Annotated in this window: 50 protein-coding genes and 4 tRNA genes (1 of these 54 only partly in view); 18 read left to right on the forward strand and 36 right to left on the reverse strand. The window is 69.4% G+C overall.

Annotated features, from left to right (window positions below; translation table 11 throughout):
• From VGO10_RS03640 to VGO10_RS03660, 5 genes are all read right to left on the reverse strand, one after another.
• On the reverse strand, positions 1-719 hold a 719-nt coding region (locus VGO10_RS03640; protein WP_327465253.1), incomplete at its 3' end, for a methyltransferase domain-containing protein.
• Positions 720-1,286: 567 nt separating this feature from the next.
• A complete protein-coding gene (locus VGO10_RS03645) occupies positions 1,287-1,682 on the reverse strand; it encodes a type II toxin-antitoxin system death-on-curing family toxin (RefSeq protein ID WP_327465255.1) in 396 nt (131 codons plus the stop codon).
• 18 nt (positions 1,683-1,700) lie between these two features.
• The gene (locus VGO10_RS03650; RefSeq protein WP_327465257.1) at positions 1,701-1,943 is read right to left on the reverse strand and encodes a hypothetical protein; all 243 of its coding nucleotides are present in this window, start codon (positions 1,941-1,943) and stop codon (positions 1,701-1,703) included.
• 610 nt (positions 1,944-2,553) lie between these two features.
• Positions 2,554-2,868 carry a nucleotidyltransferase domain-containing protein gene (locus VGO10_RS03655; protein ID WP_327465259.1) on the reverse strand — a complete coding sequence of 105 codons (315 nt, stop codon included), beginning with the start codon at positions 2,866-2,868 and terminating at the stop codon, positions 2,554-2,556.
• A 403-nt stretch (positions 2,869-3,271) separates the two neighbouring features.
• Positions 3,272-4,924 (reverse strand): S1 family peptidase, encoded by a 1,653-nt coding sequence (locus VGO10_RS03660; protein ID WP_327465261.1) that lies wholly within the window; start codon positions 4,922-4,924, stop codon positions 3,272-3,274.
• Between the two features lie 130 nt (positions 4,925-5,054).
• Between VGO10_RS03660 and VGO10_RS03665 the strand changes: the two genes are divergently transcribed.
• The 3 genes from VGO10_RS03665 (at position 5,055) to darG (ending at position 8,512) form a co-directional block, all read left to right on the forward strand.
• On the forward strand, positions 5,055-6,461 hold the full coding sequence (locus VGO10_RS03665; protein ID WP_327465263.1) for a hypothetical protein: 1,407 nt from the start codon (positions 5,055-5,057) through the stop codon (positions 6,459-6,461).
• 357 nt (positions 6,462-6,818) lie between these two features.
• Positions 6,819-7,373, forward strand: coding sequence for a DUF4433 domain-containing protein (locus VGO10_RS03670; protein WP_327465265.1), 555 nt, complete (start codon positions 6,819-6,821; stop codon positions 7,371-7,373).
• A complete protein-coding gene (gene darG, locus VGO10_RS03675; RefSeq protein ID WP_327465267.1) occupies positions 7,373-8,512 on the forward strand; it encodes a type II toxin-antitoxin system antitoxin DNA ADP-ribosyl glycohydrolase DarG in 1,140 nt (379 codons plus the stop codon). The genes VGO10_RS03670 and darG overlap by 1 nt, the downstream gene beginning before the upstream one ends.
• A 223-nt stretch (positions 8,513-8,735) precedes the next feature.
• Here darG and VGO10_RS03680 read toward each other — a convergent pair whose 3' ends face one another.
• On the reverse strand, positions 8,736-9,089 hold the full coding sequence (locus VGO10_RS03680) for a hypothetical protein (protein WP_327465269.1): 354 nt from the start codon (positions 9,087-9,089) through the stop codon (positions 8,736-8,738).
• 52 nt (positions 9,090-9,141) lie between these two features.
• A tRNA-Asp gene (locus VGO10_RS03685) sits at positions 9,142-9,215 on the reverse strand.
• Between the two features lie 94 nt (positions 9,216-9,309).
• On the opposite strand from VGO10_RS03685, the gene VGO10_RS03690 reads away from it, so the two are divergent.
• Positions 9,310-10,713 (forward strand): cytochrome P450, encoded by a 1,404-nt coding sequence (locus VGO10_RS03690; RefSeq protein WP_327465271.1) that lies wholly within the window; start codon positions 9,310-9,312, stop codon positions 10,711-10,713.
• 30 nt (positions 10,714-10,743) lie between these two features.
• Here the strand turns inward: VGO10_RS03690 and VGO10_RS03695 are convergent, their stop codons facing one another.
• Positions 10,744-12,969: a WD40/YVTN/BNR-like repeat-containing protein gene (locus VGO10_RS03695; RefSeq protein WP_327465273.1), complete on the reverse strand. Its 2,226-nt coding sequence runs from the start codon at positions 12,967-12,969 to the stop codon at positions 10,744-10,746.
• Between the two features lie 123 nt (positions 12,970-13,092).
• On the opposite strand from VGO10_RS03695, the gene VGO10_RS03700 reads away from it, so the two are divergent.
• Both VGO10_RS03700 and VGO10_RS03705 read left to right on the forward strand, forming a co-directional pair.
• Positions 13,093-15,261, forward strand: a complete 2,169-nt coding sequence (locus VGO10_RS03700) for a PAS domain S-box protein (RefSeq protein WP_327465275.1) — start codon at positions 13,093-13,095, stop codon at positions 15,259-15,261.
• Positions 15,262-15,271: 10 nt separating this feature from the next.
• On the forward strand, positions 15,272-16,306 hold the full coding sequence (locus tag VGO10_RS03705) for an ATP-dependent 6-phosphofructokinase (RefSeq protein WP_327465277.1): 1,035 nt from the start codon (positions 15,272-15,274) through the stop codon (positions 16,304-16,306).
• Here VGO10_RS03705 and VGO10_RS03710 read toward each other — a convergent pair.
• A complete protein-coding gene (locus VGO10_RS03710) occupies positions 16,303-17,433 on the reverse strand; it encodes an aldo/keto reductase (protein WP_327465279.1) in 1,131 nt (376 codons plus the stop codon). The genes VGO10_RS03705 and VGO10_RS03710 overlap by 4 nt on opposite strands.
• Positions 17,434-17,480: 47 nt before the next feature.
• Here VGO10_RS03710 and VGO10_RS03715 point away from each other — a divergent pair, with 47 nt between their 5' ends.
• From VGO10_RS03715 to VGO10_RS03725, 3 genes are all read left to right on the forward strand, one after another.
• Entirely contained in the window at positions 17,481-17,954 is a 474-nt protein-coding gene (locus tag VGO10_RS03715; protein WP_327465281.1) for a hypothetical protein, read from the forward strand.
• A 50-nt stretch (positions 17,955-18,004) separates the two neighbouring features.
• Positions 18,005-18,688: a class I SAM-dependent methyltransferase gene (locus tag VGO10_RS03720; RefSeq protein ID WP_327465283.1), complete on the forward strand. Its 684-nt coding sequence runs from the start codon at positions 18,005-18,007 to the stop codon at positions 18,686-18,688.
• Between the two features lie 71 nt (positions 18,689-18,759).
• The gene (locus VGO10_RS03725; protein ID WP_327465285.1) at positions 18,760-19,512 is read left to right on the forward strand and encodes an FkbM family methyltransferase; all 753 of its coding nucleotides are present in this window, start codon (positions 18,760-18,762) and stop codon (positions 19,510-19,512) included.
• 376 nt (positions 19,513-19,888) lie between these two features.
• Here VGO10_RS03725 and VGO10_RS03730 read toward each other — a convergent pair whose 3' ends face one another.
• From VGO10_RS03730 to VGO10_RS03755, 6 genes are all read right to left on the reverse strand, one after another.
• Positions 19,889-20,080, reverse strand: coding sequence for a hypothetical protein (locus VGO10_RS03730; RefSeq protein ID WP_327465287.1), 192 nt, complete (start codon positions 20,078-20,080; stop codon positions 19,889-19,891).
• 236 nt (positions 20,081-20,316) lie between these two features.
• Positions 20,317-20,475, reverse strand: a complete 159-nt coding sequence (locus tag VGO10_RS03735; protein WP_327465289.1) for a hypothetical protein — start codon at positions 20,473-20,475, stop codon at positions 20,317-20,319.
• A gap of 968 nt (positions 20,476-21,443) precedes the next feature.
• Entirely contained in the window at positions 21,444-21,773 is a 330-nt protein-coding gene (locus VGO10_RS03740) for a hypothetical protein (RefSeq protein WP_327465291.1), read from the reverse strand.
• Positions 21,774-21,863: 90 nt separating this feature from the next.
• The gene (locus tag VGO10_RS03745; RefSeq protein ID WP_327465293.1) at positions 21,864-26,480 is read right to left on the reverse strand and encodes an RHS repeat-associated core domain-containing protein; all 4,617 of its coding nucleotides are present in this window, start codon (positions 26,478-26,480) and stop codon (positions 21,864-21,866) included.
• A gap of 159 nt (positions 26,481-26,639) precedes the next feature.
• Positions 26,640-26,993, reverse strand: a complete 354-nt coding sequence (locus VGO10_RS03750) for a VOC family protein (protein WP_327465295.1) — start codon at positions 26,991-26,993, stop codon at positions 26,640-26,642.
• 68 nt (positions 26,994-27,061) lie between these two features.
• Positions 27,062-27,135 (reverse strand) — tRNA-Val (locus VGO10_RS03755).
• Between the two features lie 76 nt (positions 27,136-27,211).
• Here VGO10_RS03755 and VGO10_RS03760 point away from each other — a divergent pair.
• Positions 27,212-27,559 (forward strand): hypothetical protein, encoded by a 348-nt coding sequence (locus tag VGO10_RS03760; protein ID WP_327465297.1) that lies wholly within the window; start codon positions 27,212-27,214, stop codon positions 27,557-27,559.
• Between the two features lie 3 nt (positions 27,560-27,562).
• Here VGO10_RS03760 and VGO10_RS03765 read toward each other — a convergent pair whose 3' ends face one another.
• From VGO10_RS03765 to VGO10_RS03775, 3 genes are all read right to left on the reverse strand, one after another.
• Entirely contained in the window at positions 27,563-28,543 is a 981-nt protein-coding gene (locus VGO10_RS03765; RefSeq protein ID WP_327465299.1) for a hypothetical protein, read from the reverse strand.
• Between the two features lie 133 nt (positions 28,544-28,676).
• The gene (locus tag VGO10_RS03770) at positions 28,677-29,471 is read right to left on the reverse strand and encodes a hypothetical protein (RefSeq protein WP_327465301.1); all 795 of its coding nucleotides are present in this window, start codon (positions 29,469-29,471) and stop codon (positions 28,677-28,679) included.
• 191 nt (positions 29,472-29,662) lie between these two features.
• Positions 29,663-29,734, reverse strand: a tRNA-Glu gene (locus VGO10_RS03775).
• 26 nt (positions 29,735-29,760) lie between these two features.
• Here VGO10_RS03775 and VGO10_RS03780 point away from each other — a divergent pair.
• Positions 29,761-29,834 (forward strand) — tRNA-Lys (locus VGO10_RS03780).
• Positions 29,835-30,075: 241 nt separating this feature from the next.
• On the opposite strand, the gene VGO10_RS03785 is transcribed toward VGO10_RS03780, so the two are convergent.
• From VGO10_RS03785 to purH, 3 genes are all read right to left on the reverse strand, one after another.
• On the reverse strand, positions 30,076-30,900 hold the full coding sequence (locus VGO10_RS03785) for an isocitrate lyase/phosphoenolpyruvate mutase family protein (protein ID WP_327465303.1): 825 nt from the start codon (positions 30,898-30,900) through the stop codon (positions 30,076-30,078).
• Positions 30,901-30,912: 12 nt separating this feature from the next.
• On the reverse strand, positions 30,913-32,544 hold the full coding sequence (locus tag VGO10_RS03790; RefSeq protein WP_327465305.1) for a DEAD/DEAH box helicase: 1,632 nt from the start codon (positions 32,542-32,544) through the stop codon (positions 30,913-30,915).
• Between the two features lie 65 nt (positions 32,545-32,609).
• The gene (purH, locus tag VGO10_RS03795; RefSeq protein ID WP_327465307.1) at positions 32,610-34,199 is read right to left on the reverse strand and encodes a bifunctional phosphoribosylaminoimidazolecarboxamide formyltransferase/IMP cyclohydrolase; all 1,590 of its coding nucleotides are present in this window, start codon (positions 34,197-34,199) and stop codon (positions 32,610-32,612) included.
• Positions 34,200-34,281: 82 nt separating this feature from the next.
• On the opposite strand from purH, the gene VGO10_RS03800 reads away from it, so the two are divergent.
• The gene (locus VGO10_RS03800) at positions 34,282-34,536 is read left to right on the forward strand and encodes a hypothetical protein (protein WP_327465309.1); all 255 of its coding nucleotides are present in this window, start codon (positions 34,282-34,284) and stop codon (positions 34,534-34,536) included.
• A gap of 611 nt (positions 34,537-35,147) precedes the next feature.
• On the opposite strand, the gene purN is transcribed toward VGO10_RS03800, so the two are convergent.
• The 10 genes from purN to VGO10_RS03850 form a co-directional block, all read right to left on the reverse strand.
• Positions 35,148-35,768, reverse strand: a complete 621-nt coding sequence (purN, locus tag VGO10_RS03805; protein WP_327465311.1) for a phosphoribosylglycinamide formyltransferase — start codon at positions 35,766-35,768, stop codon at positions 35,148-35,150.
• Between the two features lies 1 nt (position 35,769).
• Entirely contained in the window at positions 35,770-37,602 is a 1,833-nt protein-coding gene (locus tag VGO10_RS03810; protein ID WP_327465313.1) for an ATP-dependent DNA helicase RecQ, read from the reverse strand.
• Positions 37,603-37,683: 81 nt separating this feature from the next.
• Positions 37,684-38,340 (reverse strand): DJ-1/PfpI family protein, encoded by a 657-nt coding sequence (locus tag VGO10_RS03815; RefSeq protein WP_349258915.1) that lies wholly within the window; start codon positions 38,338-38,340, stop codon positions 37,684-37,686.
• A 36-nt stretch (positions 38,341-38,376) separates the two neighbouring features.
• Entirely contained in the window at positions 38,377-39,348 is a 972-nt protein-coding gene (locus tag VGO10_RS03820) for a GlxA family transcriptional regulator (protein WP_327465317.1), read from the reverse strand.
• Positions 39,349-39,426: 78 nt separating this feature from the next.
• A complete protein-coding gene (gene purF, locus VGO10_RS03825; protein WP_327465319.1) occupies positions 39,427-40,935 on the reverse strand; it encodes an amidophosphoribosyltransferase in 1,509 nt (502 codons plus the stop codon).
• A 64-nt stretch (positions 40,936-40,999) separates the two neighbouring features.
• Positions 41,000-43,198 carry a phosphoribosylformylglycinamidine synthase subunit PurL gene (purL, locus tag VGO10_RS03830; RefSeq protein ID WP_327465321.1) on the reverse strand — a complete coding sequence of 733 codons (2,199 nt, stop codon included), beginning with the start codon at positions 43,196-43,198 and terminating at the stop codon, positions 41,000-41,002.
• Between the two features lie 7 nt (positions 43,199-43,205).
• Positions 43,206-43,853, reverse strand: a complete 648-nt coding sequence (purQ, locus tag VGO10_RS03835) for a phosphoribosylformylglycinamidine synthase subunit PurQ (RefSeq protein ID WP_327465323.1) — start codon at positions 43,851-43,853, stop codon at positions 43,206-43,208.
• Positions 43,850-44,074, reverse strand: a complete 225-nt coding sequence (gene purS, locus VGO10_RS03840; RefSeq protein ID WP_327465325.1) for a phosphoribosylformylglycinamidine synthase subunit PurS — start codon at positions 44,072-44,074, stop codon at positions 43,850-43,852. The genes purQ and purS overlap by 4 nt, the downstream gene beginning before the upstream one ends.
• Positions 44,071-44,958 (reverse strand): phosphoribosylaminoimidazolesuccinocarboxamide synthase, encoded by an 888-nt coding sequence (locus tag VGO10_RS03845; protein WP_327465327.1) that lies wholly within the window; start codon positions 44,956-44,958, stop codon positions 44,071-44,073. Before VGO10_RS03845 ends, purS begins: the two co-directional genes overlap by 4 nt.
• 42 nt (positions 44,959-45,000) lie before the next feature.
• Positions 45,001-45,648 carry a helix-turn-helix domain-containing protein gene (locus VGO10_RS03850; protein WP_327465329.1) on the reverse strand — a complete coding sequence of 216 codons (648 nt, stop codon included), beginning with the start codon at positions 45,646-45,648 and terminating at the stop codon, positions 45,001-45,003.
• 132 nt (positions 45,649-45,780) lie between these two features.
• Here VGO10_RS03850 and VGO10_RS03855 point away from each other — a divergent pair, with 132 nt between their 5' ends.
• On the forward strand, positions 45,781-47,241 hold the full coding sequence (locus VGO10_RS03855; RefSeq protein WP_327465331.1) for an MFS transporter: 1,461 nt from the start codon (positions 45,781-45,783) through the stop codon (positions 47,239-47,241).
• Positions 47,242-47,343: 102 nt separating this feature from the next.
• Here VGO10_RS03855 and purB read toward each other — a convergent pair whose 3' ends face one another.
• From purB to VGO10_RS03875, 4 genes are all read right to left on the reverse strand, one after another.
• Positions 47,344-48,621, reverse strand: coding sequence for an adenylosuccinate lyase (purB, locus tag VGO10_RS03860; RefSeq protein ID WP_327465333.1), 1,278 nt, complete (start codon positions 48,619-48,621; stop codon positions 47,344-47,346).
• 49 nt (positions 48,622-48,670) lie between these two features.
• A complete protein-coding gene (purE, locus tag VGO10_RS03865) occupies positions 48,671-49,147 on the reverse strand; it encodes a 5-(carboxyamino)imidazole ribonucleotide mutase (RefSeq protein WP_327465335.1) in 477 nt (158 codons plus the stop codon).
• Positions 49,144-50,412 (reverse strand): phosphoribosylamine--glycine ligase, encoded by a 1,269-nt coding sequence (gene purD / locus VGO10_RS03870; RefSeq protein ID WP_327465337.1) that lies wholly within the window; start codon positions 50,410-50,412, stop codon positions 49,144-49,146. The genes purE and purD overlap by 4 nt, the downstream gene beginning before the upstream one ends.
• Before the next feature lie 72 nt (positions 50,413-50,484).
• A complete protein-coding gene (locus tag VGO10_RS03875) occupies positions 50,485-50,766 on the reverse strand; it encodes a GYD domain-containing protein (protein WP_324339670.1) in 282 nt (93 codons plus the stop codon).
• 70 nt (positions 50,767-50,836) lie between these two features.
• Between VGO10_RS03875 and VGO10_RS03880 the strand changes: the two genes are divergently transcribed.
• Positions 50,837-51,553, forward strand: a complete 717-nt coding sequence (locus VGO10_RS03880) for a hypothetical protein (protein ID WP_327465343.1) — start codon at positions 50,837-50,839, stop codon at positions 51,551-51,553.
• Positions 51,554-51,560: 7 nt separating this feature from the next.
• Here VGO10_RS03880 and clpB read toward each other — a convergent pair whose 3' ends face one another.
• Positions 51,561-54,119, reverse strand: a complete 2,559-nt coding sequence (gene clpB / locus VGO10_RS03885; protein WP_327465345.1) for an ATP-dependent chaperone ClpB — start codon at positions 54,117-54,119, stop codon at positions 51,561-51,563.
• 106 nt (positions 54,120-54,225) lie between these two features.
• Here clpB and VGO10_RS03890 point away from each other — a divergent pair, with 106 nt between their 5' ends.
• The 4 genes from VGO10_RS03890 to VGO10_RS03905 all read left to right on the forward strand — a co-directional run.
• Positions 54,226-54,465 carry a hypothetical protein gene (locus VGO10_RS03890; protein ID WP_327465347.1) on the forward strand — a complete coding sequence of 80 codons (240 nt, stop codon included), beginning with the start codon at positions 54,226-54,228 and terminating at the stop codon, positions 54,463-54,465.
• Positions 54,466-54,582: 117 nt separating this feature from the next.
• Entirely contained in the window at positions 54,583-56,025 is a 1,443-nt protein-coding gene (locus tag VGO10_RS03895; RefSeq protein WP_327465349.1) for an alkaline phosphatase, read from the forward strand.
• 675 nt (positions 56,026-56,700) lie between these two features.
• The gene (locus tag VGO10_RS03900) at positions 56,701-57,144 is read left to right on the forward strand and encodes a hypothetical protein (RefSeq protein WP_327465351.1); all 444 of its coding nucleotides are present in this window, start codon (positions 56,701-56,703) and stop codon (positions 57,142-57,144) included.
• 135 nt (positions 57,145-57,279) lie between these two features.
• Positions 57,280-57,306 carry the start of a hypothetical protein gene (locus VGO10_RS03905; RefSeq protein WP_327465353.1) on the forward strand. It continues 195 nt past the right edge of the window, so only the first 27 of its 222 coding nucleotides appear in the window; its start codon is at positions 57,280-57,282; the stop codon falls past the right edge of the window.

Below are 57,306 nucleotides of genomic sequence, written 5' to 3' on the forward strand. Positions count from 1 at the left end.
AGGTCTTGTGCCCATGCTGTGGCTTCGGCCTCGCTCACGCCGTTGCGACCGGGTACGAACCTGGCGATCAGCTCAAGCATTCCGGCGCTGTAGGTGTTGGGGTCATAGCCGGCGTTGAACAACGGCACGATCTGGCGGTCGGTGACTTCCAGTTCAGCATCGCGCAGCAGCCGCGTGAGCGTCCGCGGCAGGTGAGGGTGGAGGAGGTGCTCCTCCCACGCGGCGAGCACCCGGTCCATGCGCTCGTCGTTGCGCGAAGCCCAGACGATCGAGTCCCAGTCGGTGTCCAGCACGAGCGCTCGGCCTCCCGGGCGCAGCACCCGCCGCAACTCCAGCAGCGCGGTGGGAACATCATCGACGTACTCGTAGACCTGTGTGCAGACTGCGACGTCGAAGCTCGCGTCCGCATACGGGAGCGTGTGCGCGCCGGCCTCTTGGTATTCGATCGGGGCACTGCCGGCTGGTGGTCTGCGCGCCCTGGCGAGGGCGAGCATGCTCTCGCTGACGTCCACCCCGCAGACCCGCCCGCCGGTCCCGACGGCAACGGCCATGTCGCACGCGAGGAGACCGGGACCCGAGCCGATGTCGATTGCGCGCTCGCCGGGCTCGAGGGCGAGCGCCCGCAGGATCGTTTCGCGCTGCTCGATGACGTCAGGCGTGATGTAGATCGCCGCTATCCGTCGGGAGGCGTCCTCGTCGAACTGCAGCGTGGCGCTCATCGTTGCCTTCGGTTGGTGATCGGTCGCTGAGCAGCCGACAGTACCTGCCGGCGAGGTGGCGCCTGAGGCAGCGCATGGCCTCCATCCGTGTCTTGCCCTCGGCTTCCTTGTGCTGCAAGCAGGCGCGTGTCTCAGGGTGCAGGCGCCCGCGCGTGATCGCGATGACATGCAGCCGCAAGCGGCTGCGCGACCTCTACGAGCTGGGCGACCTCGACCGTCCCGAGTACGTCTCCACCGCGACGTGCTCGATGCCGAGCTGGACGCCCTCGCTCCCGCCCCGCCCCCGATCTCGACGGAGCGCGCGCGGTGCTCGAAGACTTCGGGCGCTTCTGGAAGGACGAGACCGATCCCGAGCCGCGCCGCCAACTGGTCCAGCAGCTTTCGAGCTGGTGTGGGTCGCCCGGCAGGAATCGTCGCCCTCCGCTCAACCCCAGCATTTGCAGACCTTTTCACCAGCGGCGCCGCCCAGGACGGCGAGGTGTAAAAGGCGGGAGCCACGGCGGTCAAACCCCGGGTTTTACACCCCCCAGCGGGATCGAGATCAGGACCTGAGACGGCGGGCGGCGCTCAACCGAGCGGGCGGGACGCCTGGCGGATGCGCGAGGCGAGGTCCTCGGGCGTTGCGCCTGCACTGAGGCTGATGATCCAGTCGGCCAACTCCGGGTCCGCAGCGTCGATGCCGATGCCGTTGATCTCCAGGAACGTCAGCATGGCGATCAACGCCGCGCGCTTGTTGCCATCGAGGAACGGCTGGTCCTCTGCGATGCCATGTGCGAGCACCGCGGCCTGCATCGCCTGATCGGCACCCTCGTAGTGGGCATACGTTGCCGGACGTTCAAGCGCGCTGAGCAAGCCGGAGCGGTTGCGAAGCAAATCTGCGGCCTGGGCCGGCGTGCCGCCGATGATCGCTGCGTGGATCTCGAGAACATCGTCGAGTTCGAGCCAGATCGGCTCGTCTGCCATACCGGCGACCTGCCCGAGCTACGCCGCGTCGGGATCGTGCTCAGCCAGGATGCGCAACGCCTCCTGATGCTCATCGACCAGACGACGACCAATCCCGCCGATCCGCTCGCGCACCTGCTCGGTAGGCATAAGCCGCAACCCACCCTCGGGCAGCTCCTCGACCAGCACCGACGCACCCGGCAAGTAGCCGCGCTCCTCGAACTCACGCGGCAACGACACCACGTTGCTGTTACCCACCCGCCGCACCTTGACGATCTTCATGCGGACAGCATATACGCGTATATACAATGGTGCAAGTCGGCTGCTCGGCCGGAGTCGAGCAGACCTCGCTTCAAGTGCTCCGTTGCCCCAAAGGGCACGGTCATCAGGCCACAAACGACAACGCCGCCCCTAGTAGGGACGTCGAGGTTGAAAGTACGGAGGCGACGGGGTCAACCCGGGCTTCACACCCCAGCGGGATCGAGATCCGCGTCGGATGACCTGCGCTTGGCGACTCCTCGACAACCGCTGTGCCCAAACAACCGCCTTCACCGCCAGATCTGACGCAGTCGCTCGGGCCACGGTGCCAGGAGAACGCGCCCGTAACGCTCAGCCACCGTATGGGGTAAGCAGATCGAGTTTGCCGAGGGTGACCGGAAGCTCGATGCCAATGTCTTCGCACAACTGCATCAACAACGCGAGATTGTGCGTGAACGGGAAGCTCCGGCCGGTAGCGGCGAGCGCTGCTTTAACGCTTTCTCCGCCGCCTGCTGCGCGTGGGAGCCCACGATCGCGTCCGATACTGAGAGCACATCGACAAGCGCCCGCGCCGCCGTCAGATCGTCAGCCGCCAGCCCAATCAACTCGCGGGCGAGATCAGCTTGATCGGCCATCAAGCAGCGAGCACGCGACCCTCAGACAGCGCGACATGCACAAGGCTGCCACGCACGTCGCGCCACTCGGCGGCCTCACGCTCGCTGACGACCACGATCTCGACCGGCAACCGCAGGTCGCCAACCGCCCGCATCAACCGCACTGACTCCAGCGCCGTATTCTCGACCTCGGGCTCGATCACGAGGACATCGATGTCGCTACGCGATGTTGCCGAGCCGCGCGCATGAGAGCCGAAGAGAACGACCTGAGCATTCGGCGCCTCGACCGCCAACCGGCGCCCGACCTCTCGGATGTTGGCCTCGTCGTCGCTCACGAGGCGCAACGGTACCCGCTCGCCGCAGCGGGCGAAAAGAGCCGGTCTGGGACGAACACCGGTAGATCGCCACGTTCTCCCACACCTGCATTCGCAGGGCTTTCCTCTCCCGCCGGCGACCTCGCCGCCTCAGGAGACAACAGGTGTACCAAGCGGGAGCGACGGGGGTCGAACCCGGGCTTTCAACCTCCGTTGGCTCCGTTGAGATCCGGCTGTAGCGCTGGGACCAAGAGCCCATGAGCCACTGGTGACGGCGCCGAGGGCGCTAGACCGCATAGCGCCCGACCGCCGACCCGATGGCGCTCGCGCGACGCTAGAGGACTTCGGCCGGTTCTGGGGAGGCGGTCGGGGTCGGCCATCGCCCACGGGAGGGCGGGCGGGAGTCCGGGGTGGTCACGCGCCGTCAGCGGAGGACCGCACGCCAGACGCCGGCGGCGTACGGAACGCCACGGACGCTCGCCTTCGCAAGGCGTGCGGACAGCTCGACGCGCTCGTCGTTGCGCGCGGAGGGGACGTGCAGGGCGGTGTTCGACATCAGGGTGATGCCCCGGCGAACCGTGCGAGCGGGCCCACAGCGTTGCGCCCGACACCGTGACAAGCGCCAGTGGAAGGTGACGCGCCGCCCGACGAGCGGCGGATCGACCAGGAGCCGCACGACCCGGCGTCCGCTGCGGCGTCCCGGCCGCATCAGGCGCACGAGGTCGGTCACCGAGGCACGAGCGATCAACCGGCGGCACGCCCGGCCGGCCCGATAGCGGATGTTCCCGGCGAACGCGGCGCACAGGCGATACGCACCTGGGCGCACGTGCGAGAGGTCGACCGCGTCCGCGTCGGTCACGATCTTCGACAGGACGACCTTGCCCTCACCGGCGCGGTCGCGCAACGTCACGTGCAGGTAGATGAAGTCGCTCGACGCGTCCCCGAAGGTCAACGCATGCTCTGCGCTGATGAAGAGCTGGAGCGCGGGATCGGCGAGCACCGCCGCCCGCACGACGATGCCGTTGGCGGCCGCCGCTTCGGTCGTGCCGCCCGCCGAGCTGGCGATGGACACGCACGACACGCCACGGTCGACGTCGTGGACGGTCGGCGTGTACGTCGACCCTCCAGTAGCGAGGACTACACCGGAGGCGACGTCGACGAACTCGTAGCGGAACCGCGACGAGCCCGACCACAGCGGGGCCCGGCAGGTGAGCGGCTCGCCGGCCACGCCCGAGCCGACGATCGTCGCTAGCCCTTTGGTGCGCGGAGGGATCGGCACCGTAGCCGCGTGGGCCAGCCAACTGGCGACCTGCGGGGTCGAGAGGTCGGTGTAGCCGTTGGCTGCGGGTCGGGCGCAGCTGGAATCGAGGACCAGGCGCTCGACGCCGACGAGGACCGGCGTCCCGCCGGCGCTAACGAGCCCTCCCCCGCTGTCGCCCACGCACGCGGCGCCGCCGTCCGCGCGACCGCACAGCAGCGAGGGAACGCCGCTCGCGCAGGCCGACGGTCGCAGCAGCGTCTGGTCGAGCGCGTGCTCGCGTCCGACGACGCCGGGGCTCTCGTTGCCCCAGCCGTAGAGCTTCACACGCACCCCGGGGCCGGGGCCCTGGCCCGGCGCGACGATCGCGATCGGCCGAACGGCCGCACCGGAGACGTCGAACGCTGGCGAGACGGTGAGGATCACGAGGTCGACGTCGCCCCGCGCTGTATACGCCGGATGTGCGCGCCAGCCGCCGACCCGGCGGACCTGCCCGGTCGGCGGCGCCACCGGACCCGTGAGGTCGGTGGCCCCGGCGATCACCGTAAAGCTGCTCAGCGCCCGGGGTGCGAGCGTCGAGTACACGCAGTGGGCGGCGGTGAGGACGTGGGCGGCATCGATGAGCGATCCGGAGCACAACTCCGGCTGCACACCCGTCGCGACCTCGACCAGCACCGACCACGGGGCGTCGGCCTCGGAGGCCGGGGACGTGCCGCCGAAGATGTGCGCGGTCGGCTCGGCGTGGAACGCCGCGGCCGGAACGGTGCTCGCGAGCGTCGCGAGCACGACGAGGACCAGCACCCGTGCGCGCAGCGCCATGGCACGGAGACTAGACGAGGGTCCAGAAATGGGCAATTCACCTACCAGCAGCGCTAAGCGCCTTCAGGTTGTCCGGTATGTTGCGCCGATGAGAAGCGCTCAGGGAAGTTCATAGGGTCCCAGAGCACGCATGGACCGGCGTTGGACGTTCAAGACCCCGCTCGGTCGACGCCGGGCGTTCGAGTTGCTTGTTCGCTGTCTGCGCAGCGCGTGGGGTCGCGTCGCTGTCGGGCTCGGCGTGCTCATCCTGATTGGCACGGCGGTCGGCGCGGCGCATGCTTTGCTCGGTGGATCTCCGTCGGATTCTGCGGACGTCACCGGGGGGAGCTCGCGGTTCACACTCGTGGTCTCGGAGGTCTGCGACACGTTGAACCGCGACAACGAGAAAGCCGCGGCGCTCGGGCCGGCGCTGCAGAAGCGCTTCGGCGACTCCATGAGCCTGACCCAAGCCAAGGCGGCGGCGCTGCAGACCGTGACGACGCTCGCCAGCCGTGCGTCGGACGTGGCCGCGCAGCTGCGAGCCGCCGAGCCGCCCGTCGCGCAGGAGAGGACCTACAAGTCGACCGTGAATGCGCTTAACCGCAACGTCGCACGCATGCGCTGGTACGCCGACGCCCTCGACGCGGCCAACACCCCGGCGGCAGTGAGCGACGTCCTTGCGAAGGCACGGAACAAAGGCCGAGACGCCTCGAACGACCGGATCGCGGCACGCGCCGGGCTGCTGAAGCTCGACGGCGCGGACTGCCACCTACAGCCGACGTCGACGATCGATCCGATCTTCGCGCCGACGTTCTTCGCCGCCACGGGAGACACTGGCGGACCGAGCGAGGCCGCTGGATCGTCGTCCGAGGCGACGACCGCCGCGCCGGGGGCAACAATCGGCAAAGTCGGCACCGGGACAGGGGCCGGAGCGAAGGCCCCGAAGGATGACGGCGGTTCGAACAAGGCGACAGCCGACCAGGACAAGACGCCACGAGCACCGGGCGACGGCGGCACGCCGCCGAGCGACGACCGCACCGGCTCGCAGCGCGACAAAGGCAGCCCGAGCGCCACCCCTGGGACGACGACGCAGAAGCCCAAGCAGACCGACGCGAGGACGAAGACCAAGATCACGACGCAGGACGCACCCCAGACGTTCCCTATTCTGCCACCCTCGGCCGGGACGCCCAGCGGCGGCGACACGCCGATCAAGACAGCGCCCGGCACGACCTCGACGGCCACGACGCCGCCGCCTACACCCCAGCCGGGGACGCAGGAGCAGGAGACGCCGAACCACCCCGTCAACACGTTCGTCAATTACCACAACGCTATGGGCCTTGGACCGGCGGTCTCCGCCGGTCAGTGGGTGACCGTCTCGTGCCGGGTGTACGACGCCGCCATCGGGAGCGTGAACCCCGACGGCTACTGGTACCGCATCGCGTCGGCCCCGTGGAACGACACGTACTACGTACCGGCCAATACCTTCATGAACGGTGATCCGTATGGCGGGCCGTACACGCACAACACGGATTTCGCCGTGCCGGTGTGCGGAGGCTAGATCCGAGCGTGCACCTACCGCATACGAAGTGTCTTCAATCACTGTAGGTCAGGGCGCGCGGTACGGCGTCGGCCTCAATTTCGACAGACAGCTCGCCGAGTTCATCTCGGACTTCACCGAGCGCCAGGTTACGCGACGAGCGCCCGCGCGGTCTGGAGGACTTCGGCCGGTTCTGGGAGTCCGAAGCCGATCCAGTCAAGCGCCGCGAGCTGGTCGGCCACGCTCCTCGAGCGGCCTCGGCGACGTTGAGGCGGTCCCTTCCGTCTAGGCGTGCTTGTGGTGGACTACCGTTCACCCTCTGCGACAAGCAAGGAGGCGAGCTTGGAACGGTCAGACGTAGCCGAACTGCACTGCATCATGCCCATCGCCAACATGGCCTCGGTGATGGAGCACGGCATCCTTTCCCACAACCGTGCGGAGGCGTTGCCGCATGAGTCGGCTGCCATGCAGGAGATTCAGGATCGGCGAGCCGACGTCACGGTCTCGGGGGGCCTCAGGCTCCACGACTACGCGAACCTCTACTTCCATGCCCGCAATTCGATGCTGTACAAGCGCTTGGAACAACACGCGTCGCTATGCGTGATCAGCGTCAACCACTGTGTGCTGGATCTCGACGGGACGGTCGTCACGGACAAAAACGCGGCCGCCGATTTCGTTCGCTTCGTCCCGTCACCGGCCGGGCTTGTGATCGTCGATAAGGAATTGACGTTCGCTCGCCGTTGGACCGACGACGATTACTACGCCTACATCCGCAAGAAGCAGGCCAAGCAGGCAGAAGTCCTGGTTCCGCACGTTGTCCTGCCGGAGTACATCCACGGCGCGTACGTATCCTGCGACGCTGGCATGAAGGCGTTGCAGGAGCAGACGTCCGCCTGCGAGGTCAAGCTAAACGCCGATCTGTTCTTCTTCTAATGTCTGCCAGCGCCTCCAACGTCACGGTCCGCAAGGGCGATCTTTTCGACTCCGACGCTCAGTGCCTCGTCAACACGATCAACACCGTGGGCGTCATGGGCAAGGGCATCGCGCTGCAATTCAAGAAGCGCTTCCCGCGGATGTTCGCCGACTACAAGACACGATGTGATCGCGGCGACGTTCGACTCGGCGAGCCTTATCTCTACCGTGAGTTGTTTGGCGCACCGTGGATCATCAACTTCCCTACCAAGGATCACTGGCGCTCGCAGTCTAAGCTGAGCGACATCGAAGCGGGTCTCGAGTACCTGAAGGCGCACGTCGCCGAATGGGGCGTCGAGTCGCTGGCAGTCCCACCGTTGGGCTGTGGCGAAGGCGGACTCGAATGGCGGGTTGTCGGCCCTAGGCTGTACGAGCATCTGGCCCGGCTCCCGATCCCCGTGACCTTGTACGCGCCGTTCGACGTCGCGCATGAAGAGCTACAGATCGAGTACCTGGAGTCGCACGCTGGCTCTGCGGAATCCCCGTTCGCTCCGGCTTCTCGCGTCCCGGCTGCGGCCATGGCGCTGGTCGAAACCGTTCGGCGGCTAAAGACGAATCCGTACCAGCCACCGGTGGGTCGTATCTACTTTCAGAAGCTGGCTTATTTCGGTACCGAGGCCGGGATCCCAACCGGGCTGACGTTCGAGCGCCGCTCTTTTGGCCCCTATGCACACGCGCTCAAGCCGTTGACTAGCAAGTTACTCAACAACGGACTAGTTGATGAGGGGCGTCAGGGGCAGCTCATCGCAGTTGAAGTCGGTCCGACCTTCCAGAAAGCCCGCGCCTTGTACGAGGACGCACTGACTGAGTGGAACCCGGCCATTGTGCGTCTCGTCGATCTCATGGCTCGTATGACCTCTCGGCAGGCCGAGATTGCCGCCACGGTCCACTACACGGCAAAGCAGCTTTGGAAGGCAAACAGCGAGCAACCGGTAAGCGAAGCGGACGTGCTCGCCGCGGTCATCGAATGGAAGGCCAATCGCAAGCCTCCTTTCGAGTCCGACGAGATCGCCAGCACCATTCGCAACCTGGCGGTCCTCCAATGGCTGAGAGTCGTGCCAAGTCCGGATCTTCCAGTTCCAAATAGCGCGCTCGACTAGAGGAAGGCGGAGCGGGTTCCGCATCTTCCGGTGTTCCGTCGCCTCCTGTCAGCCAGGCTCGAGGTGTCCTACCACGCCACGCTTGGTGAGTACTCAGAGCAAAGCGGGGCTTACATCGTCGGCGGCCTCAACCGTTCGGGCGTAGCAGCGCGTCTGGATGACGGCACACACGTTCCATCGGCGCCCAAATCCAGATTCCTGCCGACGACATCGCGATTCGGCGCTAGCCAGGCGTCAGGCCAAGGCGCGCCGCACCCTGAAGGAGCGCCGCAAGCGGCTCCGCGACCTCTACGAAATGGGCGACATCGAGAAGGCCGAGTACCGGACCAAGCGCGCCGAGATCGACGACGCACTCGACAGCATGGCGCCCGGCCCGACCGCCGACCTCGACGGCGCCCGCGCGGTGCTGAAGGACTTCGGCCGGTTCTGGGAGACCGAAGCCGACCCGGTCAAGCGCCGCGAGCTGGTCGGCCAACTCTTCGAGCGCGTGTGGATCGACGACTCCCGCATCGTCGCCGTACGGCCGACAAAAGCGTTCGCGCCGTTCTTCGAACGACGCCCCGGAGGACGCCGTCATCGCCCCACAAACGACAACGCCGCCCCTAGTAGAGGCGGCGAGGTTGAAAATACGGGAGCGACGGGACTCGAACCCGCGACCTCCGGCGTGACAGGCCGGCGCTCTAACCAACTGAGCTACGCCCCCGAGTGAACGGGACGACCATTATGGCAGGCAGCAACGGCCGATGGTCGCTGGTGGTCTTGGCTGGTTGGCCAGGCAACCAGTACGCTGCCGTACCATGCCCCGGGTCGTTGCACCGCCGCAGATCACCAACACGAACCCCTTCCGGCGGATGGCCAACGATGTGCGGCTGGAGCGCTCGATCACTGTGCCGTTCCCGCCTGGCGATACGAACTTCTCGGTCGCGCGCACGCGCGGGTTTCTCCGCGACCCGCTGACGCTCCTGCTGCAAGCCTACGACCGCTACGGCCCGGTCTTCACCCAACGGGTGTTCCACCAGAACATCATCTTCGTGCTCGGCCCCGAGGCCAACCATCATCTCTTGGTCTCCAACGCCGCCAACTACTCCTGGCGCGACGGCCACTACGGCGATCTGATGCCCTTGCTCGGCGACGGCATGCTCGCCATCGACGGGGCCTTCCACCGCCTGTCGCGCAAGGCGATGCTGCCGATGTTCCACCGCGAACGCATCGCGCTCTCCCAGCAGCTCATGGTCGAGGAGGTCGACCGCGCGCTCGACGGCTGGCACGATGGCCTACAACTCGACTTGTACCACTGGACCCGCGAGCTGGCGCTGCGCATCGCCATGCGCGCGCTCTTCGGCATCGACCCCGAGAATGCCCGCCAGCATGCCGACGCCGCGCAGGAGTTCGAGAACGCGCTCAGCTTCTGGTCCAAGGACTACATCTTCCAGATCCTGCGCGGGCCCGGCTCACCGTGGAAGCGGATGCGCACAGCCGCCAAGCGCCTCGACGCCATCATCTACGCAGAGCTCAACCGCCGCCGCGCCTCCGGCGACCTCGGTGACGATCTGCTCGGCCTCCTGCTCGAGACCCGCGACGGCGACGACCTGCTCCTCACGGACCGCAACATCCGCGACGAGGTCATGACGCTGCTCTTCGCCGGCCATGACACGACGACCTCCACGGTCGCCTTCCTCTTCTACGAGCTCGCCCGCCACCCGCACCTGGTCGACGCCGAGGACTTCGGCCTGGAGCTCGCCCTCGACGAGACGCTGCGCCTCTACCCGCCCGCGTGGATCGGGCCCCGCCGCTCGATCGAGCCGGCCGAGATCGCGGGCGTCGCCGTCCCCGGCGGCGTGCCGGTCGAGTACAGCTCGTGGGCCAGCCACCACCTCCCCGACGTCTGGGAGGACCCTGAAGCCTTCAAGCCCGAGCGCTTCGCCCCCGAAAACCGCGAGCAGATCCCCAAGGGCGCCTACGTGCCCTTCGGCGGCGGCTCGCGCACCTGCATCGGCATGCGCTTCGGCCAAGCCGAGGTCAACGTCATCGCCGCCAAGATCCTGCAGCGCTTCCGCCTCGACCTGCAGCCCGGCTACGAGCTGCGCGTCCGCCAGACGCCGACGATCGGCCCCCGCGACGGCCTGCCCGTAACCGTCCGCGCCTCCAAGGCCGCCACCGGCCTGGGTGACGGCACCTCGCGCGAACCGCTCGCGGCGTAACGCCAGCGAGCAGCTCGCGCGAGCCAACAACTACTTCTTCTTCTTGGCCTTCCCGACGGTCACGGTCAGCACCTTCGACCCGTCACCGTGGGCCCGGAAGTTGCCCTGCCACTGCGCGACGAACTGATTGGCGCCCTTGGCCAGGTTCCAGCTCGTCGTGAACGACCCGTTGGCGCTGGCGTTCACGGTCTGCGCCGTCCAGCGCGTCGATCCCGGGCGCCGATAGCTCACCGTCACCCGCTCGTTGCCAGAAGCCGGCTTGAGCGTGCCCTTCACGGTGATGTGCACAGCCTTCGTGTAGCGCGCCTTCGGCGCCGCGATCGTCAGCTCGCTGCTCGCGCCCGAGTCGCCACCGGTCGTGCTGTACAGCAGCGACTGCTCGCCGCCCAGCAGGTAGTCGGTCGCGCCACCGGCAACCACACCATCATCGGCGATCGGGGTGGACACCACGAACTGCGGATGCCAGGTCGCGCCGCCGTCATCGGTGCGCAGCAGGAAGCCCGTCGGCTGGCGGACGTCGCCGAAGCTGCTGATGACGAGGTAACCCTTCTGCGCCGAGGAGAACGACATGCCGCGGGCGCCGCTCGTGCCGATCCCCGGCAGCTCGGTCCAGCTCGCCCCGGCATTCGAGGTCCGCCACAACCGGCCACTCGTGTCGAGCAGGAAGCCATGCGAGGCATCGACGAAGTCGACCCGCCGCACGCCCAACCGATTCACCCGCTTGCGACCCTTCTTGATGTACTTGCCTGGCTTCTTGACGACGGTCCACGTCTTGCCGGCGTCGGTCGAGCGGATGACGTCCTGAATGCCGTAGGCGACGATCGCGCTGCCGGCGCGATCCACGCGCTGCAGCGACGTATGCGCCACCGCGCCGCCCTTGACCGCATCGAACGACCCACCGCCGTCCACCGAGCGGCGCACGCCCGTCGGCCCGATGACCATCACGGTCGTCGGCGTCGGTGCGTAGACCGCACCCGGCCGCGCGGTGCTGCCGGTGTCCAGCGTCTTCCAGAACCCACCGCCGGTCGTCGTGACGAACAGCCCGCCGGAGACGTCGAGCGCGTAGCCGGCGCTGGCCGTCGGGAACGAGACGTCCAAGACGTCGGCGGTCGTCGTGACGTTGCCGCGCGTCCAGGTCTTGCCGCCGTCGACGGTCTTGCCGAGCGTCGCGTTCGGGCCTGGTGCAAAGGCCGTGCCGGGCACCTTGCCCGCCACGATCCGTGAGAACGACCCCGTCAGCCGGCCGCCGATCGGCCGCGAGTTGGCGCCCGCATCGTCAGAGACGACTGTCGAGCCCTGCTGGCCGGCGGCCGCGAGCCGCAGCGGCGTCGCGAACGCCGCGGCGAACAGCGGATCGGTCGACGGCGTCGGGGCCGAGAAGGTCGCGGCGCCGTCGACCGTGATGACCAGCTGGGTGCCGGTCGCCGTGGTGGCGACGCAGGCCTTCTCGTCGGCGCAGCGGATGCCCGTGAGGTTCTGGCCGGACCCGATCTCCTTCGGGACCCACGTCGCGCCACCGTCGCTCGTCTTCAAGAAGAGCGAGCCGTCGCCGACCGCGTAGCCCACCGTCGCCGAGGCGAACGTGATCGCGCGGACCGGTCGGCCCGTCGTGCTGACCGACTTCCAGCTGACGCCGGAGTCGGTCGTCACGTAGATGTTGCCGTCCGAGGTCGTGACGTAGCCGCCCGTGTCGCTCGTGAAGACCGCGTCGGTCGGAACCACGCCGCCGCCCGCCTGCTTGGTGCCGGGGATCGCCGTCTTGGTCGCGAAGTCCGTGCCGTTGGTCGTCTCGAAGACCGAGCCGTCGTTGAGCACCAGGTAGCCGTGCTGCGCGTTGACGTACCAGAGCGCCGCGAGGTGCGAGCCGTCCGGGCAGCTGGACTCGACCGGCGTGAACGCGATCCGCGAGAAGGTCTGGCCGCCGTCGGTCGACAGGCGCGCCACGCAGCCGCCGCCTGCGACCACCGTGTTGGCGTCGACGGCCTCCACCTCTGTGAGGTTGGAGAACGTTCCGGCGGGCAGACCGGTCCAGGTGTCGCCCGCATCGGTCGTCTTCAGCAGCGTGCCGAAGTCACCGACCGCGTAGCCGGTCGTGCCGGCGAACGCCATCGCCCGCAGCGTGTTGCCCTGCGGCAGCGGGTTGCCCCACAGCCAGCCGGAAGATCCGACCTGGACGTTGGCCGATGCGACAGCCGGCAGTGCGGCCAACGCGCATGCGGCCAAGGCGGCCGTGCCGCCCCATCGCAGCCTTCTCATGGGATGTGCGCTCCTCGTTCGGTGATGCATGTGCCGCTCCAACGGGGACCGCGCGAAGAAGTTACGCATGTCCCGGACCTCAAGTCCGATGTGCCGCACGCCGACCTTCTGCCAAGGCCCTCGATGTCGATCCGCACCGCCCCTACGACTCACGACGATTGGTCGCGCCTTCTCGGTCCCGCCGCCGATGCCACGACCGAGGGTCTCGTCATCACCGACGCGACCGGCACCATCCGTGCCTCCAACCGCGCGGCGCGGGTGATCGCGGGCGTCCACACCCTGCAAGACGACCGCCTCGCCGGCCGCTCACCGCATGACCAGACCTTCGTGCCGCTGCACCCCGACGGCACGCCGGTCGACGTCGCCGACCAGCCCGGCACGCGCGCGATCGCCACCGGCGAGCCGGTCTTGGCCACCCGGCTGCGCTTCGACCGCCGCGACGGCACGCAGCAGTGGCTGCTGGTCAACGCCGTCCCGCTCTTCGTCGAAGGCGACACCCAGGCCTACGGCGCCGTCGTCTCCTTCTCCGACATCACCGTCGTCCTGCGCGCCCAGGCCGACCTGAAGGCCCGCGAGGGTGAGCTCGCGCTGCTGGCCACCCACGCCGGCGACCTGATCGCCCGCCACCAGGCCGACGGCAAGATCGTCTACGCCGCGGGCGGCGCCGAGGCGCTGCTCGGTTTCGAGGCCCAGCACTTGGTCGGCTTCTGGGCCGCCGACGTCTGCCATCCCGACGATGCCGCCGCGGTCCGCGAGACGCACGAGCAGGCGCGCCAGGGCCGCCGCGGCGTCGTCAGCTACCGGATGACCAACGTCCGCGACGGCCGCGAGATGTGGCTGGAGTCGACCGTCTCCCCCGTCCTGGACGAGCACGGCGCGTTCGTCGAGGCGGTCACCACCACGCGCGACATCACCTCGCGCAAGGCCAACGAGCTGCGGCTGCAGGAGGCCGAGGAGGAGGCGCACCGCCAGCGCGCGCTGCTCGAGGAGGCCCAGTCGATGGCCGACCTCGGCAGCTGGTCGACCGATCTGGAGACCGGCGCGGAGTCCTGGAGCCCTGGTCTCTACCGGATCTTCGGTGTCGATCCGGAGACGACCGCCGCCGGCCACGCGACCCACACCAAGCTGATTCACCCTGACGATCGCGACGCGGTCCGCGACGTCCTCGCACGCGCCACGCTGGATGGCGCACCGTTCGACATCACCTACCGGTTGGTCCGTCCCGACGGGATCGAGCGTGTCATGCACGGCCGCGGGGCCGCCGCCGAGCGCGTCGACGGCGCGCTGCGCCGCGTCTGGGGCACCACCCAGGACGTCACCGAGCGCCATCGCTTGGAGGCCGGCCGCCGCGAGGCCGAGCGCCGCTTCCGCGCCGCCTTCGAGCATGCGCCGATCGGCGTCTGCGTCCTGGACTTCCACGGCCCCGAGCCGGGCCAGTGGGTGACCGTGAACGCCGCGCTCGCCCGCCTGCTCGGCTACGAGCGCGACGCGCTGCTGGGACGCCGCATCAGCGCGATCCTTCATCCCGAGGAGCTCGACGTCACCCGTGAGCGCCTCGCAGCGCTCATCGCCGGCAAGGTCGAGCGGATCACCGCCGAGTGCCGGATGGTCCACGCCGATGGTCAGCTCGTCTGGACGCTCGTGACCGTCGCCGCCGTGCCCGACGAGGCCGGCCAGCCGGCCTACGGCATCGGCCAGATCGTCGACATCACCGAGCGCAAGCGCTTTGAAGGCCAGCTGCAGTACCTCGCCGACCACGACGCGCTCACCGGGCTGTTCAACCGCCGCCGCTTCGAGGAGGAACTGGATCGCGCGCTGGCCTCCGCCGAGCGCTACCACCGTCGCGGCGCGGTCCTCGTGCTCGACCTCGACGGCTTCAAGCATGTCAACGACACGCTCGGCCATCCCGTCGGCGATGAGCTGATCGCGCGGCTGGCGGGCACGCTGCGCGATGAGTTGCGCGAGTCCGACGTCATCGCCCGCCTCGGCGGGGACGAGTTCGGCGTGATCCTGCCCGAGGCGTCGGAGTCCGAGGCCACCGCGGTCGCCGCCAAGCTGCTGGGAGCGGTCGAGCGCGACGGCACCGTCGCCGACGGCGCCGGCCACGCGCGCGTCACCGCGTCGGTCGGCCTCGCCGCCTTCGATGACACCGACGGCCTCAGCGCCGAGGAACTGCTCGTCCAAGCCGACATCGCGATGTACGACGCCAAAAAGGCCGGCCGCAACCGCGCGGCGACCGCCGAGCGCTCAGGCTCCGGCCCATCCCGATCGAGGGCTAGACAGCCCTCATAGTCTCTGGCCCATGGCCAGGATCGGAGTGCTGACCGGCGGCGGCGACTGCCCGGGATTGAACGCGGTGATCCGTGCCGTGGTCCGCAAGGGCCTCGGCGACGGGCACACGTTGTTCGGCTACACCTACGGCTGGGCCGGCGTGCTCAGCGGCGAGGGCGAGGAGCTGACGGCCGAGCGGACCAAGGGGATCCTGCCGCGTGGCGGAACGATCCTCGGCTCGTCGCGGACCAACCCCTTTAAGGAAGGTGGCCCCGGCGTTGACGGCGTACGCGCGGGGATGGCCTTGCGCGATGTCGACGTGCTCGTCCCGATCGGCGGCGAGGACACGCTCGGCGTCGCGGCGCGCCTGGCGGCCGAGGGCGTCCCGGTGGTCGGCGTGCCCAAGACCATCGACAACGACCTCAAGGGCACCGACTACACCTTCGGCTTCCAGACGGCGGTGCAGATCGCCACCGACGCGATCGACCGGTTGCACACGACCGCCGAGTCCCACAACCGCGTCATGGTCCTGGAGGTGATGGGGCGCCATGCCGGCTTCATCGCCGCGCACGCCGGGATGGCCGGCGGCGGCGACGTCATCCTGGTGCCAGAGCGGCCGTTCGACATCGAGGAGGTCTGCGGCCACATCCGCCGCCGCCACGCCAACGGGCGGACGTTCTCGATCGTCGTGGTGTCGGAGGGCGCGACGCCGCAAGCCGAGACGCTGTCGACAGCAGGCTCCGGCCAGCTCGACGCGTTCGGCCACGAGCGGCTCGGCGGGATCGCCGTGGTGCTGGAGCGTGAGATCGAGGAGCGCACGGGCTATGAGACGCGCATGACGATCCTCGGCCACGTCCAGCGCGGCGGGACGCCGACGGCGTTTGACCGCGTCCTGGCGACGCGCTTCGGCGTGGCGGCCGCGGAGGCCGTGACCGCTGGGGCGTCGGGCAAGATGGTGGCCTTGCGCGGGACCGACATCGTGACGGTGCCGATCGCCGAAGCGCTCGGGGACCCGAAGACGTTGGACGACAAGTTCTTCGCCGACGCGGAAGTCTTCTTCGGCTAGGCCGGTTGGAGGTCTGTGGGCGCGATGTCCCAGCGCGCCGCGATCTCCTCGAGCTCGCCGTCCAGCGGCCAGCGGTCCGGGCGCGCTTCGCCCTCGTGGTCGGGCACGCCGCCCTTGAGCGCCATGCAGCGCGTGTTGTCGCCGACCGCGCGGATCTCGGCGACCTCCTCGTCGCTCAGCAGCACCTCGGCCGGGACGCCGGCCAGCTCCTCGCGCTGGGCCTCGACCGGCTTGGCGCCGTCCCATGACTCCTGGATCAGCGTCGGGACGACCGAGGCGACCGCGGGGTGCGCGAGGTTCCATTGCGCAGCAAGCTGCAGCAATGTCAGGCCGTGGCGCTCGGCGATCGGGCGCAGCGCGTCAAGGCGCTCGGTGCCGCGCTCGATCCAGCCGGCCGGGCGGAACTTGCGGTGGTCGCGCTCGGCCATCGGCAAGCCGGGACGCAGGTCATCGTGGAAGAGGCCGCCGTAATCGACGACGCGCGTGAGCACCTTGACGTCGTGGGCTTGCGCCGCCGGAAGCGCGAGCTCGCCGGGCCACGGCTCGAACGGGTTGAGGATCAACATCGCCCAGTCGATGACGTCGCCGTAGCGCTCGAAGCAGTCGATGACGTCGAGCGTGAAGCCGTTGGCCGGGCCGGGCGCGACGCCGATGCGGCGCGTGAGGCCGGCGTCGCGCAGCGCGACCATGCCCTCCCAGACCGCCTCGTGCGTGTAGCCGGTGCGGTCGGGGTTGTGGAGCAGCAGGACGTCGAACGCATCGGCGCCGATGCGCTGCAGGCTGCGCTCGGTGGCGTCGCGCAGGTAGGCGCCGTATTCGCCGGGCCCGCGCAGGCGCGGGTCGGTGAAGCGCGGGAAGCCCTTGGCGCCCTCGCGCTCGCCGTTGTAGAAGTCGTGGCCGACGGCGCCGATCAACGAGTAGGCCTCGCGATCGAGGCCGGTCAGCGCCCGGCCGAGCAGCGTGTCGGCCGCACCCTCGCCGTAGACGTCGGCGGTCAGCACGGTGCGGACGCGCTCGTCGGGGCGCATGAGCGCCAGCAGGCGGTCCTCTCCGAGCGGGAGGCCGTAGTGCATGAAGTGGCCGCCCGACCAGGTGCCGAGGGCGGTGTGCGTGGGATCGAGGGCCATCGCCCTGAAGGGTACGCGGGCGCGGCGAACATGGGAGGATCGCCGCCATGCGTCGCGCGCTCGTGGTCTTGGTCGCTCTGCTGGCCGTCGTCGTCTTCGCAGGGTGCGGTGGTGATGACGGCGGTGGCGACAAGGCCTCGCCCAAGCAGGACTACGCCCGGCAGTTGGGTGCAGCGACCAAGGCACTGCAGGACGCCTTTGCCGACACCGACCAGGTGGGCGCCAACGTCTCTTCAGCGCAGATCATCGATCACCGCGAGGCGCAGGCGACCGTCATCGATAACACGGTCAAGAAGCTGCGAGCGATCACCCCGCCCGCGGCGCTCGCGGCCACGCACCGCAAGCTGATCGAAGGGCTGGAAGAGCTGGCGACGTCGTTCCGCAGCGGCGGCGGCAAGGACACGAAGTCGCTGGCCGCGGCGCTCCGAGCGCTGCCCAACAGCACGGGCGCCAAGAAGCTCACCGAGGTCTCGGCCGAGCTCAAGGCCCAGGGTGTGACGGTGGCGACGGCGTCGAAGTAGCCGCATTCCGCGCTAGACAGCTTGTATGTCATAACGTACACTTGTATGTCATGACGACGGACAGCGCTCCCGCCACCTTCGACGCCCATGCCAGCGGCTACGAGGGCCCGCGCCGCCGGCTCATCCCACCCTTCGACGCCTTCTACGGCGCGGCTATCGACGGGCTGGCGATGCTCGGCCGCCCGCCCCGTCGCGTGCTCGACCTCGGCGCCGGGACCGGCATGCTGGCCGCGCGCGTCGCGGCCGCCTACCCCGACGCCGCGCTCGTCCTGGTCGACGGCGCGCCCGCGATGCTCGAGCAGGCCCGTGCCGTGTTGGGTCCGGACGCCGAGCTCCACGTCGCCGACCTGTCAGATCCGCTGCCCGGCGGCGAGTTCGACGCCGTCGTCTCCGCGCTGGCGATCCACCACCTCGACGACGCTGGCAAGCGCGATCTATTTACCCGCGTGTGCACAGCGCTGCCGCCCGGCGGCGTCTTCGTCAACGCCGAGCAAGTCGCCGGCCCGACGCTGTGCTTTGACCGCCGCTACCGGGAGTGGCACGAGGCCTCAGCGCGGGCGGCCGGGACCGACGACCCCGAGTGGGCCGGAGCGTTGGAGCGCATGCGCCACGACCAGTGCGCCGACGTCGAGTCCCAGCTGCGGTGGCTGCGGGAGGCCGGCTTCGACGCGGCCGACTGCCTGTTCAAGGACCACCGCTTCGCGGTGATGGTCGCGCGGCGCGCGGGCGGGTAAGGCCGCCTAGGCACCCGGCCGGCTCCGATAAGGTCAGCGGTATGCAAATCGGTGGCCGCGACGTCGGTACGGTGCTTCGCGCACCCCTGCAGCGTGGCCACCGGCGGGCGCTGGTGACGATGCCGCGGGTCTACCGGCGCCAAGATCTGCCGGAGGTCACGCGGCGGTTCATGTTCGGCCGCGGCACGTACCCGTGGGCGCCGTCGGTGCGGACGCCGATCGGCGTCGTGCGCCCGCAGCTCGATCGCCACGACGACCTCCTCACGGTCAACGAGATCTTCGCCCGCCAGGACTACGAGGCGCCGGAGACACTGCGGGTCGCCGTCGACGTCGGCGCCAACATCGGCATCGCCTCCCTCTACTTCCTGACGCGCAATGCCACCTCGAAGGTGTACTGCGTCGAGCCCGACCCGAAGAACATCGCGCGGTTACCACGAACGCTCGCCGGGTTCGAGGGCCGCTATGAGCTACAGGAGGTCGCGGCAGCGGCCTGCGACGGCGAGGCCACGTTCTATGTCGAGCCCAGCGGTCGCTACGGCGGGTTCGAACAGGGCTGGAAGTCCGAATCGATCACGGTGCCAACGCGCTCGTTTGCGTCGTTGCTCGACGATGTGCTCGCCCGCGAAGAGCGCATCGATGTTCTCAAGGTCGACACCGAGGGCTCCGAGGAGGCGCTCGTGTCCTCGATCCCGGCCCACCAGCTCGACCGCATTGACCGCATTTACTACGAGACCGACAACTCGGCACCGTTCCACCAGGACCGGTTCCGTCACCGCTTCGACTGCCAAACCAACGCGCTCATTCGAAACGGCCTCGCGGCCTGAGCCGTCGATCCGTCGGCTCCCGCATCGTTTCTTCTGATAGGTCGCGGGGCCCCACGGAGCGAGTAGCCGCCGAAGGCCCGAGTAGATACCGCAGTTGGTTGCATCATTTGGATCGAATGCGTCCCGACCGGACACAACTAAGCGCAAGCATGTCATCCACGGTACGTGCGACACGTTACCGTCGGCGCGTGCGGCCGTATGTTGCGATCGCTCCCACCGGTACCGCCATCGCAGCTGCCCAAAGCGCCGCGGGTCCAACCTCGCGACCAAGCGCAACCGTCACGACGAAGACGAAGACCGACGCCGTGCCTAACAGCCCAAAGCGCAACATTGGCAATCTCTGACCCCGCCACCTGCGCAATTAGGCTCGGCGGTCTCATCGGGCGGAAATGGCCAGGATAACGCGCAACGTGCCCTCCGTTAGTCCCAACGCCACGGCTATTGCCACCAGCCACTGAACGTGGCCGAGAACGATGAGCAGCACCGCAACTGCTCCGACGGTGATGGCGTAAAGGGCCGCGGGCAACGGACTGAGTCGCCCACGGCCCTCATCGACAAGGAGCTTCATCGGCCATCGCTCTGTCTCACGTCGATCACTTTGTAGAGCTTGTAGCCGGTAGAGGAGATCTGGCAGCGGAGGCCAAGCATGGTGTTCTGATACCCCGTGGGGCCAACGCTCAACAGCCCGCCATTGCTCGATATCGTTGCGACCACCTCGGAGCTATTCCCAACCATCGCTCTGCTCCCTCCCCCGACCGTAAGACGGCGGGATCACGCGTGGGGTTGCCGATGGGGTCGTGATGACTATTTGCTGAACAGATCTCCCATGCCTGCAGCGATGAAGAGCAGGCCGGTCAATACGGCCGCAGCCCATCGGTAGAGACGGGAGTTGTAGGTGTTTCCTAGGCCTAAGAACCGCGTCACCAGCGAGTTATCGCCCGGAGACTTGAACGCGTCGGCCAAGACACGCGAGCCTCCGATGAGCAACAAGCCGAGGCAGATGGCACTTATGTCCAACAGCGATGACACCGAAGTCCGAGTCTGCACAATCGCCAAGAGGCGGTTCATCGACGGCCCCGGCCGCGGGAGTACGACACCACCGCGGAAGACCCCACAGCCGGCCACCGCCCCTGGCGATCATAGGAAACACGACATTGGCCATAACGAACGCGATCCCCACACCTGCCGCGGCCCCAAGCGGCCCGAGAGCGAGACCGACCACCACACCTAAGCCGATGGCGAGCACGAGGAGCCCCGGCCCCCGGAAAGCCATGCAAGCACCTCCACCCAGCGTGGCTTGGGTCCGCAGGCCGAGCCGAACGACATGATCAGGGGCTGCGCAACGTCGAAATCAGCGCGTACCCCAGGCAAACGACCCCTATCGGTCCGACGACACCTGCGATGATTGTGCCCGCTCCCGAGAAGTTGCTCTGTTCCTGCCAAACAGATGACTAGGGTTACGACCGCGGTGGTCACGCGGCGACGCTTGGTTCTGATTGGCCAATGATCTTCAGGGGGCCAAGGAGAGGTCATCGACAGTCGGCGCGACAAAGTTGCGCGATATCGTTGATCGTACCGACTGCGCCGCCTGAAACCCCGGCGGCCTGGCCTCCACGACGGCCGCTGGCCTTGGTGACCACCTCGGAGCCACCTCCGATCACCGCTCCCTGTGCCGCCCCCTCCCCGCACCCCCAAGGCAGCCCGGGGACAGCACCGATCCCGCCGGCCGCCGACCCGACCGCGCCGCCAACGATACAGCCGCGACGATCTCAACGCACTCTCGCTCCCTTGACATCTATAGGAACGTCCCGACCCGCCTCAGGTCCAGTTTCACCCGGCGACGTCAAATCCCGTTCCCTGTGGCTAGTGGCTCAACGCCGCTAGGACAAGGCAGCACGGAGTGAGGGGGCCGCCGACGACGGACTCGGATCTCATCTGCCGATGAGCTCGGTCCATCTCACCGGTTCTGATGGCTTGTCTACGTAGCGACGGATGGGCCGCGAAAGCAAGATGCACAGCAGCACGAGCGGGACAAGGCTCGCGACGATCTCACCGTGCAATGCAGCTCCAACTAGCGCGATAAATGTATATACGACCAGAAATATCCACCAGTTACGGCCCCCGCGCATCAGCGCCCAGAGCAGGAGCCCAAACACGACGGCGGCAAACGCCGCCCAAACTCCCTGCACGCCTGAAGCGACGCTCACGGCGAGAGATGCGACAAGCAGCGCGGCGAACAGCCGAAGAAGCCAGACGGTCATATCGCTTGTCGAGGCCTACTCATGTAGCGCCCCTCCTTCGGCGGGTGTCATCGCACGGATCTCCGTCTCCATCTGTTCCGCCGCATCGAGTCAGCCCGGCTGTCCGCTGCGCCAAGGTGCTTCCGTGTTGTAGCCGTACGAACCTGCAAAGACGCTGACCGCGCATCCGGCGACATATCCGGCCTCGGGTCCAACCTCAGGGATCCCCGCAGCGCTCTCGGAACCCGACTCCCCACCTTGCCCGCAATTAACGACATCATCTGCGAGCCGCTCGCTCTCTTCATCGTATCCCGACTTGACGTACTTATACGCAGCGACTGCGGGGCAGGTCAACCACTTGACACACAGACCGGCTAGATCGGTCTCGTCGATGGGGTCTCCTCCTGTGTAGGTGTAGTGGTTGGCTTGAATGAGACTCGAGATTTGGTTGATGGGGTCTTGTTGGGTCCAGGTGGCGGTGGCGGGGTCGTAGTAGCGGGCGCCGTAGTGATACAGGCTTCCGACTTGGTGGCCGCTGGCGAACAGGAGGTTGGTGGTGGCGCCGCTGCCGGTGGTGCTCGCGTTGCCGTCGGGGTCGTAGGTGTAGTGGCGGCTGATGGTGTTGGCGCTGTCGTCGGCCATCGCGATGGTGGAGCCCAGAGCGTCGGAGAAGAGCTCCTGCTTGCTGGCGGTCCCGACGCGCTGGGCGATCGGTGCGCCGCCCGTGTCGCGGATGACGTCGGTCGCAGAACCGGTGGACGGGATCTGGCGACTGAGGCCCAGCATGCTGTTCTGATACCCAGTGGTGCCATAGCTCACCAGCTCGCCATTGCCCGGCGACAGGTAACCAAGGCTGCTGGCACCCAAAGCGCTCAGGCGCTCCAGCGCATCGTAGGTAGCGCCGGTGATGCGCTGGCCGTTGGCGTCATAGGAGTAGGTGGTGCCGCCAGCGGGGGTTGCGGTGCAGGTGGTCGGGGTCGGGCAGCTGCAGGTTCCCGGTGTCGTGCCGGGAACGCTCCAGCACATCTCGTTGGCGGTGTTGTAGGCGTAGCTGGTCGCCACGGGACCGCCGGCTCCCACGGTGTGGGTACGGCGCGTGCGGTTGCCGGCAGCGTCGAAGAGGTAGTCCCACTGATCGACCGGCGTCGCACCGTTGGTCGTCTTGGCCTGCGTGAGACGGTCGGCGGCGCCGTGGGTGTAGGTCGTCAGGTTGCCCGCCTCGTCGGTGACCGTCTGGATCAGCGAGCTCGTCGAAGATGAGCTGGTGGCGTGGACGTAGGTGCGGCTCTTGAGCGTCGTGCCCGAGCTGTTGAGGATTCGGGTCGACAGGACGTTGCCTGCGGCATCGCTGGTCGTCTCCTGCTTGAGCCCAGTACCGGTCACGCCACCGCTACCGGGATAGGTGACCGTGACCTTGCTGGGGTCGGTCGATCCGGCCGGATCGGTGTAGGCGTAGGTGATGGTGTCGGTTCCGCTCGTCGGCTTCGGGGAGGTCACCGACGTCAAGCGATTGACCGCGTCGTAGGTGTAGCCGACCACCCCGTCGGGATCGGTCACCGACGTCAGATTCGACGCCTTGTCGTAGACATAGGTATTGGTTCGGCTCGACGGAAAGCTCTCCGAGGTTCGGCGGTTGGCCCAGTCATAGCCGTAGGTCGTCGTGTTCGAGGTGGTGGTGCTGGTTCCGTCGGCGCGTTGGGTGACGTTGCCATCGTTGTCGTAGGTGAAGGTCATCCACTTGTTGCTCGGCGACCAGTCGACACGCGTGATGCGGTCCTCGCCGTCGTAGGTCACCGTCGCGGTCTGCCCGGCACCGTCGGTGGCGGTGTGGATGCGATCGAGGCTGTCGGCCGTGAAGGCCTCAGCGGCCAGGGGCGCCGGTGGGGTCACGCTGGTCAAGAAGTGCGAGGTGTAGCCGTAGGTCGTCTGGCGCAGGTTGCCGTCCTTGGACCAGTCGACCTCGCCGGCGCTGGTGTAGTGCAGTTGCTGGTGGTCGCTGCCCGATGAGGTCGTCACATCGGTCAGGTCGCCGGTCGTGTTGTAGGCGAAGGCCTGGCTGGTGCCCTGGCTGTCGGTGGCTAGCGTGGGCTGGTACTTGACCTGAGCGTAGGACGAGCTGCTGCACGCCGGCTGCAACGCGTCGTCGCAGTACTTGACCGTTGAGGCCTGCGTGTGGCTGGCGTCGATCTTGGTCGAAGCGCCGGTGGCGTTACCGTTGCTCGCAAAGCCATAGGTGGTCAGCGAGGGGTTGGCCGTGCCGGCAAGGCCGGTGAAGGTCGCGACGTTCGCCGAGGGCGTGTAGGTGGTGTCGACCCGGCGTGCCGGGGTCGAAGCGTCCCACGTCTCGATGACCTGGCCGTTCTTGTTGTAGCAGTACGTCGTCACCCCCGACAGCGGATCGGTCTCCAGCGTCCGCCCGATCGCATCGGCGCTGGTACACGTATGCCCGACCCCGGCGCCCGGCTTGTAGTTGAACTGCCAGACGATGTTGTGGGCGCTGGTCGCGTCGACCGGGCGGGTGACCGAGGTGACCTGGCTGTAGTCGCCGGTGCTGCCGCTGTAGGCCAGGGTGATGTCGTGGCCGCGGGCATCGGTGATCTTGTCCAGCTTGTCCCACGTGCCCGGCAACGCCCCCGTGTCGTAGTGATAGCTGGTGGTCTTCAGATCGGGGTTGGTAAATCCGGTGAGGACGTTGTGGGTCGGGCTGGTGGTGTGATCGGTGCTGTAGTCCCAGTGACGGCCGGAGGCGTCGGTGATCCGGGTCAGCTCCGCGTTCGAGCCATAGCTAAAGCTCAACCGGCGCCCGTAGGTATCGGTGATGTAGTCGATCTTGTTCGGCGTCCCGGACTTCGGCGTGATGTCGATGTGGTTGCCGTGGCGATCTTTGATCTGGCTCAGCGTGTTGTGATAGCTGTCAAAGGTGTTGGCATAGACCCACTGCAGCCCGGTCTTGCGGAAGGTCAGCGTGCCGATCCCCGTGGCCTTCACGACTTTGAAGTCGGCGTCGATGCCCGGCGGGGTGACGTAGGCCTCGTAGGTCGCGTCGTCGCCAGCGAAGTTGCGATCAAAGCGATAGATCGCCCCGCCGTTGGCATGAATGACGCGCGCATCGTCATACCAAACCCGATCGTTCTCATAGCCGGCACCGTTGATCGAATCACTCCACGCACTGCCAAACAGACCGCTGCCGTTGCCGAGGTTCTGACCGTTAAATGACCGCCCCACCGTCAGATCGAGTCCGGCGACTCCGGGCAGACTGATATCGGTGCTGGTCACCGCGACGTTACCCGAGACCGTATTGACCGACAGGCCGCTGCGATCATCAATCGCGACACCCTCATAGCGCTGGTCGCGCTCTGAACCCGGATGCAGCTCGTAGTTGATCGACAGCGTCGGATTGCCATGATCCCAGGTCGTGCCGTCATAGCTCAGGACGTTGTTGGCCGTCTCATCGACCGCCTTGACCAGCAGGCCCTTGTTGGCCGTAGCTGGATCGCGGACCCACTTCTCGGCCAGCTGCGCGATATCGAAGTTGACCCACCCATCCACGGCGGCGGGAATCATCGTCGTCTTGGCCGGCAGCGCATCGGTCGGACCGCTGGCGATATCGCCACCCGGCGTCGTCCAAGCGCTGATGCCGTTATAGGTGTTCCACGTCGCCCCGGACCCCAGCTGGGTGGCCAGGCCGACGACGTTGACCGGCGTCGTCGCCCCGCTCGTGGTCTGCGACTCAAGGTACATGTGCAACTCGGCGCCGATCACCGAGGCCGTCCGCGGCACCGCCGTATCAATCCCGGCAAACCGCACCGCCGCACGATAGGTATGCGAAGCGTCATGGCCGACCTTCAAGGTCGTACCGTCGCAATCAGCCGTCGAGGCCAGGCTCCCGCTGGCCAGGGTGCACGAGCTCTGACTCCCGAGGTAGACGGTCGGATCGACCTTGACCGGAAACGCCGCCCCTGCCAGCCAATCGGGATCGACGACCACCGACAACGTCTGATGGTCATCGGAGAGACGGTAGGCGACATGACTGCTCGTCGGCGCCGGCGCATCGGCGTCCTGCACCGTCGGCGCCGGCAGCCAGAACCGCGGCCGACCGTCACCATCGCGAAACACGACCGCACCGTCATCACCCAACGACGGGGTCAGGCCAGCGCTGGCATCAATCGCAAAGCGGTAAGACGACGGCGCCGAAGCATCGGCCAACGTCAGCGTCTCCTTGACACCCCCGGGCTGCGCGTCATACACCGCATCCACCCCGTCCAGCGTGTCAGGATAGGTCGCCGTCGAGCCCGAGACCGTCGGCGCCTCCGTCGCGTCCGCCCCAGCCAGCGCAAACGACACCCACCGCGACCCATCGCTGACCCTCGCCGCAGCATCCAAGCTTTGGGGCAACGACACCTCCGCTGCCGAGGCCGTCGTCTCCAACCCACCACTGCCATCCGGCCGCAACGACGTATCGATCGGCCGCCAAGCGCCCGCGGCATCGCGATAGTTGACCGGATCCTGCGAGACCCGGGCGACCAGGCTGCCGTCGTCCTCGCGGTAGGTCCGCGAGTTCTCGGTCCGCAACGACGCCACCTCCACCCCACCCGACGGCGCCGCAAACGGTGGGGTACCCGGCGACTCGGCCTGCGACGACGGCCCCACCAGCAAGGCAATCAACAACGCCGCCACACAGCCCGCCATCGCAACCAGCACGACCGACCACGACCACGAAACGCGCATCGCGAACCCCGTTCATCCCGCCCACAGAGGAACCTCGGCCCCCATCCGAGGACGTCCGACACCAGACGCGATCGGCACTAAACACTTTAAGACCTCTGAGTGTCAAGCCCATGACCGTAATCAGAATCTGTCAACGTCCGACGACGAACAACGATGACTTCACGTGGGCTCCCACAGCTCGATCCGATTGCCCTCCGGATCGGTAACCCAGCCGAAGCGACCGACGCCCTCCATGTCCTGCGTCTCCTCCGCCACGTCCGCTCCCTTGGCGCGCAGCTGCGCGAGCATCGCACCCAGATCGCCGACCCGGAAGTTGAGCATGGCCTGCTGGGTGCGGGACCCGAAGTAGTCGGTCTCGGACTCGAACGTCGCGAACACCGTCGGTCCGGCTTCCTGGCGCCACAGGCCGTGCTCATCGGCGTCCAGACCCAGGCAATCGCGATACCACGCGCCCAAGGCCGCCGGGTCGGCAGCCCGCAGGAAGTACCCGCCGATTCCAAGCACACGTTCCATGCCGCGATCTTGCCACGAGGACGGTCAGCCGGAGCGACGAGCCCCGGTGAACTCGGGGGCTTCGACGATGGGCGGTCCCAGACTCGAACTGGGGGCCCCTTGCTTGTAAGGCAAGTGCTCTAACCAACTGAGCTAACCGCCCGGGCGTTGCACAGGCTACGCGGAAGTGCTCACTCGGCGTGTGAAGGGCTAAGGGCCGGGGTAGAGAAAGAGCCACGATGCTCGACCAGCGCCAGGCCAAGCGGGATGTGTTCGTGCTCGACGGAACCTTCGGGCTCGTCGGGCGCCTTGACGGGATCCACATCGATCCTGACGGCGAGGCGTGGGGAACGGTTCATTGCGGCACGTTTGGCTCCAGGACGCGCATGGTGCCGTTGCGCGGCGCGCAGTGGTGGAGCGGCTACCTGCGGATCGCCTGCTCGCGCCATCAGGTGCGCACGGCCCCGGAGTCCTCGGACGCCGTTCTCATCGACGGCGAGGATGCCGACACCCTGCGCGAGCACTACAGCGCCACCGCTCTCGAGGACGAGAGCGTCGAGCAGCGCTTCTTCCGGCAGGACTTCTAGGACTTACTCGGCAGCCGGCGCCGCCGGCGCTGGGTCTGCCGCGACCGACGGCGCCGGATCCTCGGGGGCAATCGGAGCGGGATCCGTGACGGGTGCCGGATCGGCCGGCGGTGTCGGATCAGCCGGAGCGGGCGGGACCTCCGGAGCTGGGTCCGGCGCGGGAGCCTCGACGGGCGGTGCAGGCGTTTCGTCGACCGGCGGCGCCGGATCGGCAGGGGGCGTCGGCTCGGCGGGCTCGGGAGCCGGTGTCGGATCGGGGGGCTCGGGAGCCGGCGTGGGGGTCGGGTCTGGTGCGGGTTCCGGCGTCTCGCCCGGATCGGACGGCGGCGGAGCGTCGTCGGCCGAAGAGCTCACCGGCGCGACGTCGGCCTCCGGGGCATCCTCGGCCTCCTGCGGCGCAGCGACGCGCAGGGCAGCGGTCGGTTCCAGCGGCACAGGGTCCACAGCCGACGGCGAGACGCCCGAGCCCGCCGAGCCGGCATCGCCCGCCACCGGGATGCCGGCGCCGTAGAGCGACAGCGGATCGCTGACCGGGCCAGAACCAACATCCGGGTGGCCGCTGCCGGTGCGGCCGTTGCTGGAGAACTGCTGGCCGCCGTGAGCGCCACCGCTTCCAGCGTCGCCGTTGCCAGAGCCCACGCGCGAGGAGCCGCCGGCACCCGCTGGCCGAGGCGCCAAGACCATGAAGCCGCCACCCGCGCGCACACCGAGCAACCCTGACCGCGCCGCGTCAACCCGAACGACGGGCCCCACGGTCTCTCGCGCGGCCGTCAGCGCCGCGCCGTCAAGCGCAGGCGAACCGGCGGCCGGGATCGCGATCTCGGGTGCATCCGCACCACCGCCGCCCTCAGGCCACGACGAGAACGAGAGGATCCGCTCGCGCAGCAGGATCGACCCGCTGGCGATCACCGCACACGCGGCCAGCACGCCGAAGGCGACCGGCGTTTGACGGTGCATCAGCACCGTCCCGACCTCCCCGTCCACCGAAAGGCGGCATCCACGCGCGTCTCATCGGCACGTCCAGCCGAGCGCTGAAGAGCCACACCGCGATCCGGTTCGAGAAGAGACCGCATTTTGGGAGAAACCGCCGCTCGGCCCCGGAAAGCGGTCCTATGCATCAGGTGTCGAAGGCCACGTACTGGAAGGTCGTGGGGCCCGGATCGATGAGGTCGGTGGGGTCGCCCTCGATCTTGTCCTTGTCCTTGCCGATGCGACAGGCCACGATCCGCAGCGAGTTGTTGGCGCCCGGGTTGGCGGTGACGATGATCGGGTCCGGCCAGCCGGACGTGCCCGGCGAGACCGAGACGATGTCGTCGGCGATCATGTTGTTCTGCCCCGGCGCGGACGGCACCGGGTCGGGAACGAACGCCACCTGACAGGTGCTGGGCGGGAACGGGTCGAAGTTGACCAGGACGGACCCGCTGAAGTCACCGAGGTCGCGCGTCTGCAGCCCGCCGTCGGCGATCGCCGCCGCGCCGATCGAGCCGTCGGCGACCTTCGAAGACGTCACCGCGTCCGTGGCGAGCTGCCCGGCGCCGACCGCACCATCAGCCAGCTTGCCCGCATCCACGGCCTTTGCGGCCAACTGCGTGTTGCCCACCGACCCGTCGGCGAGCTTCGACGCGTCAACAGCCTTGGGCCCGATCGCGCCGTTGGTCACCGCGCCGCTGCGCAGCTGCGCGCTGCCGACCGTCTTCGTCGGCGTTGCCTTCAGGGACTTGATCGCCCGCTTGGACAGGTCCTGCGTCCCGAGCGTCCCGTTGCGTACCTGCCGGTTGGTGATCGAGTTGCGCTTGATCGCCGATCCGTTGACCAGCCGTGCCGCTGTCGCGGGGCCGTCGAGGGCGATGAAGAGAGCGAGAAGGGCGACGACCATCGAGGCCGATGGACGGCGCCGCAGACGTTGCGGCATAGACGAAGCTCAACCGATGGGGATCACCGCGGGCAACAGCAGCCCGCGTGGTCCTGCGAACTGTGCCACGTACGGCGGCGTCTAAGAGCCGCTAGACGGAAGTTCGAGCGGGAATAACGTGCATAGAGCTACTCATCACTCAAGAACTATGCAGCTACAGTTGGCGGGCCGCCGCTCACCCGACGACGTCATACCCCCAAGGGGAATCGAACCCCTGCTTCGAGCGTGAAAGGCTCGTGTGCTAACCGCTACACCATGGGGGCGGGGCCTTTGAGTCTAGGCTGGTTGGGCCCTCGTAGCTCAATTGGTAGAGCGCGCGCCTTTTAAGCGTTGAGGTTGTGGGTTCGAGCCCCACCGGGGGCATTGGCATCTCGGCAGGTCCCGCAGTCCTTACCGAATCGTTAGACCGCGCTCAGCTGCGCTTGGGGTTCCGGGCGCATCATGCGTTCAGCGGACACCGGAGGCGACGGTTCCTTGGACCGGCCGGCGCTTCTTCACCCCTCCGCAACGAGAGCAAGTGCAGTTCCTCCCCCCTCACCGGCGGGGCGTCGCCAGGCGCCTCGCCGGACCGAGGCGGGAGCTCCTTGTGAGTGAGATCCCTGCGTCAAACGGCCGGCGGGCGGTAGGACAGCTCGTCGGCCGCGATGCCGCCGCCCAAGAGGTCTGATGCCGTCCGTGCCAGCGCGGCCAGCGCCACGCCCATCGGGCCCGGCCCGAACGACACGCGCGCGATGCCGAGCTCCTGCAGCTCAGAGACCGACGGCGCGCCCGGACGTGCCAGCACGCTGACCGGGGCGTCGATGCCGTCGACCAGCGCCTTGATCGTCGCGCGATCGGTGACGCCCGGCACGAAGATGCAGTCGGCACCCGCACGCGCGTAGGCCTGTCCGCGCAGGATCGCTGCCTCGGGGTCGTCGGCGCCGCGCAGGTAGACGTCGGTGCGCGCGTTGATGACGATCGGGACGCCCTCGGCGTCGGCGCGCTCGCGGGCTGCGGCAACGCGCGCCGCGGCATCCTCGGCGTCACGCAGCAGCTCGCCGGCGCGCACGCCGTCTTCGAGGTTGCAGCCGACCGCACCGGCATCAATGGCGCGCGCGATCGTCTCGCCGACGTCGCCCGGCGTCTCGCCGTAGCCGCCCTCGAGATCGGCGGTGACCGGCAGCTCGACGGCGCTCGCGACGCAGCCGACGGCCGCCAGCATCCCCTCGCGGCCGATCGCCTCGCCATCGGCAAGACCGTGCGCGGCCGCGATCGCCCACGACGCCGTCGCGATCGCCCGGCAGCCGGGGACCGAGGCGACCGTGCGAGCGCTGGCCGCGTCCCAGACGTTGACGAGCACGAGGATCGCCGGGTCGACGTGCAGCCGGCGCAGCTCCTCCGCGCGGGCGCGCAGCTCGTCAGGGGAAGGCTTGCGAGCGGCGGCGGGCACCGCCGCAGCGTACTAGCGCCTCGAAGCGACCTTGCCGGCCAACGCGTCCAGCAACAGCCCGATCGAGCGCTCGAGCTGGTCGAGCGTGGCGTCCTCCACGCGCGTGACGCCGACCGCCTGGTTGAGCCAGGCGTTGATCTCGGCATGCGGACGGCGATCGCGGCGGCCGAGGTCGCCGACCAGGCGATGGCGCTTGTCGCGCAGGATGTTGCGGCGCTCGAAGGCCGAGAGGCGCGAGGCGGCGACGGGCTCCTCGTCCTCTTCGGGCGGTGCCGCCGCGGTGAACGACGGCAGGATCGGCGAGGCGGCCGCGACAACGGCCGGACCGCCGCCGAAGAGCGACATCTGCGACGTCAGGGCGACGTCGGCCGACAGCGCGACGAACTCCGCCGCCTCGGACTTCTCGCTCTCGGCCCGCTCGGGACGCTCATCGAAGAGCTCCTCGTCGGTCTCACGCCGGCGCAGGACGTGGCGCAGCTCGCCCTCGACGTCGGTGGCGTGGCGGCGCAGCACCGGGTCACCCGGCAGGTAGAGCCAGGACATCTCGGCCGGACGTCCCGCGATCGTCCGCACGAAGCGCCCGACGACCTGGCGGAAGATCAGCGGCGTCTTGGCCGCGCTGGCGTAGACGCCGACGCGCAGCCGCGGGATGTCGACGCCCTCGGACACCATGTTGACCGCGACCAGCCACTCCTCGCGCGAGTCGGTGAACGCCGCGAGCTTCTTGTGCGCGCCAGCCTCGGTGTGCAGGACGACAAGCGGGCTCTTGCCGCTGACGTCCTTGAGCAGCTTGGCGATCTTGCGCGCGTGGTCGGAGTCGGCGGCGACGACCAGGCCGCCGGCGTCCTTGTGCCCGGCGGCGCGTGCTTCGTGCAGCTTGGCGTGGGCGGCGGCGAGGATCCGCGGCAGGCCGTCGGTCAGCTCGGCGCTAATCGCGGTGCGGTAGCGGCGCGACGCCTCGCGCGTGGTCAAGACGGTGTCGAACCCGGCCTCGATGACGTCGTCGCCCGAGCGCCACTGCAGCGTCCCATCGTACGGGATGAAGGTGACCGGGCGGCAGATGCCCTCGCGAACCGCGTCGGCGTAGGTGTAGGCGACGTCGGCGACCGCAACGCCGTCGGCGTCGTAGCGGACGCCCGGGATCGGCGTGGTGTCGGAGCGAAACGGCGTGCCGGAGAGCAGCAGCCAGCGCGCCGCGTTGCGGAAGGCCAGCGCGAAGCCCTCGCCCCAGGCCAGCTCCTCGCCGAGGTGGTGGGCCTCGTCGGCGATCACGAGCGTGCGGCCCGTGCACTGCGCGCCCCACTGGGTGCAGACCGAGGCGATCTTGGCGTAGGTGACGGCGACGCCGTGGAAGTCGCGCGGCGGCACGAGCTCGGCGGCGTCGGGGACGAGGTTGAGACCGAGCTTGCCGGCCGCGATCGACCACTGGCGCGTCAGCGGCGTCGTCGGGCAGACGACGGCCACGCGGTCGATGACCTTCGCCTTGAGCAGGCGGTTGGCGATCTCGATGGATGGGCGGGTCTTTCCCGCGCCCGGGGCGGCGGAGATCAGGAAGGGGCCTGAATCCCACGTGCGCATCGCCTCGAGCGCGGAGACCTGCCACGCCCGCAATCCGTGTCGGGCAGTGGTCTTCGTGGCGCTCACGCGGCGGCGAAGATTGCGCGACGCGCCGGACGGAAAGAGAAGGCCCTGCTCGTGCCGCTTTTCACCTAGTGGCGGAAGTGGCGGCGCTTGGTGAAGACCATCGTGACGCCGGCCTGCTCGGCCGCCGCGACGACCTCGTCGTCGCGCACCGAGCCGCCGGGCTGGATGATCGCGGTGATGCCCGCCTGGACCGCCAGCTCGGGGCCGTCGGCGAAGGGGAAGAACGCGTCGGAGGCCAGCGCGGCGCCCTGGAGCGAGTCGGCCTGGGACTTCTCGACCGAGAGGCGGACGGAGTCGATGCGGCTCATCTGGCCGGCCCCGACGCCGAGCGTGGCGAGGCCGCGGGAGAGCACGATCGCGTTGGACTTCACGTGGCGCGCGATGCGCCATGAGAAGAGCAGGTCGGCCCACTCCTCCTCGGTGGGACGCCGGTCGGTCACGACCTCCATGTCGTCGCGCTCGTCGCGGCTGCTGTCGCGGTCCTGGATCAGCAGGCCGCCGGTGACCTGGCGGATCTCGGGCTCGCCGAGCGCGGGCAGGCGACGCTCCTGGTCCTCGAGGATCCGGATGTTCTGCTTCTGGGTCAGGACCGCGAGCGCATCGTCGTCGTATTCGGGCGCGATCAGCACCTCGATGAACTGCTGGTGGAGCTGCTCGGCCGTGGCCTTGTCGACCTTGCGGTTGAGCGCGATGACGCCGCCGTAGGCGCTCATCGGATCGCACGCGAAGGCCTGCTCGTAGGCCTGCTGCGCGGTCGCGCCGAGCGCGGCGCCGCACGGGTTGTTGTGCTTGACGATCACGCACGCCGGAACCTCGAACTCGCGCACCATGGAGCGCGCCGAGTCGAGGTCCAGGATGTTGTTGTAGGAGATCTGCTTGCCGTGGTGCTGCTTGACCTGCGACAGCACGTTCATGCGGGTGCCGACCTGCGAGTAGAAGGCCGCGCGCTGATGTGGGTTCTCGCCGTAGGGGAGGTCGACGACCTTCTCGAAGGCGCGGATGACCAGCGGCGCGAAGTCCTCGCTCTTCTCGGCGAACCAGCGAGCGATTGCGGTGTCGTAGCGCGCGGTGTAGGCGAAGGCCTCGGCGGCAAGCGACTCGCGTGTCGGCATCGAGAGCGTGCCGCCGGCGTCGCGCAGCTCCTCGATGATCGCGTCATAGGACTCAGGCTTGACGACGACCGCGGCGTAGGCGTGGTTCTTGGCTGCCGCGCGGAGCATCGTCGGGCCACCGATGTCGATGTTCTCGATGACCTCGGCCTCACCAACGCCGCGCTTGGCCGCGGTGCGCTCGAACGGGTAGAGGTTGACGCAGACCAGGTCGACGAACTCGATGTCGTTGGCGTCGGCTTGGGCGAGGTGCTCGTCGTTGTCGCGGACGGCGAGCAGGCCGGCGTAGAGCTTGGGGTGCAGCGTCTTGACGCGGCCGTCCATGATCTCCGGGAAGCCGGTGAAGTCGTCGATGGGACGGACCTCGAGCCCCGCCTCGGTGAGTGCCGCGGCGGTGCCGCCGGTCGAGACGATCTCGACCCCCAGCTCGGCGAGCCCGCGCGCGAAGTCGACGATGCCGCGCTTGTCGGAGACCGACAGCAGGGCGCGCTGGATGCGCACGGTTCCGGGCGCGGTCGGCGCCTCGGGCGAGGTCTCGGAGGCCATGGGGCCGATGGTATTGGCTGACGCGGGCGAGAGCGGTCGCGCGCGCGTGTGGGATTCGCGTGTTGCGGGAAGGTCGGGTCTCATGATCGAGCGTGACCCCGCGACGAGCCTTGAACGCGAAGCCGACGAGCTGGAGCACCGCCTCGGCAAGCTCGACGACCACATCGCCGATGCGGAGAAGGCCGCTGAGGTGCGCCGCGAGGATCTCGATCCGGATGTTGCGGGCGAGTGGGAGGACACGAGGGGCACCGCGGGCCAGGGCGAGGATCCCGAGGGCGCGGTCGACGACGACACGCCGTCCCCGACGCCCGGCGACGCCGACGGCGGGGACGACTGAGCTTCACGGAGCGCCTCGCCGCAGTGGCTCGGGGACGCAGGGCGAGTCGCCCGCGATGGCGTTGCTCACGCGCCCGACTCCGGCCGCTTCACCTGTCGCGCGGTAGCGCTCGCGCGCCAGGTGAAGCGGTCGGGGTCGGGTTTGCGCCGCCGCGTGCGTCTCTGGCGTGCAGCGCGCAATGTTGGTCGTGCGGCGCGGTGTGGTCCGTTGGCGGCGAGGAGAGCGAGCGGGGAGTGTGGTTCGGTGCGCTGGCTCGTCGTCCGCTCGCGGCCAGGGAGGGCGGGCCTGTTGACGGCCGCTATACGACCGTGAACGGGCCCACCCACTTCGCGGCGCACTCGACGACATCGAACCCGCCATATACGCGGGTTCGGTGTCGTTCGTATGAAGGTGCTCGCCGGGAGCACTTTCGTACGAATGACATCCATTCGGGGTCGAATCGCTCGCCCAGGCGCCGGCGGACGACCGCTAGCGCTGCGAGCTGCACGTCCCGCTCGCTCTCCTCGGTGCCGACAGACCGCGCCGCGCGCCTCCAGCCTGCGTGCGAGCTGAGCGCCAATCACGCCGGCGCTCAAACGACCAGGACAACGCGGGCGCCCGCGGGTGCCTCGCTACGGGCCGTCGATGACGACCCGGCGCGGGTGGGCCGGGTCGCGGTGGATGGCGCCGGCGGCGATGAGGCGCACGGCGTCGGGGAGCAGCGCGTGCTCGACCGGGCGTAGAGCGTCGAGGACGCTCGCCGCGTCCGTCGCACCCGGGAGATCGATCGCGCGCTGGAGGATGATCGCGCCCGTGTCGACGCCCTCGTCGACGAAGTGGACGGTGACGCCGAAGAGCTTCACGCCGTAGTCGAGCGCCTGCCCCACGGCGTTGATGCCGGGAAAGGCGGGCAGCAGCGACGGGTGGACGTTGATGATGCGGTCGCGGAAGCGACCGATGAAGCTCGCGTCGAGGATCGCCATGTAACCGGCCAGCACAACAAGTTGTACGCCTTGGGCCTCGAGCCAGTCGCCGATCGCGGCGTCACGCGTCACGCGATCCGGGAACGCGTCGCGTGGAAAGGCGGAGGTCGGCACGCCGGCGCCGCGTGCCCGCTCCAGCGCGACCGCGTCGACCTTGTCGGAGGCGACCGCGACGATCTTGGCCTCAAAGCCGTGGACCCCGTCCAGCAGCGCCTGGAGGTTGGTCCCGCTGCCCGAGGCCAGGACGCCGACCCGCAGCTGACCGCCCACGTCAGGCGGCCTCGATGGCGAGTGCGCCCTGACCCGCCGGCGCAGACGCCGGCGGAGCTGCTGCGGTGGCCCGCAACACCGGCCGCGGCCCCTCGGTCTTCTCCAGCAGCCCACCGTCGACCAGCGCGTCGATCCGGTCCAGCACGGCCTTGGCCGACAGATGCGCGTAGGTGCCGTACTCCGGTAGCCCGTCCCACGAGTTGCGGATCAGCGCCTTGGCCTGCCCGCCGCGCAGCACCTCGCCGACGCGCGTGCGGCCGATCGACGGGCGCGCCACGCGGACGACGGCGATGATCGCGTCGTCGATCGACTCGTGCTTGGCCGTGCCCGCCACCGCGGAACTGCCGGCGCGACCGGAGGCGATCGCGCGCGACGGCGACGCCGGCACCAGCGACGGATCGCACACGTCGCAGCACGCGCCCTCCGGCGCCGGTGCCGCCGGGTCGCCGAAGTGCTTCAAGATGGTCGCCCGCCGGCAGCCACCCTCCTCGACGAACGCCCACGCGGCGCGGTACTGCTTCCAGCGCGCTCGCTGCCCCTCGGCCGCCGACGTGCGCGCCCACGCGCGTGCGGCGCCGTCAAAGACCCCGACGACGCGGCCGCGTACGCGGTCCATCGGCGACGGCGCCGGCTGGATCACGCCAGCCCGCGCGAGGTGGCCGACGATCGCGCGCACGCGCTCGGCCTCCTCGTCGAGGTAGTTCACCGCGACGTCGAAGCGGTTGTCCACCGCCGCCGCCAGCAGCCGCTGCGCGACCTGCTCGAGCAGCGCGTCGGAGACCTCGGCGCGCTGGATGAAGAAGACGTGCAGCGACTTGTCGCGCTTCTCGGCGAACAGCAGCGCGCGCGCCGGAGCGCCGTCGCGCCCCGCGCGACCAGCCTCTTGGTAGTAGGCCTCGATCGACGGCGGCACGACCTCGTGCGCGACCGTCCGCACATCGGCCTTGTCGACGCCCATGCCAAAGGCGTTGGTCGCGACGACGACCTCGACCTCGCCGGCCATGAAGCGCCGCTGCGCCCCCGTGCGCTCCGCCCGCCCCAGCCCCGCATGGTAGGCCAGCACCTCGATGCCCAACTCGACACCCAACCGCTCGGCCAGCGACTCACACGACTTGCGCGTGCCCGCGTAGACGATCGCCGGCCGCGCGCCCTCCTCGCCCAGCGCCGCGGCGATCCGCGCGTGCTTGTCGGCCGTCGTCGCACACGGCACGACGGCGAAGCTCAGGTTGGGACGGTCAAAGCCCGTCGTGACCAGCGCCGGCTCCTTGAGCCCGAGGCGCGCCACGATGTCGCGCGCGACCTGCGGCGTCGCGGTCGCCGTCGAGGCAATCAGCGCCTTGGCACCCAGCCACCGCGCGGCGTCGGCCAGCCGGAAGTAGTCAGGGCGGAAGTCGTGGCCCCACTGCGAGACGCAGTGCGCCTCGTCGACGACGAACAGGCCGATCGGCACCTCGCGGATCGCCTCCAGGAACCCCGGCGAGGAGAACCGCTCCGGTGCGACGTACAAGAGCTTCAGCGAGCCGGCCCGCGCGCGGGCAAGCACCTCGGCATTGGTCGACGCGTCCTGCTGGGAGTTGATGACGGCAGCAGCCCCAGGAGCCCGCCGCTCCAGCGCCTCCACCTGATCCTGCATCAGCGACACCAGCGGCGAGACGACGATCGCCAGGTCCTCGCGCACCAGCGCGGGCAGCTGGTAGCAGAGCGACTTGCCCGCGCCCGTAGGCATGACGACGAGCACGTCGTGACCGGCCACGGCCGCGGCCACCGCGTCCTCCTGACCGGGGCGGAAGCGGTCAAAACCGAAGTGCTCGTGGAGGGCGTCGTGGAGATCCATCAAGGCGCGCCTGACCTTAGCGACGCCCCCGGAGGCCCCCGTGCCGCACCGCACGCACGGCACGGAACCTCCGCACTTCGGTTACACGCCGGCGCGCTCTCGCGACGCCGCCTCGCGCGCGGCCACCCGCGCGCGGATCGCCTCGACGATCACCGGGTCGGACTTCTCCACCGAGCCGGTGTCAAACGGCGGCTGCGGGTCGTACTCGATGGCGAGCTGGATCGCCTTGGCGACATCGTCGCCCGCGATCCGCGCCGTCAGCGTCAGCGCCATGTCGATCCCCGCCGACACGCCCGCCGCGGTCATGACCTTGCCCTGCTCGACGACGCGCTCGCCCGTCGGCTCGGCGCCGTACTGGCGCAGCGTCTCCAGCTCCAGCCAGTGCGACGTCGCGCGCAGGCCCTCGAGAATCCCCGCCGCGCCGAGCAGCAGCGAGCCGGTGCAGACCGACGTCGTCCACTGCGACGTCGCGTGGACCGCGCGCAGCCAGTCCAGCCACGCCGCGTCGGTGGTCAGCGCGCGCGTGCCCACGCCACCCGGCACGACGACGATGTCCGGCGCAGGCGCCTCGGCGAACGAGGCCTCGGCCAGCACGGTCAGCATCCCGTTGTCGGTGCGCACAGGCCCGGCCTCACGGCCGATGAAGCGCACGCGGCCTCCGATCCGCGACAGCACCTCGTACGGGCCCACCGCATCGAGCGCGGTGAAGTCGTCGTAGATGGGGATGACGATGTCCAAGGGCATGGTGAAGAGCGCTCCGATGTTGTTGATGGACTAGGCCACGGCCGACTTGAAGCGGTCGCGGTAGGCGGCCGGCCCGACGCCGAGCCTGCGATGAAAGACGCGGCGCAGGACCTCGGCACTGGCGAAGCCGGCGGCGCGTGCCGCGACGTCGACCGCGGCGCCATCCTCCAGCAGCGTCCGAGCGCGCTCGACGCGCAGCGCCTCGACGTAGGCCGCCGGCGTCAGACCCGTCTCCGCGCGCCACGCGCGCGTGAAGTGCCGCTCCGACAGGCACGCCCGCGCAGCCAGCGCGCCGACCGACAGGTCGGCGTCGAGATGATCGGCCATCCACGCCTGGAGGTCGCGCAGCGGCTCGCGCGCCGCGCTCGCCACCTGCATCGCCAGCCCGGCGCTGAACTGCGCCTGTCCGCCCGGGCGCTTGAGGAAGAGCACGAGCCAGCGCGCCGCCTCCAGCGCGATCGCGCTACCGAGATCCTCCTCGACGAGCGCCAGCGCGAGGTCCATCCCGGCGGTCACGCCCGCCGAGGTCCAGACGTCGCCGTCGCGGACGTAGATCGGCTCGGGGTCGACGGAGACCGCCGGGTGGGTGCGTGCCAGCGCGCGGCAGTAGGCCCAGTGCGTCGTCGCACGGCGACCGTCCAACAGGCCCGCCGTCGCCAGCGCGAACGCTCCGGTGCAGACCGACGTCACCCGCTGCGCACGCGGCGCCGCGGCGCGCAGCCAGACGATCGCGGGATCGTCGGCGCCCGCGTGGCGCGCGGCCGCGCCGCCTGCAACCAAGATGGTGTGAAACTCACCGCGCGGCGACGGCAGCTCGCCCGCGCCCAGCGTCAGCCCGTTGGAGAACGCGACGCCACCACCACCCGGCGTGACGATCTCGACCTCATACCCGACAGCGAGACCACGCTGCGCCGCGATCCGCGACGCGGCCTGGAACACCTCGACCGGCCCGTGCACGTCGAGCGACTGCGTGGACTCCAAGGCCATGACGACGGTGCGCATGCGCCCATCGTCGCGCCTCACCGCGATGGCGGCAAGGACACCTACCCCACGATTCCAGCCACCGCTCGCCGGGGCGGCTCAGGCCGGCGTGGTCAACAGCGGCAGCTCGAACGCGTCCTTGGCCTGCCCGGCCTCGGTGTCCGGCAGCGGGTACTCGCCCGAGAAGCAGGCGTCGCAGTGGTCGCCGCGGTCGCCGTTGACCGCCTCGTAGACGCCCTCCAGCGAGAGGTAGGCCAGCGAGTCGACGCCGAGCTCGGCCGCGATCTGCTCCGGCGTCCGCTCGTGCGCGATCATCTCCTCGCGCTTGCTCATGTCGATGCCGTAGAAGCACGGGTGCTTGATCGGCGGCGCCGAGATCCGCATGTGGACCTCCAGCGCGCCCGCGTCACGGAGCATCTGCACGATCTGGCGCGTGGTGTTGCCGCGCACGATCGAGTCGTCGACGACGACAAGCCGCTTGCCGCCCACGACCTCGGGCAGCGGGTTGAACTTCATCCGCAGGCCGTGCTTGCGCAGCTCCTGCCCCGGCTGGATGAACGTGCGCGCGACGTAGCGGTTCTTGATCAGCCCGTCGTCCTGCGGCAGGCCGGCGGCGCGCGCGAACCCGCGGGCGGCGGGCCCGCCCGAGTCCGGCACCGCGATGACGAGGTCGGCCGACGGCGCCGGCGCCTCGCGCGCCAGGATCTCCCCCATCCGCCCGCGGGCGACCTGCAACCGCATGCCGTTCATCTGCGAGTCGGGCCGCGCGAAGTAGATGTACTCGAACACGCAGAACGCCTGGCGCTCGCCGGAGACGACCTGCTGCGTCCCGATGCCCTTCTCCGACAGCGTCACGACCTCGCCCGGCAGCACGTCGCGCAGCAGCTTGGCGCCGATGATGTCGAACGCGCACGACTCCGAGGCGACGGCGTAGCGGTCGCCGAGCTGGCCGAGCGCGAGCGGGCGCAGGCCGGCCGGATCGCGGAAGGCGACGACCTTGTCCTTGGTCATGACGACCGTCGAGAACGCGCCCTTCAGGCGCGGCAGCACGGCGGCGACGGCATCCTCGAGCTTCTCGGCCGGATGCGTGGAGATCAGCGCGGCGATGATCTCGGAGTCCGACGTCGAGGTGAACTGCACGCCCTTGGCGCGCAACTCGGCGTGGAGCTCGACGGCGTTGATGAGGTTGCCGTTGTGCGCGAGCGCCAGCTCGACGTTGCCGTTGGTCCCCGCGCTGCGGTGGACCGGCTGGGAGTTCTCCCACTCGTTGGAACCGGTGGTCGAGTAGCGGACGTGGCCGATGGCCAGGTCGCCCGCGAGGGCACGGAGGTCGTGCTCCTTGAAGACCTGGTTGACCAGGCCCAGCGCGCGCTGCGTGATGATGTAGCCACCACGGTCGGCCGCGGCGATGCCCGCCGACTCCTGACCGCGGTGCTGCAGGGCGTAGAGGGCGAAGTACGCGAGGCGCGAGACGTCGTGCTCGGGGGCGTAGATCCCGAAGACGCCGCACTCGTCGCGCGGTCCATCGCGCTCGTCGAGAGGGATGTTCTGCTCGGTCATGAGGACCGCCTCGTCGACAGGTGCGAGGTCGAGAGGACGCGGCGGCACGGCGGAGGGTAGCAACGCGTCCGGCGTCCTCTGAACGTCGGTTCGACGGAGATTGCGGCCAGTCCTACGGAAAGAGCGGCGCGAGCGCGCCGTTGGCGTCGCGCAGCTCCGCGAGCGACCAGCGCTCGCCGAGCGAGGAGATCGCGATCTCCAGGTGCTCGCCGCCGACCGTCCCGAAGATGTCGACCGGGATCTGCTCGCCGAGGCGCTCCAGCACCTCGCGCGGGCCGGAGACGACGAAGCCGCCGGAGCGCTCGCCGAAGAGCGTGGTCCAGACGTCCTCGGCGTCGCCGAGATCCAGCGACGCGCCGAGGCCGCCGGCCAGCGCCGACTCGGCCACCGCGACGAGGAAGCCGCCCTCGGCGATGTCGTGCGCGCTGGAGAGCTCGCCGGCGCGGACGGCCTCGCGGATCGCGTCCAGCGTCGCGGCGACGTGGGCGATGTCGATCTCCGCCAGCCCGTCGGGCAGCGCCTCGCCGCGCAGCTTGGCCAGCTCGCTCGCAGCCAGCGACGGGTCGGCGTTCCAGCCGGCGAGCGCGATCGCGTCGCCGGCCTGAGCGAAGCCGAGACGGCCGGCGCGCGTCGCGTCGGGCAGCACGCCGACCATGCCGACGACGGGCGTCGGGTAGATCGGGCCGTCGGCGCCCTCGTTGTAGAGCGACACGTTGCCGCCGACGATCGGCGCCTCCAGCGCGCGGCACGCGTCGCCGAGGCCGCGGACGGCCTCGGTCAGCTGCCAGGCGATGTGGGGCTTCTCGGGATTGCCGAAGTTGAGGTTGTTGGTCGTGCCGAGCGGCCGGGCGCCGACGCACGCGAGGTTCGCCGCGCACTCCAGGACGTTGCCGACCGTGCCCCAATAGGGGTCGGCAGCGACCCGGCGGCCGTTGCCGTCGATGGAGGTCGCGATCGACGGCGCGCCCTCGCCCATGTCATAGAGGTGCAGGACGGCGGCGTCGGCCTCCTCGGGCCGGCGCACCGTGCGCGACTGCACGATCGCGTCGTACTGCTCGAACAGGGGTCGCCGCGACGCGAGGTTCGGCGAGGCCAGCAGCGCGAGCAGCGCCTCGCGGACGTCGACCTCGAGACCGAGCTGCGCGGGCGGGGCGGGGTACAGCCCCGTGGCCGGCTTCTCCGGCGCCAGGTCGTAGAGCGGCGCGTCGTCGACCAGGCCGGTGACCGGCATGTCGCCGACGACCTCGTCACCGCGCAGGATCCGGAAGCGGTTGCCCTCGGTCACGGTGCCGATCGCGGTGCCGTTGACCTCCCACTTCTCACACAACGCCAGCACCGCATCGACCTTGCCGGGCTCGCAGACGCAGAGCATCCGCTCCTGCGACTCCGACACCATGATCTCGAACGGCTCCATGTCGGCCTCGCGCAGCGGGACCTTCGCGACGTCGAGGTCGAGGCCGACCTCGCCCTTGGCCGCCATCTCGGAAGCCGCGGACGTCAGCCCCGCCGCGCCGAGATCCTGCAAGGCCACCAACAACCCGGAGGCCAGCAGCTCCAGCGAGCACTCCAGCAGCTTGGACTCCTCGAACGGGTCGCCGACCTGCACCGAGGGCCGCTTGGTCTCGTCCTCGGCATCGAGCTCGGCCGAGGCGAGCACCGACGCGCCGCCGATGCCGTCGCGCCCCGTGGACGCACCGAACAACACCAGGACGTTGCCAACGCCGGCCGCGGCGCTGCGGATCATGTCATCGGTCCGCGCCAGCCCGATGGCCATCGCGTTGACCAGGCAGTTGGTCTCGTACGGCGCCTCGAAGACGACCTCGCCGCCGACGGTCGGCACGCCGATCGAGTTGCCGTAGTGGCCGATGCCGGCCACGGCACGGTCGAGCAGGTAGCGCGAGCGCTCCGAGTCCGGCTCGCCGAAGCGCAGCGAGTCGAGGATCGCGATCGGCCGCGCGCCGAGCGCGAAGATGTCGCGCAGGATCCCGCCGACGCCGGTCGCCGCGCCCTGGAAGGGCTCAACGGCGCTCGGGTGGTTGTGGGACTCGACCTTGAAGGCGACCGCCCAGCCGTTGCCGACGTCCACGGCACCGGCGTTCTCTCCCGGGCCCATGACGACCGCGGGACCTTCGGTCGGCAGCGTGCGCAGCAGCTTCTTGGAGTGCTTGTAGGCGCAGTGCTCGCTCCACAGCAGCGAGAACATCGCGAGCTCGACCTCGTTGGGCTCGCGCCCGCCGAGCTCCTCGATGACCATGGCGTACTCGTCGCGCGTCAGCCCGAGCGCGACGGCCCGCTCGATGCCGGGAACCACGGCAGCCTCAGGCGACGGCGACACGGGCCATCCCCTCGAAGAGCTTGAGCCCGTCAGCCGAGCCGCCGATCAGGACGTCGACCGCGTGCTCGGGATGCGGCATCAACCCCATGACATTGCCTTGGGCGTTGACCACACCCGCGATGTCATCCTGGGAGCCGTTGAAGTTGTGGCCCTCGGCGTACCGCAGCACGACCTGCTCGTCGGGCACCTCGCCGAAGAAGCAGCCGGTCATGTGCTTGGCCGGGATCGACAGGCGCTGCCCGAGCTCACACGTCGAGGTGAACGGCGTGCCGACGGTCTGGACTTCGACGTCGACCTGGCGGCAGACGAAGCGGAGGTCCTTGTTGGGCAGCAGCGCGCCCGGGAGCAGGCCCGCTTCGCAGAGGATCTGAAAGCCGTTGCAGATGCCGAGCACCGGGCCGCCCGCGTTGGCGAAGGCGATGACCGACTCCATCACCGGCGAGAAGCGCGCGATAGCGCCGGCTCGCAGGTAGTCGCCGTAGGAGAAGCCGCCGGGGACGACGACGCCGTCGACGCCGTGCAGGTCGCTGTCGCCGTGCCAGAGCGCGACGGGCTCGGCGACCTTTGACACCGCGAGCCGCGCGTCGGCGTCGTCGCAGGTGCCCGGGAAGGTGATGACGCCCAGCTTCACGACACGGCCTGAATCTCGTAGTCCTCGATCAGCGGATTGGCCAGCAGCTTGCGACACATGTCATCCAGCTGCGCCTCGTCCTCCACATCGAGCTCCACGAGCCGGCCGACGTGCACGTTGGCCACGCCGCCGAAGCCGAGCGCCGGCAGCGCGCGCTCGACGGCCACGCCCTGCGGGTCGAGGATGCCGGCCTTGGGCCGGATCAGCACCCGCGCCCTCATGCGGCGGTCCTCGCGACCCAGGCGTCGAACGACTCGCCCGTGATCAACTCATAGGCCTCGACGTACTTCGCGCGCGTTCCGGCGACGACGTCCTCAGGCACCTCCGGCGCCGGCGGCGCCTTGTCCCAGCCGGTCGACGACGCCCAGTCGCGCACGTACTGCTTGTCGAAGCTCGGCTGGCCGTGGCCGGGCTCGTAGCCCTCGGCCGGCCAGTAGCGCGAGGAGTCCGGCGTCAGCGCCTCGTCGCCGAGGATCAGTTGACCGTCGGGATCGAGGCCGAACTCGAACTTCGTGTCGGCCAGGATCACGCCCCGCTCGGCGGCGAGGTCCGACGCAAAGGAGTACAGCGCGATCGAGACGTCGCGCAGCCGGCCGGCGAGCTCACGGTCGCCGAGGATCTCGGCGGCCTGCTCGAAGTCGATGGCCTCGTCATGGCCTTCGTCGGCCTTGGTCGACGGCGTGAAGATCGGCATCGGCAGCTTCTGGGACTCGCGCAGCCCGGGCGGCAGCTCGATGCCCGAGACCTTGCCCGTGGCCTGGTAGTCCTTCCAGCCCGAGCCGGTGATGTAGCCGCGCACGACGCACTCGACCGGCAGCATCTTGAGCTTGGTGACAGCCATGGCGCGGCCGCGCACCGAGTCCGGAACGCCCTCGGTCGACGAGATGTAGTGGTTGGACACGATGTGCCCCGTCTTGTTGAACCAGAAGGCGGAGATGCCGGTCAGGACGCTGCCCTTGTCCGGGATCCCGTTCGGGTGCACCACGTCGTACGTGGAGATGCGGTCAGAGGCGACCAACAGCAGGCGGTCGCCCAGGTCGTAGATCTCACGGACCTTGCCGCTGGCGACGAGCGGCAGGTCGAGGTCGGCGGCGGGGCTGGTCACGCCCTGAAGGTATCGAAGGGCGCGGCGCCCGCGCGTGACGCTTCAGGCCGACTTTGCGGAGACTTCGCGCACCATCGTGCACGGGTCTGCCGCGACACCCGGCAGCGGGTCCTGCCCGGCGCGCAGGCCGCAGAGAACGACCTCGAGGTAGCGCGGCCAGGCGGCTTCGGGGAGCAACACGCCCGGCATCGGCCGGATCGCGGCGCCGAGCATCTTGGCCACGGTCGAGAGGTCCCCGGGCTCCACGCCGTCGCGCAGGACGCCCGCGGCGAGCGCCGGCTCGAGCACGCGCGCGATCGCCGCGAGCATGCGGTCGGTCACCTCGACCGGCGGGTTCTCGCCCGTGAAGCGCGCCGAGACCGCGTCAAAGAAGGCCGTGTTGTTGGCCTGCAGCGTCATGTGATGCAGGAGAAACTCGCGTAAGCCGTCGAGCGGGTCGGCAGCCTTGGCGGCCTCGTCGGCTGCGGCCTCGATCTCTTCGACGAAGCCCTCCAGCACTGCGAGCACCAGCGCGTCCTTGGTCGGGAAGCGCCGGAAGAACGTGGCCTTGCCGACGCCCGCACGGCGGGCGATCTCCTCGACCCCGACGTCAAGCCCGCGCTGAGCGAACGCCTCGCGGGCGGCCACGAGGATGCGCTCAAGGTTGCGCCGCGCGTCGGCGCGCAGAGGGAGGGCATCCGAGACCGTCATGCACCAGACGGTACCACTTCCGAATACCCAAACGGACCACTCGGTCCGAAAATATGGACCAGACGGTCCGTTTGTGTTACGGTCATCCGGACCGCACGGTCCACTTGCTCCTCGACCCCTCTCCTCCTCCCTATGTCTTCCTCATCTCCCGCCCAAGAAGCACCCACCCGCCACTGGCTCCTCGTCGTGGTCGTCGTCTGCCTCGCGCAGTTCATGGTGGTGTTGGACGCGACGATCACCAACGTCGCGCTGCCCGCCATCCAGTCCGACCTGCACTTCTCCCCCTCCGACCTGCAGTGGGTTGTCAACGCCTACATGCTGGTCTTCGGCGGCTTCCTGCTGCTCGGCGGCCGCGCCGGTGATCTACTCGGCCGCCGCAGGCTCTTCGTCGCCGGCATCTCCGTGTTCACCCTGGCCTCGCTGCTCGATGCGGTGGCGACCTCGCCCGGCATGCTCGTCGGCGCCCGCGCGCTGCAGGGCCTCGGCGCGGCGCTCGTCTCCCCCGCCGCGCTGAGCATCATCACCACGACCGTCCCCGAAGGGCCCGACCGCACCAAGGCGCTGGGTGCGTTCGCCGCGATCTCCGGCGGCGGCGGAGCGGTCGGCCTCCTGCTCGGCGGCTTCCTCGTCGATGCGCTCTCCTGGCAGTGGGTCTTCCTCATCAACTTGCCCGTCGGCCTGGCAACGCTGGCGCTCGCGCTGCGCGTCGTCCCGGAGTCGCGTGCCGGTGACCGCGCGGGCGGCTTCGACCTGGCCGGCGCCACGCTCGTCACCGCCGGCACCGTGCTGTTGACCTACACCATCGTCAAGGCCCAGCAGTTCGGCTGGACCAGCGGGCGGACGCTCGGCCTCGGCCTGGGCGCGGTCGCGCTGCTCGGCGCCTTCGGGATCGTCCAGACGCGGCGCGCAGCGCCGTTGGTCCGGCTCTCGATCTTCCGGGTCCGGACGCTGGCCATCGCCAACGCGGCGACGGTGCTGCTGATGGGCGGCATGTACGCGCTCTTCTACTTCGGCTCGCTGTACTTCCAGCAGATCAAGGGCGACAACGCGCTGGAGACCGGCCTGGCGTTCCTGCCGATGACGGTCGGGATCATCACCGGGTCGGTGCTCTCGCAGCGGCTGCTGGCCCGCTTTGGCGTCAAGGCGGTCCTCGCGGGCGGCCTCGGCATCGGCACGCTCGGCCTGCTGTGGATGACGATGCTGACGCCCGACAGCTCCTACGTCGGCGGCTTCCTGCCCGGCGTGGTCCTGCTCGCACTGGGCATCGGCAACGCGTTCGTGCCGCTAACGCTGATCGCGACGGGCGGCGTCGCGCCCGACGACCAGGGGCTCGCGTCCGGGCTGTTCAACACCTCCCAGCAGATCGGCGGCGCGCTCGGCCTGGCGATCCTGACGACGGTGGCCAACTCGGCGACCGACGGCGCCGGCGGGACGGGAGCCGACGCGCTGGTGCACGGCTACACGACGGCGTTCGCCGTCGGGGCCGGACTGCTCGCCCTGGGCGCCGGCGTGGTAACGGTCCTGCTGCGCTCCCGCGAGGCCGACGCGAGCGCCGCGGCGGCCGAGGGCGTGGAGGCGCTGGTCGTGGCTTAGCTGCGGGCCGCCTCGACGCGCCTGGCGGCACCGACCGGCTTGACGGGCGGCCGCCCGCCGGCGCTTGGCCGCCACCGCCAGCCACGACGATCCGGGCCGCAGCTAAGCCACGAGCGTGTCGAGGCGGCCCACAATCTCCTGGGCGTGCTTGGTGTAGTGCCCCAAGTCGAAGATGGTGTCGAGGTCGAGTCCAAGGCCGGGCTCGGCCTCGAGCAGTGAGCGCAGCGGCGTGCGCGTGTCCCACGCCTGCTGCGCCGTGCGCTGGGCGATGCGGTAGGCGTCGTCGCGCTGAAGGCCGCCGGCGACGAGCGCCAAAAGCACCCGCTGGGAGAACAGCGCGCCGTAGGTGAGGTCGATGTTCTCGCGCATGCGGTCGGCGTGGACGACCATGCCGCGCGCCAGCCGCGTGGCGAGCGCCTGCATGTAGTCCAGGGCGATCGTCGCGTCGGGCAGGACGACACGCTCGGCGCCGGAGTGCGAGATGTCGCGCTCGTGCCAGAGCGCCACGTCTTCTACCCCAACTTGTGCGTAGCCGCGCAGCACGCGCGCCAAGCCGGTGATGCGCTCCGACACGATCGGGTTGCGCTTGTGCGGCATCGCGCTCGAGCCCTTCTGGGCGCCGGCGCGAAACGGCTCCTCGACCTCGCGGACCTCCGTGCGCTGCAGATGGCGGAACTCCGTGGCGAAGCGCTCGAGCCCGGCGCCGGCCAGCGCGATCGCCTGCAGCAGCTCAGCGTGGCGATCGCGCGCGACGACCTGGGTGGAGACCGGCTCGGCCTCCAGGCCCAGGCGCGTGAGCACGCGGCGCTCGAAGTCCGGCGAGGTCGCGCTGTAGGTCCCGACCGCGCCGGAGACCGCGCCGACGGCGACCTGGTCGACCGCGCGCTCCAGCCGCTTGAGGTTGCGGTCGGCCTCGAACGCGAAGCCCGCGAGCTTGATGCCGAACGTCGTCGGCTCGGCGTGCACGCCGTGGGTACGCCCGACGCAGACCGTGTCGACCTGCGCGCGCGCCTGCTCGATCAACGCATCGCGGTACTCGCGCGCGCCCACCAGCAAGATGTCCCCCGCCTTGCGCAGCTGGACGCCGAGCGCGGTGTCCAGGACATCGGACGAGGTCAACCCATAGTGGATCCAACGACCCGCTTCGCCCGCGCTGGCGCTCAGCACGTCGACGAACGCGGCGACGTCGTGGTCGGTGATCTTCTCGCGCTCCTGGACCGCCTCGACCGTGAAGGTCGCCAAGGCGATCGCCTCCAGGTCTGCGGGCGTCGGGCCGTCGGTCTCCAGCGCGCAGGCGACCTCCACCTCGCGCCAGCTCTCCAGCTTGGCCTCGTCGGTCCAGACGGCCCCGATCTCGGGACGGGTGTAGCGCTCGATCACGCGGTCGAGTCTATGGAGCGCTACCCGCGCTCGGCGGATGGGTCCGTTTCTAGGCGCGCAGGATCCGCAGCGCGAGGTGGCCGGCGTTCTTGGCGTTGTCGAGGCCGACGGCCGCGACGGGAACACCCGGAGGCATCTGAACGACCGACAGCAGCGCGTCGAGGCCGCCGGCGGCGGACAACCGGCTGGAGAGCGGCACGCCGATGACCGGCAGGTCGGTGTGCGCGGCGGCGACGCCGGGCAGCGCAGCGCTGAGGCCGGCGCCGGCGATGATGACCTTCAACCCCCGCATCCGCGCGTTCTTGCAGTAGTCAGCGACCGTCTCGGGGTCGCGGTGCGCGGACATGACACGGGTCTCGGAAAGGACGCCGGCGGCCTCCAGGACCTTCGACGCGCCCGCCATGGTGTCCATGTCGGACTGTGACCCCATGATGATCCCGACGAGCGGCGTGTCGGGCTCGGTGGCCTCAAGCTGCGTGAGCGTCGCGGGCTCGGTGGTCGTTGTGGGCTGGGGCTGCTCGGTCATGTGCTTACGCGCTCCACGGCCCGCTGGGCGATGTCGCGCCGCAGCTGCCGCCGGTCGAACTGGATCAGGTCCGCGGCAGCATAGGCACGATCGCGGGCGGCCGCGGGGTCGGCACCCAGCGCGGTCACGTTGAGGACGCGGCCGCCGGCGGTGACGATCGCCCCGTCGTCGGCGCGCGCGGTGCCCGCGTGGATGACCTCGGCGCCCGTGGCGGCCGCGCTGTCAAGGCCGGAGATGACGTCACCGGAGGACGAGGAGGCCGGATAGCCACCGCTGGCGAGGACGACCGTCACGGCCCAATTGTCATCGAATTCCATCGTGGTGGCCGCCAAGCCGCCGGGGCGGGTGGCGGCAAAGAGCGTCTCCAGCAGGTCGCTGCGCAGGCGCGGGAGGACGACTTGGGTCTCGGGATCACCGAAGCGCACGTTGAACTCGATGACCTGCGGGCCCTCGTCGGTGAGCATCAGACCGGCGTAGAGGACGCCGTGAAAGGGCGTGCCCCGCTCGCGCAGCAAGTCGACGACCGGCTGGTGGATCGCCGCGACGACCGCGTCGGAGTCTGGCGCGCCGGGGACCGGGCTGTAGGCGCCCATGCCGCCGGTGTTGGGACCTTCGTCGCCGTCGAAGATGCGCTTGTAGTCCTGGGCGGGGACCATCGGCACGGCCCGCTCGCCGTCGCAGATGGCAAAGAGCGAGAGCTCCTCGCCGTCGAGGAACTCTTCAACGACGACGGTGCCGGCGCCGAAGCGACGCTCCTCGAGCATCTCGACCAGCGCGGCGCGGGCGGTCGGCTCGTCGGGCGCCACGACGACGCCCTTGCCGGCGGCCAGCCCGTCGAACTTGATGACGGTGGGATAGCGGCCGTCGATGGCTTCCATCCCCGCGTCGACCGTCTCGACCTCCGCCCACTGCGCGGTCGGCACGCCGGCGCTGGCCATGATCTCCTTGGCAAAGGCCTTGGAGCCCTCCAGCTGGGCGGCAGCCGCCGTGGGGCCGAAGTGGGCGATGCCCGCCTCGGCGAGGCGATCGGCGAGGCCCGCGACCAGCGGCGCCTCGGGGCCGATCACCACGAGGCCCACCTGCTCCTCGCGCGCGAGCGCGACGAGACCGTCGAGGTCATCGACGCCGACCGGCACGCAGCGGGCGAGCGCGGCGATCCCCGGGTTGCCGGGGGCGGCCAGGATCTCCGGCCGCTGCGGCGAGCGCGCGAGCGCGTTGACGATCGCGTGTTCACGACCGCCACTCCCAACCACAAGGACCTTCACGAGACCGCTTCGCTCCCGTCCTCACATCTCCGCTTCAGAGAGTGCAAGAGACCGCTCCGATGTTCGTCCACGTCACAAAGACGCGATGAAATCGTCAATCGGAATCGCGCTCAGCGTCTCAAAGCGCCCGGTTCCGCGGGAGCCGAGCTCCAGCGACACGCGCGCCATCGTCGACTCGTCGGGGGCCTCGACGATGCTGACGAAGTCGAAGCGTCCGAGCACCGACCACTGGGCCTTGACGGTGGCTCCGAGCTGCTCGACCTCGGAGTTCACCTCGCGGATCCGCTGCGGGTTGTTCTTGACCGTCTGGACGCCTTCGGGCGTCAGGGTCGAAAGCATGATGTACGTCGGCATGCGCTCCTTCTACCCGATCCGCGTGTTCCGCGGAGCACGACCCCTTGACCGCTAGCCTCCGGACCCGTCCATGCGCCGCCTTCTCACCGCTCCAGCACTCGCCCTTCTGCTCGTCCCCGCCGCCGCTCACGGCGCCACCGTGCAGACCGATCGCACCTGTTATCTGCAGACCGACAAGACCAACGTCACGGTGTCGGGCAACGGCTACACCCCTGGCCGGCCGTACTCCGTGCTGCTCGACGGCACGGCGCTGACCGGCGGCCTGGGAACGATGGACGCGGGCGGCGCGATGCAGGGCGCCTTCGCCCCGCCGGTGCTGGCCGACGACGAGCTGGAGCGCACGTTCACCGTGCAGGTCGCCTCCGACGCGCTGACCGCCGGCTCGATGTTCACGGTCACGCGTCTGAAGGCGAACTTCACGCCCTCGTCGGGGGATCCGAAGAAGCTGCGTGTGCGCTTCTCGGTCGCCGGCTTCGGCCTGGCCATGCACAACCCCGACGTCTACGTGCACTACATCGCGCCGGGCGGCAAGCTCAAGCAGACCATCCGGCTGGGCAAGGCCACCGGCCAGTGCGGCCGGATCGCCCAGACCGCCAAGCGCCGCCTGTTCCCGTTCACGGCGCCCAAGCTCGGCAAGTGGCAGCTGCAGTTCGACACGACCAAGTCCTTCACCAAGGGCGTGACGGGCAGCAAGTTCCTGTTCTACTCGGTCGGCGTGTGCCTCCAGCCTCCGGGCGCGCCCAAGCCGAGCAAGAGCGCGCCCTGCCCGCAGCGGATCCGCTCCTAGGCCGGACCTAGGCCGCGGCGGGCTCCGTGTCCGGCGCGACGCCCGCCTCGACCTTCGTGAACGTCAACTCCCCGTCGGCCGCGTCGACGGCCACCTCGTCGCCCTCGCGGAAGCGGCCCTCGAGGATCCCGAGCGCCAGCTGGTCGACCAGGCGCTTCTGGATGACACGCTTGAGCGGCCGCGCGCCGTAGGTGGGGTCGTAGCCGATGTCGCCCAGCAGCGTGCGGGCCGCATCGGTGAGCGTGACGTCGATGGCACGGTCGCGCACGCGCGTGAGCACCCGCTCGACCTGCAGGTCGACGACCTTGCTGAGGTGCTCGCGGTCCAGCGCGTGGAACTCCACGATGTCGTCCAGCCGATTGATGAACTCCGGCTTGAAGTGCGCCTCGGCGCCGGCCCTACCTCCGGGGATGTTGGAGGTCATGATCAACACGGTGTTCTTGAAGTCGACCGTGCGGCCCTGGCCGTCGGTCAGGCGCCCGTCGTCCATCACCTGCAACAACACATTGAAGACGTCGGGGTGGGCCTTCTCGATCTCGTCGAGCAACACCACCGTGTAGGGGCGGCGGCGCACGGCCTCGGTGAGCTGGCCGCCCTCCTCGTAGCCGACATAGCCGGGAGGCGCGCCGACCAGCCGCGAGACGGCGTGCTTCTCCATGTACTCCGACATGTCGATGCGGACCATCGCGTCGCCGCTGTCGAACATGAACTCGGCCAGCGCGCGCGCCAGCTCGGTCTTGCCGACACCGGTCGGGCCGAGGAACAGGAAACTGCCGATCGGGCGGTCCGGATCCTGCAGCCCGGCGCGTGAGCGGCGCAGGGCGTTGGAGACCGCGGCGACCGCCTCGTCCTGGCCGATGACGCGCTGGTGCAGGCGCTCCTCCATGTGGATGAGCTTCTCGACCTCACCCTCCAGCAGCCGCGACACGGGGATCTTGGTCCAGCGCGCGACGACCTCGGCGATGTCCTCAGCGTTGACGACCTCGCGCAGGAAGCCCGCGTTGCCGTCGGTGCGCTCCTCGCGCTCGGCGGCCTGCTGCTCGAGCTCGGGGATGACGCCATGGCGTAGGCGCGCGGCCTCTTCGAGGTTGGCCTCGCGCTCGGCGCGCTCCAGCGCGATCTTGGCCTGCTCGAGCTGCTCGCGCACCTCCTGCACGCCGCCGATCGCGTCCTTCTCGGCCTGCCACTCGGCGGTCATCGCGGCCGACTGCTCCTTGAGGTCTGCGAGCTCGCGGTCCAGCGTGTCGAGCCGCGTGCGCGACGCGTCGTCGTCCTCCTTGGCCAGCGACGTGCGCTCGATCTCCAGCTGCAGGATGCGGCGGTCGACCTCGTCGATCTCGACCGGCTTGGAGTCGATCTCGATGCGCAGGCCGGAGGCGGCCTCGTCGATCAAGTCAATGGCCTTGTCGGGCAGGAAGCGGTCGGCGATGTAGCGGTCGCTCAGCGTCGCGGCGGCGATCAGCGCGGCGTCCTGGATGTCGACCTTGTGGTGCAGCTCATAGCGCTCCTTGAGGCCGCGCAGGATCGCGATCGTGTCCTCGACGGACGGCTCGCCGACAAGCACGGGCTGGAAGCGTCGCTCCAGCGCGGCGTCCTTCTCGATGTGCTTGCGGTACTCGTCCAGCGTCGTCGCGCCGACGGCGCGCAGCTCGCCGCGGGCGAGCATCGGCTTGAGCAGGTTGGCGGCGTCGACCGCGCCCTCCGCGGCGCCCGCGCCGACGATCGTGTGCAGCTCGTCCATGAACAGGACGACGTTGCCGCCGGCCTCCTTGATCTCGGCCAGGACGGCCTTCAGGCGCTCCTCGAACTCACCGCGGTACTTCGAGCCGGCCAGCAGCGCGCCGATGTCGAGTGAGATCACCCGACGGTCGCGGAGAGACTCGGGAATGTCACCGGAGACGATGCGCTGGGCGAGGCCCTCGACGATCGCGGTCTTGCCGACGCCGGGCTCGCCGATGAGGACGGGGTTGTTCTTCGTGCGCCGGGAGAGCACCTGGATGACGCGGCGGATCTCCTCGTCGCGGCCGATGACCGGGTCGAGCTTGCCGGTCGCGGCAAGCTCGGTGAGGTCGACGCCGAACTTCTCCAAGGCCTGCAGCTTGTCCTCGGGCGACTGGTCGGTGACCTTGTGCGCACCGCGGACCTCAGCGATCGCCTTGGCCAGCTGCTCCTTGGTGGCGCCGGCGCCGCGCAGCAGGTCGCCCGCGCGGCCGCCGAAGCCGGCGAGGCTGAGCAGCAGGTGCTCGGTGGAGATGTACTCGTCGCCGAGCTCGCGCATCTCGACCTCGGCCGCGCGGACGACGCCGAGCAGCTCGGGCGCGGAGGTCGGCTCCTCGGGGTTGGCGAGCGTGGGAAGGGCGTCGAGGGTCTCGTCGACCTCGACGCGAAGGGCGGGCCCGGCGACGCCGAGCTTGCGCAGGACGCCGGGGACCACGGAGTCGTCCTGACCGAGCAGGATCGCGAGCAGGTGCTCGGGCGTCGCCTGCGCGTGCTTGCGCGCGGCGGCCAGCGCGATGGCGGCTTGGATGGCCTCCTGGGACTTGATGGTGAAGCGGTCGGCGTTCAAGGTTCGTGCGTCTCCTGGCGTGACGGTAAATCTCAGTCGTCTCGACTTAGATCCTAGCAGCGTCGATCGGTGCGTCAACGCCGTGCAGCACGGGTACCGCGATGAGATGACCGACGATCCAGAAGACCGCGAGCAGGGCAGCGAGGTCGGCGGCGAGAACTCCCCGCCGCCCGACACCGACGAGCCGCTCGGCCCGGCGACGCCTGACGACGGCGCGCCGCTCGGCGACACCCCTGAGGCCCACGACGAGATCATCCCCGAGGACCTGCCCAAGAGTCATCCGGGCCGGGCCGAAGCCGAGCGCCAGGCGGCCGAGGGCGACGGGACGGTGCGCGGCAACACGTAGGTAACACCGGGTTGCCAGGCGTTCACCGATTGGTGGTCGCCTCTTCACAAGCTGCTCCGGAACCCGGACATAACTTGGCGGTGCTCTCGCACACCACCGAAGGGGTTGTCCACCATCATGATGCCCAAGCGCATCACCATCGTCCTCGCCGCCTCCGTGGCGCTTGCCGCAACCGGGGTCGGCACCGCGCTCGCGATCGGCGCGTTCGCTCCCAACGAGAAGGAGCGCGTCGTCGCCCGCGCGCTGACCGATACCCATCCCAAGAACGTGATCTTCCTGCTCGGCGACGGCATGGGCACCCAGGAGATCACCGCCGCCCGCTACTACCAGGGCGTCAACAACCCGCTCAACGTCGACCGCATGCCGCTGACCGGCTTCGACACCACGTGGTCGGTCAAGCCGGCCGCGGCGGCCCCTTATCTCCCCGACTACGACCCGGACTCGGCCTCCACCGGCACGATGTGGGCGACCGGCACCAAGACGCTCGACGAGCGGATCTCCCAGGGCCCGAGCAGCGCGATCAACGTGCCCGGCGCCAACCTCCAGACCGTGCTGGAGCGCTGGCAGCGCCGCGGCGCGCGCGTCGGCGACGTCTCCACCGCCGAGATCACCGACGCGACGCCGGCCGTCCTGGCCTCGCACATCTCCCTGCGTGGATGCCAGGGTCCGGCCGACATGGGCAGCTGCGCGAGCGAGCGCAAGGGCGCTGGCGGGTTGGGCTCGATCGCCGAGCAGGAGGTCGACCACAAGGTCGACGTGCTCCTGGGCGGCGGGCGCAACCGCTTCACCGCCACGATCCCGGACGGCCCGGACGCCGGCAAGACGGTCGTGGATTCCGCCCAGCGCCAGCGCTACCAGTACGTGACTGACGCCGCCGGCCTGGCGGCGATCACGAACAAGGGTCCGCGGCCGTTCTTCGATCGCGATCGTGATCGTGATCCCAAGCCGGTCCTGGGCCTGTTCACCACCGGCAACATGTCGCTGGAATGGAGCGGCCCGGCCGCAGCGACGGGCAAGGGCAACGACCCGGCCCCGTGCGTCGAGAACCAGCGTCCCGCCAACGAGCCGAGCCTGGCGGACATGACGTCCAAGGCCATCAAGTTGCTCGACGACAACAACAACCGGGGCTTCTTCCTGCAGATCGAGGGTGCGTCGATCGACAAGCAGGATCACGCCACCAACGCTTGCGGCCAGATCGGTGAGACGGTCGCCTTCGACACCGCCATCGGCGTCGCGCTCGACTACCAGAAGAGCCACCCCGACACGCTCGTGGTCGTCACCGCCGACCACGCGCACACCAGCCAGATCGTGGGCGAGGACGCCAGCGGCTCGGGCCTGCCGACCGGCTACTCGACCAACCTGACGACCAAGGACGGCTCCACGCTGTCGCTGACGTACGGCACCGCCGGGTACGGCGGCGCGGGCGCGGCGCCGGTGGCGGCCCCGCCGAGCCAGCAGCACACCGGTTCGGTCGTGCCGGTCTGGGCGCGTGGGCCGGGGTCGTTGGCGGTGTTGGGGACCAACGACCACACCGACTTGTTCAAGACGCTGGACGGCTAGCGAGCAAGTTACCGCGGTTGGTTTTTCTGCCGCCTGCGTCGAGCTTTGGGCTCGGCGTGGGCGGTGGTTCGTTAACGGCCGTAAGCGGTCGGGCGCCGCGTTGCGGTGGGTGGGGGGTTCGGTGTGTGGCTGGTTGGGCGGCGATCCGTGACGATCGCCACGAAACTGCGACGGGAGTGTTACGAGACGCCCGCGCCCGGCGGGCGCGGGCCGGCGATCACTCACGTCCGGAGGGGCGAGGTCGTCTGGTGTCCCGCATGGGGACGCCAGACGACCCGGATCGTCTGCCCGGAGGCTCGAGCGTGGAGGTGGGCCCGATGAACGCGAGCTCATCGCGCCTGACAGGCCCACGACCCCTTCTCGACGCCGCAGACCCGACGTGGGCCTGTTGGACGCGAGCAGACCGCGCCCAACAGGCCCACCCTCCCCGAGGCCGAAGCGGACGACAGACCACGTTGCGTTCCACGACACCGGTCGCGCTGAGCGCCAAAACGTCGGCACCCGAGCGTTGTTGGTGTTGTCGCTTGCCGAACCGTGACTCTCGACTATTGCAACGATTCTGCGCGATCGGTCAATTCCATCCGACCCGCCGATTAGGCTTTGCTACATCCAAATCAAGACCCCCGCGACCGTTAGCGCGGCCCGGGGGCATGACCCAAGGAGACTGCATCTCCCATGAGTACCTCGCAGCGTACCCACGCTCGCATGCTCGTCGTTGATCGCGAGACCGCCGATGTTCTTCGGCTTGAAGCCAAGAAGGTGATGGATCTCGGCCATGAGTTGTTTGAGGATTTTCTCCTCTATGGGCCTGAGGCCCAATACGTGCTGGCGATGCGCTTCAGTGCCGCGACCGCGCTGATCACCGCCGTCGACTGGGACCCCAACGGCCCCGGCACCGACGCCGAGGAGTTCGAGGTCCCGCTCACCGACGACCTGATTGAGCAGTTGCGCCACCGCCGCTACGACCTGGCGCGGTGCAATAACGACCGTCTCGACGGCCTGCCCGTCGACAAGCCGATCGATCCCGACCTCCTCGCCGAGATCACCGTCGACCGCCTGTCGGCCCAAGCACTGGACCGCCTCTTCGACATCTACGCCAACGCAGCACGCGCAACCTAAGCGCCGACCACGCGTCCGGCGCCGCGTTGTTGATCCCGTCCGCGCGGAGCTTCGCCTCCGCGCGGACGGTGGTCGCGGAGAACTGGACCTCGGTCTCGCGAACTCCTACCCTCTTGAGCTATGGCCGCCAACCGCGTGCAGATCGAGCTCGACGAAGAGCTC

The organism is Baekduia sp., from assembly GCF_035996765.1.
Lineage (GTDB): Bacteria > Actinomycetota > Thermoleophilia > Solirubrobacterales > Solirubrobacteraceae > Baekduia.

Bases quoted from the DNA above. Each gene is read 5' to 3' on its own strand.
- VGO10_RS03800 (WP_327465309.1), top strand. From the start codon at position 34,282: ATGATCGAGCGTGACCCCGCGACGAGCCTTGAACGCGAAGCCGACGAG.
- VGO10_RS03875 (WP_324339670.1), bottom strand. From the start codon at position 50,766: ATGCCGACGTACATCATGCTTTCGACCCTGACGCCCGAAGGCGTCCAG.
- VGO10_RS03850 (WP_327465329.1), bottom strand. From the start codon at position 45,648: ATGACGGTCTCGGATGCCCTCCCTCTGCGCGCCGACGCGCGGCGCAAC.
- VGO10_RS03820 (WP_327465317.1), bottom strand. From the start codon at position 39,348: ATGCGCACCGTCGTCATGGCCTTGGAGTCCACGCAGTCGCTCGACGTG.
- purH (WP_327465307.1), bottom strand. From the start codon at position 34,199: ATGGCCTCCGAGACCTCGCCCGAGGCGCCGACCGCGCCCGGAACCGTG.
- VGO10_RS03750 (WP_327465295.1), bottom strand. From the start codon at position 26,993: ATGGAACGTGTGCTTGGAATCGGCGGGTACTTCCTGCGGGCTGCCGAC.
- VGO10_RS03810 (WP_327465313.1), bottom strand. From the start codon at position 37,602: ATGGATCTCCACGACGCCCTCCACGAGCACTTCGGTTTTGACCGCTTC.
- VGO10_RS03660 (WP_327465261.1), bottom strand. From the start codon at position 4,924: ATGGCGCTGCGCGCACGGGTGCTGGTCCTCGTCGTGCTCGCGACGCTC.
- VGO10_RS03670 (WP_327465265.1), top strand. From the start codon at position 6,819: ATGCCCATCGCCAACATGGCCTCGGTGATGGAGCACGGCATCCTTTCC.
- purE (WP_327465335.1), bottom strand. From the start codon at position 49,147: ATGACCGAGCAGCCCCAGCCCACAACGACCACCGAGCCCGCGACGCTC.
- VGO10_RS03690 (WP_327465271.1), top strand. From the start codon at position 9,310: ATGCCCCGGGTCGTTGCACCGCCGCAGATCACCAACACGAACCCCTTC.
- VGO10_RS03645 (WP_327465255.1), bottom strand. From the start codon at position 1,682: ATGGCAGACGAGCCGATCTGGCTCGAACTCGACGATGTTCTCGAGATC.
- VGO10_RS03705 (WP_327465277.1), top strand. From the start codon at position 15,272: ATGGCCAGGATCGGAGTGCTGACCGGCGGCGGCGACTGCCCGGGATTG.
- VGO10_RS03760 (WP_327465297.1), top strand. From the start codon at position 27,212: ATGCTCGACCAGCGCCAGGCCAAGCGGGATGTGTTCGTGCTCGACGGA.
- VGO10_RS03695 (WP_327465273.1), bottom strand. From the start codon at position 12,969: ATGAGAAGGCTGCGATGGGGCGGCACGGCCGCCTTGGCCGCATGCGCG.
- VGO10_RS03730 (WP_327465287.1), bottom strand. From the start codon at position 20,080: ATGAAGCTCCTTGTCGATGAGGGCCGTGGGCGACTCAGTCCGTTGCCC.
- VGO10_RS03900 (WP_327465351.1), top strand. From the start codon at position 56,701: ATGAGTACCTCGCAGCGTACCCACGCTCGCATGCTCGTCGTTGATCGC.
- VGO10_RS03745 (WP_327465293.1), bottom strand. From the start codon at position 26,480: ATGCGCGTTTCGTGGTCGTGGTCGGTCGTGCTGGTTGCGATGGCGGGC.
- darG (WP_327465267.1), top strand. From the start codon at position 7,373: ATGTCTGCCAGCGCCTCCAACGTCACGGTCCGCAAGGGCGATCTTTTC.
- VGO10_RS03890 (WP_327465347.1), top strand. From the start codon at position 54,226: ATGACCGACGATCCAGAAGACCGCGAGCAGGGCAGCGAGGTCGGCGGC.
- VGO10_RS03650 (WP_327465257.1), bottom strand. From the start codon at position 1,943: ATGAAGATCGTCAAGGTGCGGCGGGTGGGTAACAGCAACGTGGTGTCG.
- VGO10_RS03740 (WP_327465291.1), bottom strand. From the start codon at position 21,773: ATGACCGTCTGGCTTCTTCGGCTGTTCGCCGCGCTGCTTGTCGCATCT.
- purS (WP_327465325.1), bottom strand. From the start codon at position 44,074: ATGAGGGCGCGGGTGCTGATCCGGCCCAAGGCCGGCATCCTCGACCCG.
- VGO10_RS03855 (WP_327465331.1), top strand. From the start codon at position 45,781: ATGTCTTCCTCATCTCCCGCCCAAGAAGCACCCACCCGCCACTGGCTC.
- VGO10_RS03880 (WP_327465343.1), top strand. From the start codon at position 50,837: ATGCGCCGCCTTCTCACCGCTCCAGCACTCGCCCTTCTGCTCGTCCCC.
- VGO10_RS03770 (WP_327465301.1), bottom strand. From the start codon at position 29,471: ATGCCGCAACGTCTGCGGCGCCGTCCATCGGCCTCGATGGTCGTCGCC.
- VGO10_RS03680 (WP_327465269.1), bottom strand. From the start codon at position 9,089: ATGACGGCGTCCTCCGGGGCGTCGTTCGAAGAACGGCGCGAACGCTTT.
- VGO10_RS03720 (WP_327465283.1), top strand. From the start codon at position 18,005: ATGACGACGGACAGCGCTCCCGCCACCTTCGACGCCCATGCCAGCGGC.
- VGO10_RS03895 (WP_327465349.1), top strand. From the start codon at position 54,583: ATGATGCCCAAGCGCATCACCATCGTCCTCGCCGCCTCCGTGGCGCTT.
- VGO10_RS03700 (WP_327465275.1), top strand. From the start codon at position 13,093: ATGTCGATCCGCACCGCCCCTACGACTCACGACGATTGGTCGCGCCTT.
- VGO10_RS03715 (WP_327465281.1), top strand. From the start codon at position 17,481: ATGCGTCGCGCGCTCGTGGTCTTGGTCGCTCTGCTGGCCGTCGTCGTC.
- VGO10_RS03710 (WP_327465279.1), bottom strand. From the start codon at position 17,433: ATGGCCCTCGATCCCACGCACACCGCCCTCGGCACCTGGTCGGGCGGC.
- VGO10_RS03665 (WP_327465263.1), top strand. From the start codon at position 5,055: ATGGACCGGCGTTGGACGTTCAAGACCCCGCTCGGTCGACGCCGGGCG.